The sequence below is a fragment of the Merdimmobilis hominis genome, from assembly GCF_016901855.1.
GTDB lineage: Bacteria > Bacillota > Clostridia > Oscillospirales > Ruminococcaceae > Paludihabitans.
The window spans coordinates 1-57,671 of sequence record NZ_JACJKY010000013.1; the positions used below are offsets into that span (position 1 = coordinate 1).

51 protein-coding genes (1 of these 51 running past the window's edge) are annotated in these 57,671 nt (G+C 49.1%); 40 read left to right on the top strand and 11 right to left on the bottom strand.

What is annotated here, in order from left to right:
* Nucleotides 1-173: 173 nt before the first annotated feature.
* From ilvC to ilvB, 3 genes are all read right to left on the bottom strand, one after another.
* Nucleotides 174-1,172, bottom strand: coding sequence for a ketol-acid reductoisomerase (gene ilvC, locus H6A12_RS08595; protein ID WP_204446906.1), 999 nt, complete (start codon nt 1,170-1,172; stop codon nt 174-176).
* 75 nt (nt 1,173-1,247) lie between these two features.
* Complete coding sequence (gene ilvN, locus H6A12_RS08600) at nt 1,248-1,739, bottom strand: acetolactate synthase small subunit (RefSeq protein ID WP_204446908.1); 492 nt, start codon at nt 1,737-1,739, stop codon at nt 1,248-1,250.
* A gap of 18 nt (nt 1,740-1,757) precedes the next feature.
* Nucleotides 1,758-3,368 (bottom strand): biosynthetic-type acetolactate synthase large subunit, encoded by a 1,611-nt coding sequence (gene ilvB / locus H6A12_RS08605; RefSeq protein ID WP_204446911.1) that lies wholly within the window; start codon nt 3,366-3,368, stop codon nt 1,758-1,760.
* Nucleotides 3,369-3,577: 209 nt separating this feature from the next.
* Between ilvB and H6A12_RS08610 the strand changes: the two genes are divergently transcribed.
* On the top strand, nt 3,578-4,561 hold the full coding sequence (locus tag H6A12_RS08610; RefSeq protein WP_204446913.1) for an ABC transporter substrate-binding protein: 984 nt from the start codon (nt 3,578-3,580) through the stop codon (nt 4,559-4,561).
* A gap of 43 nt (nt 4,562-4,604) precedes the next feature.
* Here the strand turns inward: H6A12_RS08610 and H6A12_RS08615 are convergent, their stop codons facing one another.
* On the bottom strand, nt 4,605-5,957 hold the full coding sequence (locus H6A12_RS08615) for a PepSY1/2 domain-containing protein (protein WP_204446915.1): 1,353 nt from the start codon (nt 5,955-5,957) through the stop codon (nt 4,605-4,607).
* 154 nt (nt 5,958-6,111) lie between these two features.
* Between H6A12_RS08615 and H6A12_RS08620 the strand changes: the two genes are divergently transcribed.
* From H6A12_RS08620 to H6A12_RS08630, 3 genes are read left to right on the top strand one after another with little or no spacing between them, the layout of a single operon-like run.
* Nucleotides 6,112-8,040, top strand: a complete 1,929-nt coding sequence (locus tag H6A12_RS08620; RefSeq protein ID WP_204446917.1) for an ATP-binding cassette domain-containing protein — start codon at nt 6,112-6,114, stop codon at nt 8,038-8,040.
* 16 nt (nt 8,041-8,056) lie between these two features.
* A complete protein-coding gene (locus H6A12_RS08625; RefSeq protein ID WP_204446919.1) occupies nt 8,057-9,325 on the top strand; it encodes an O-acetylhomoserine aminocarboxypropyltransferase/cysteine synthase family protein in 1,269 nt (422 codons plus the stop codon).
* On the top strand, nt 9,322-9,831 hold the full coding sequence (locus H6A12_RS08630; protein WP_204446921.1) for a GNAT family N-acetyltransferase: 510 nt from the start codon (nt 9,322-9,324) through the stop codon (nt 9,829-9,831). Before H6A12_RS08625 ends, H6A12_RS08630 begins: the two co-directional genes overlap by 4 nt.
* Before the next feature lie 56 nt (nt 9,832-9,887).
* Here H6A12_RS08630 and H6A12_RS08635 read toward each other — a convergent pair whose 3' ends face one another.
* The gene (locus H6A12_RS08635; RefSeq protein WP_204446924.1) at nt 9,888-11,258 is read right to left on the bottom strand and encodes an MATE family efflux transporter; all 1,371 of its coding nucleotides are present in this window, start codon (nt 11,256-11,258) and stop codon (nt 9,888-9,890) included.
* Between the two features lie 192 nt (nt 11,259-11,450).
* Here H6A12_RS08635 and H6A12_RS08640 point away from each other — a divergent pair, with 192 nt between their 5' ends.
* The 17 genes from H6A12_RS08640 (at nt 11,451) to H6A12_RS08720 (ending at nt 31,069) form a co-directional block, all read left to right on the top strand.
* Nucleotides 11,451-11,807, top strand: coding sequence for a hypothetical protein (locus H6A12_RS08640; RefSeq protein ID WP_204446926.1), 357 nt, complete (start codon nt 11,451-11,453; stop codon nt 11,805-11,807).
* 176 nt (nt 11,808-11,983) lie between these two features.
* A complete protein-coding gene (locus H6A12_RS08645) occupies nt 11,984-13,981 on the top strand; it encodes a DNA gyrase/topoisomerase IV subunit B (RefSeq protein ID WP_204446928.1) in 1,998 nt (665 codons plus the stop codon).
* Nucleotides 13,982-13,993: 12 nt separating this feature from the next.
* The gene (locus H6A12_RS08650) at nt 13,994-16,228 is read left to right on the top strand and encodes a DNA gyrase/topoisomerase IV subunit A (protein WP_204446930.1); all 2,235 of its coding nucleotides are present in this window, start codon (nt 13,994-13,996) and stop codon (nt 16,226-16,228) included.
* A gap of 302 nt (nt 16,229-16,530) precedes the next feature.
* Nucleotides 16,531-17,745: an argininosuccinate synthase gene (locus H6A12_RS08655; protein WP_204446933.1), complete on the top strand. Its 1,215-nt coding sequence runs from the start codon at nt 16,531-16,533 to the stop codon at nt 17,743-17,745.
* Nucleotides 17,746-17,824: 79 nt separating this feature from the next.
* The gene (gene argH / locus H6A12_RS08660) at nt 17,825-19,213 is read left to right on the top strand and encodes an argininosuccinate lyase (RefSeq protein ID WP_204446935.1); all 1,389 of its coding nucleotides are present in this window, start codon (nt 17,825-17,827) and stop codon (nt 19,211-19,213) included.
* Nucleotides 19,214-19,229: 16 nt separating this feature from the next.
* Entirely contained in the window at nt 19,230-20,174 is a 945-nt protein-coding gene (gene argC, locus H6A12_RS08665; RefSeq protein WP_204446937.1) for an N-acetyl-gamma-glutamyl-phosphate reductase, read from the top strand.
* 20 nt (nt 20,175-20,194) lie between these two features.
* Nucleotides 20,195-21,430 carry a bifunctional glutamate N-acetyltransferase/amino-acid acetyltransferase ArgJ gene (gene argJ / locus H6A12_RS08670; RefSeq protein WP_204446939.1) on the top strand — a complete coding sequence of 412 codons (1,236 nt, stop codon included), beginning with the start codon at nt 20,195-20,197 and terminating at the stop codon, nt 21,428-21,430.
* 24 nt (nt 21,431-21,454) lie between these two features.
* Entirely contained in the window at nt 21,455-22,327 is an 873-nt protein-coding gene (gene argB, locus H6A12_RS08675) for an acetylglutamate kinase (protein WP_204446942.1), read from the top strand.
* Between the two features lie 27 nt (nt 22,328-22,354).
* Complete coding sequence (locus tag H6A12_RS08680) at nt 22,355-23,530, top strand: acetylornithine/succinylornithine family transaminase (RefSeq protein WP_204446945.1); 1,176 nt, start codon at nt 22,355-22,357, stop codon at nt 23,528-23,530.
* A gap of 15 nt (nt 23,531-23,545) precedes the next feature.
* Complete coding sequence (gene argF / locus H6A12_RS08685; protein ID WP_204446947.1) at nt 23,546-24,457, top strand: ornithine carbamoyltransferase; 912 nt, start codon at nt 23,546-23,548, stop codon at nt 24,455-24,457.
* 125 nt (nt 24,458-24,582) lie between these two features.
* Complete coding sequence (locus H6A12_RS08690; protein WP_204446949.1) at nt 24,583-24,849, top strand: NAD(P)H-dependent oxidoreductase subunit E; 267 nt, start codon at nt 24,583-24,585, stop codon at nt 24,847-24,849.
* Between the two features lie 6 nt (nt 24,850-24,855).
* A complete protein-coding gene (locus tag H6A12_RS08695; protein ID WP_204446952.1) occupies nt 24,856-26,340 on the top strand; it encodes a 4Fe-4S dicluster domain-containing protein in 1,485 nt (494 codons plus the stop codon).
* Between the two features lie 68 nt (nt 26,341-26,408).
* Entirely contained in the window at nt 26,409-27,128 is a 720-nt protein-coding gene (locus H6A12_RS08700) for a 16S rRNA (uracil(1498)-N(3))-methyltransferase (RefSeq protein ID WP_204446954.1), read from the top strand.
* Between the two features lie 66 nt (nt 27,129-27,194).
* The gene (locus H6A12_RS08705; RefSeq protein ID WP_204446956.1) at nt 27,195-27,443 is read left to right on the top strand and encodes a hypothetical protein; all 249 of its coding nucleotides are present in this window, start codon (nt 27,195-27,197) and stop codon (nt 27,441-27,443) included.
* A 147-nt stretch (nt 27,444-27,590) separates the two neighbouring features.
* Nucleotides 27,591-28,973 carry a glycine--tRNA ligase gene (locus tag H6A12_RS08710; protein WP_204446959.1) on the top strand — a complete coding sequence of 461 codons (1,383 nt, stop codon included), beginning with the start codon at nt 27,591-27,593 and terminating at the stop codon, nt 28,971-28,973.
* Between the two features lie 190 nt (nt 28,974-29,163).
* Entirely contained in the window at nt 29,164-30,156 is a 993-nt protein-coding gene (locus tag H6A12_RS08715) for an SIS domain-containing protein (protein ID WP_204446961.1), read from the top strand.
* Between the two features lie 19 nt (nt 30,157-30,175).
* Nucleotides 30,176-31,069, top strand: a complete 894-nt coding sequence (locus H6A12_RS08720; protein ID WP_204446964.1) for a PfkB family carbohydrate kinase — start codon at nt 30,176-30,178, stop codon at nt 31,067-31,069.
* Between the two features lie 221 nt (nt 31,070-31,290).
* Here the strand turns inward: H6A12_RS08720 and H6A12_RS08725 are convergent, their stop codons facing one another.
* Nucleotides 31,291-31,410: a hypothetical protein gene (locus H6A12_RS08725; protein WP_204446967.1), complete on the bottom strand. Its 120-nt coding sequence runs from the start codon at nt 31,408-31,410 to the stop codon at nt 31,291-31,293.
* Between the two features lie 107 nt (nt 31,411-31,517).
* Nucleotides 31,518-33,143 carry a sulfatase family protein gene (locus H6A12_RS08730; protein WP_204446969.1) on the bottom strand — a complete coding sequence of 542 codons (1,626 nt, stop codon included), beginning with the start codon at nt 33,141-33,143 and terminating at the stop codon, nt 31,518-31,520.
* A gap of 87 nt (nt 33,144-33,230) precedes the next feature.
* Here H6A12_RS08730 and H6A12_RS08735 point away from each other — a divergent pair, with 87 nt between their 5' ends.
* Entirely contained in the window at nt 33,231-34,244 is a 1,014-nt protein-coding gene (locus H6A12_RS08735) for a LacI family DNA-binding transcriptional regulator (RefSeq protein ID WP_204446972.1), read from the top strand.
* Between the two features lie 265 nt (nt 34,245-34,509).
* Nucleotides 34,510-35,463 (top strand): L-lactate dehydrogenase, encoded by a 954-nt coding sequence (locus H6A12_RS08740; RefSeq protein ID WP_204446974.1) that lies wholly within the window; start codon nt 34,510-34,512, stop codon nt 35,461-35,463.
* A 103-nt stretch (nt 35,464-35,566) separates the two neighbouring features.
* Here the strand turns inward: H6A12_RS08740 and H6A12_RS08745 are convergent, their stop codons facing one another.
* Entirely contained in the window at nt 35,567-38,674 is a 3,108-nt protein-coding gene (locus H6A12_RS08745; RefSeq protein ID WP_243415423.1) for an alpha-mannosidase, read from the bottom strand.
* A gap of 519 nt (nt 38,675-39,193) precedes the next feature.
* Here H6A12_RS08745 and H6A12_RS08750 point away from each other — a divergent pair.
* From H6A12_RS08750 to H6A12_RS08760, 3 genes are all read left to right on the top strand, one after another.
* The gene (locus H6A12_RS08750) at nt 39,194-40,147 is read left to right on the top strand and encodes an ABC transporter permease subunit (protein WP_204446976.1); all 954 of its coding nucleotides are present in this window, start codon (nt 39,194-39,196) and stop codon (nt 40,145-40,147) included.
* 16 nt (nt 40,148-40,163) lie between these two features.
* Nucleotides 40,164-41,102, top strand: coding sequence for a carbohydrate ABC transporter permease (locus H6A12_RS08755; protein ID WP_204446978.1), 939 nt, complete (start codon nt 40,164-40,166; stop codon nt 41,100-41,102).
* A 65-nt stretch (nt 41,103-41,167) separates the two neighbouring features.
* Nucleotides 41,168-42,658, top strand: coding sequence for an ABC transporter substrate-binding protein (locus tag H6A12_RS08760; protein WP_204446980.1), 1,491 nt, complete (start codon nt 41,168-41,170; stop codon nt 42,656-42,658).
* 116 nt (nt 42,659-42,774) lie between these two features.
* Here H6A12_RS08760 and H6A12_RS08765 read toward each other — a convergent pair whose 3' ends face one another.
* Nucleotides 42,775-43,812, bottom strand: coding sequence for a uroporphyrinogen decarboxylase family protein (locus tag H6A12_RS08765; RefSeq protein WP_204446983.1), 1,038 nt, complete (start codon nt 43,810-43,812; stop codon nt 42,775-42,777).
* Nucleotides 43,790-44,620, bottom strand: a complete 831-nt coding sequence (locus tag H6A12_RS08770; protein WP_204446985.1) for a helix-turn-helix domain-containing protein — start codon at nt 44,618-44,620, stop codon at nt 43,790-43,792. The genes H6A12_RS08765 and H6A12_RS08770 overlap by 23 nt, the downstream gene beginning before the upstream one ends.
* Before the next feature lie 157 nt (nt 44,621-44,777).
* Here H6A12_RS08770 and H6A12_RS08775 point away from each other — a divergent pair, with 157 nt between their 5' ends.
* From H6A12_RS08775 to alr, 6 genes are all read left to right on the top strand, one after another.
* Entirely contained in the window at nt 44,778-45,500 is a 723-nt protein-coding gene (locus H6A12_RS08775; RefSeq protein ID WP_204446986.1) for a ThuA domain-containing protein, read from the top strand.
* Between the two features lie 19 nt (nt 45,501-45,519).
* The gene (locus H6A12_RS08780) at nt 45,520-46,620 is read left to right on the top strand and encodes a Gfo/Idh/MocA family protein (protein WP_204446987.1); all 1,101 of its coding nucleotides are present in this window, start codon (nt 45,520-45,522) and stop codon (nt 46,618-46,620) included.
* 159 nt (nt 46,621-46,779) lie between these two features.
* Entirely contained in the window at nt 46,780-47,835 is a 1,056-nt protein-coding gene (locus tag H6A12_RS08785) for a CPBP family glutamic-type intramembrane protease (protein ID WP_204446988.1), read from the top strand.
* A gap of 6 nt (nt 47,836-47,841) precedes the next feature.
* Entirely contained in the window at nt 47,842-48,297 is a 456-nt protein-coding gene (locus H6A12_RS08790; protein WP_204446990.1) for a nucleoside deaminase, read from the top strand.
* 258 nt (nt 48,298-48,555) lie between these two features.
* Nucleotides 48,556-48,738 (top strand): hypothetical protein, encoded by a 183-nt coding sequence (locus tag H6A12_RS08795; protein WP_204446992.1) that lies wholly within the window; start codon nt 48,556-48,558, stop codon nt 48,736-48,738.
* A gap of 47 nt (nt 48,739-48,785) precedes the next feature.
* Nucleotides 48,786-49,967 carry an alanine racemase gene (gene alr / locus H6A12_RS08800; RefSeq protein WP_204446994.1) on the top strand — a complete coding sequence of 394 codons (1,182 nt, stop codon included), beginning with the start codon at nt 48,786-48,788 and terminating at the stop codon, nt 49,965-49,967.
* 156 nt (nt 49,968-50,123) lie between these two features.
* Here the strand turns inward: alr and H6A12_RS08805 are convergent, their stop codons facing one another.
* Nucleotides 50,124-51,260 carry a tyrosine-type recombinase/integrase gene (locus H6A12_RS08805; RefSeq protein WP_204446996.1) on the bottom strand — a complete coding sequence of 379 codons (1,137 nt, stop codon included), beginning with the start codon at nt 51,258-51,260 and terminating at the stop codon, nt 50,124-50,126.
* A gap of 337 nt (nt 51,261-51,597) precedes the next feature.
* On the opposite strand from H6A12_RS08805, the gene H6A12_RS08810 reads away from it, so the two are divergent.
* From H6A12_RS08810 to H6A12_RS08845, 8 genes are all read left to right on the top strand, one after another.
* The gene (locus H6A12_RS08810) at nt 51,598-52,128 is read left to right on the top strand and encodes a signal peptidase I (RefSeq protein WP_204446999.1); all 531 of its coding nucleotides are present in this window, start codon (nt 51,598-51,600) and stop codon (nt 52,126-52,128) included.
* A 45-nt stretch (nt 52,129-52,173) separates the two neighbouring features.
* Nucleotides 52,174-52,722, top strand: coding sequence for a TasA family protein (locus H6A12_RS08815; protein WP_204447001.1), 549 nt, complete (start codon nt 52,174-52,176; stop codon nt 52,720-52,722).
* 94 nt (nt 52,723-52,816) lie between these two features.
* Nucleotides 52,817-53,452, top strand: coding sequence for a TasA family protein (locus tag H6A12_RS08820; protein ID WP_204447003.1), 636 nt, complete (start codon nt 52,817-52,819; stop codon nt 53,450-53,452).
* A 153-nt stretch (nt 53,453-53,605) separates the two neighbouring features.
* Nucleotides 53,606-54,172: a TasA family protein gene (locus H6A12_RS08825; RefSeq protein WP_204447005.1), complete on the top strand. Its 567-nt coding sequence runs from the start codon at nt 53,606-53,608 to the stop codon at nt 54,170-54,172.
* Between the two features lie 16 nt (nt 54,173-54,188).
* The gene (locus tag H6A12_RS08830) at nt 54,189-56,309 is read left to right on the top strand and encodes a vWA domain-containing protein (protein WP_204447007.1); all 2,121 of its coding nucleotides are present in this window, start codon (nt 54,189-54,191) and stop codon (nt 56,307-56,309) included.
* Nucleotides 56,309-56,869 carry a hypothetical protein gene (locus H6A12_RS08835; protein WP_204447009.1) on the top strand — a complete coding sequence of 187 codons (561 nt, stop codon included), beginning with the start codon at nt 56,309-56,311 and terminating at the stop codon, nt 56,867-56,869. Before H6A12_RS08830 ends, H6A12_RS08835 begins: the two co-directional genes overlap by 1 nt.
* A gap of 13 nt (nt 56,870-56,882) precedes the next feature.
* Nucleotides 56,883-57,551 (top strand): LPXTG cell wall anchor domain-containing protein, encoded by a 669-nt coding sequence (locus H6A12_RS08840; RefSeq protein ID WP_204447011.1) that lies wholly within the window; start codon nt 56,883-56,885, stop codon nt 57,549-57,551.
* A gap of 56 nt (nt 57,552-57,607) precedes the next feature.
* Nucleotides 57,608-57,671, top strand: the 5' end (the start) of a protein-coding gene (locus H6A12_RS08845; protein ID WP_204447013.1) for an AP2/ERF family transcription factor. 602 nt of this gene lie beyond the right edge of the window; 64 of the gene's 666 nt are visible here — the first part of the coding sequence; its start codon is at nt 57,608-57,610; the stop codon falls past the right edge of the window.

Sequence of the window (57,671 nt, forward strand, 5' to 3'; positions counted from 1 at the left end):
TAAATCAGCAATAAAAAGAATAAGACAGCATAGTCACGCAGACTATACTGTCTTTTCCGTTATCCCACTCGGTTTGCGTAAAACTTCGCTAACGACATTACGCTTTTGCTTCGTGTTATTTTTTCATATACAAAAAAGGTGAGGCAAACGCCTCACCTTTTTTAAATGCATGATTATTCTTCGTCTTTGTGCCACGAATACATTTTGCGCAGTTCTTTGCCGACAGATTCGAGCTGGTGCTCTGCATGCATGCGGCGTTCTGCGTTGAAGTGCGGACGGCCCACGCGGTTCTCGAGGATCCAGTTGCGTGCAAATGTGCCGTTCTGAATCTCGGTGAGCACTTTTTTCATCTCTTTTTTGGTCTCGTCGGTGATGATGCGTTTGCCTACTTCATAGTCGCCGTACTCTGCGGTATCGGAGATCGAGTAGCGCATGCGGGAGAAGCCGCCCTCGTAGATCAAGTCAACGATGAGTTTCATCTCGTGGATGCACTCGAAGTATGCATTCTGCGGATCATAGCCTGCTTCGACCAGTGTTTCAAAGCCAGCCTGCATCAAAGCGGTTACACCGCCGCACAGCACTGCCTGCTCGCCGAAGAGGTCGGTTTCAGTTTCCTGTTTGAAGGTTGTCTCCAAAACGCCTGCACGGCTTCCGCCGATTGCAGCCGCATAAGCGAGTGCGTAATCCATTGCGCGGCTCGAAGCGTTCTGATGAACAGCAGCCAGGCACGGTACGCCTTTTCCGGCAACATATTCGCTTCTGACGGTGTGGCCCGGGCCTTTCGGTGCGATCATGATAACGTCGACATCAGCCGGCGGTTTGATCTGACCGAAGTGGATGTTAAAGCCGTGTGCAAATGCGAGAATTTTGCCGCTGGTCATATACGGAGCGATGCTCTCTTCATATACAGCTGCCTGTTTTTCGTCCGGCAGCAAAATCATCACAAGATCAGCCGCTTTCGCTGCTTCTGCAACGGTTTTGACAGTCAAGCCGGCAGCTTCTGCTTTTGCCCAGCTTTTGCTGCCTTCATACAGGCCAACAATGACATCCATGCCGCTTTCGTGTGCGTTGAGCGCATGTGCGTGACCCTGGCTGCCGTAGCCGATGACGGCGATCGTCTTGCCTTTGAGCAGATCGATGTTGCAGTCCTGCTGATAAAAGATTTTTGCCATAATAAAGTTCCTCCCTGTAAGACAAAGCTGTCTTTCATATTTATCGCTGCCGAAACGCAAAATGCGCTGCGGCGGTTAAGCGTTTACAATGTCGTCGCCCTTTGCGAGCGCGACGGTTCCGGTGCGTACCACCTCGAGAATATGGTACGGTTCGAGCAGGTCACAGAAAAGCTTGAGCTGATCTGTTTCCGCACAAAGCTCAGCGGTCAGTGTTGTTTTGGAAAGATCGCAGACCTTTGCATCCATCACACGAACGATGTCAATGATTTGGCTGCGTGTCTGCACGGTGCAGGCAACCTTTACAAGCATCAATTCGCGGCTGACCGTTTCGTTTTGCTTTAAGCGGCGAAGCCGGATGACGTCGATGAGCTTGTTCAGCTGTTTTTCCACCTGTTCGACCATATATTCACTGCCGTTTACGACAATCGTAATACGGGAAATCTGCGGATCGTCAGTCACACCCACTGCAAGGCTGTCGATATTGAAGCCGCGGCGGGAAAACAGTCCCGAAATGCGGGAAAGGACGCCGGCGTGGTTTTCGACGAGAATGGAGATCGTATATTTCATACCGTTTGGCTCCTTTCCTTACAGCGTGGGTTCGGCAGGGCTGACCGCACATTCGAGCAGATACGGTCCGTCCGACGAAAGCATTGTGGTGATTGCTTCATTCAGCGCATCGTCGCTTGTGACACGCGCGGATTCGATCCCATAGCTGTTTGCGAGCGCCACAAAATCAGGATTGCCATCTAAAAATACAGCCGTTTTGTTGCCGCCGTATTGATTGTCCTGAAGTTCGCGCACCATGCCGAGCCGTCCGTTATTCATGACGATGATTTTGACAGGAATTTTGTTTGCACACAGTGTTGCAAGCTCCATCATCTGCATCTGGAACGAGCCGTCACCACATACGGCAATGACCTGACGGTTTGGTGCGGCGAGTTTTGCGCCGTATGCCGCGGGAATCGAATAGCCCATGGTGCCCATGCCGCCGGAAGTGAGAAACCGGCCGCGTTCGATAGCAAAATTGCGTGCCGCCCAGATCTGGTTTTGACCGACGTCGGCACAGAGTACCGCATCGGGTTCACACTGACTGCACAGCGTTTCGATCACGTGCTGCGGACGGACACAACCGGCATACGGTTCATGCGCTGCAGCTTTTGAGGGTTTGAGCGGTTCATACCAGGGCTCGCAGGTGATGGCGTCCGCTTTTTCGCAAAGCTCCAAAAGAATATTGTTTGCATCACCGACGAGCGGAATGTCCGTTTCGATATTTTTGCCGATTTCGGCGGGATCAATGTCGATATGGATAATCAGCGCGTTTTTCGCAAGTCCCATCGGCGACATAATTGCCCGGTCGCCGACACGTGCGCCGATCAGCAAAATCACATCCGCGCTGTTCATCGCGCGGTTTGCACCGGTACAGCCGTGCATGCCGATCATGCCCAAGTTGCGCGGATTGTTCGGCGAAACGGCGGAAAGTCCCATCATCGTGGTGACAATCGGAATATTCGTCTGTTCGGAAAATGCGGCCAAAGAATCTTGTGCATCCGCCAAAAAGACGCCGCCGCCTGCACAAATAAGCGGACGTTTTGCATGTTTGAGTGCAGTGACAACCCGTTTTAGCTGACCGGGATGGCCGACGGTGTTCGGTTTATAGCTGCGAATCTGCACGCTGTCCGGATAGGAAAATGAAATCGTTTCTTTTTGTACGTCAAACGGAATATCAATCAGCACCGGGCCTTTCCGGCCGGTGGAAGCGATGTGAAACGCTTCTTTCATAATGCGCGGGATGCTCGCCGCATCTTTGACGAGATAGCTGTGCTTGACAAACGGCTCGCACGAACCGGTGATATCAGCTTCCTGGAATACGTCGCGGCCCAAAAGCTCACGCACGACCTGACCGGTGATGACAATAAGCGGCACCGAGTCCATGTAAGCGGTGGCGATGCCGGTGATGAGATTTAATGCACCGGGACCCGAGGTTGCAATGCAGACCGCCGGTTTGTTTGTGATGCGGGCATATCCGCTGGCAGCATGGGCAGCGTTTTGCTCCTGCCGCACGAGAATATGCCGGATCTGAGAACGTGACAGTGCATCATAGAAAGGGCAGATTGCGGCGCCGGGCAGTCCGAATACGACGGAAATCCCCTCGGCTTCCAAACAGCGAACCATTGCCTGTGCGGCGGTGATCTTCATAATTAACACCCTTTCCTCAGTTTTTATCGGTATTGCATTCTATTATAGCGGATACAAATCAAAAAATCAACAATTTATAGTGATAAAGCGGTAAATTGTCTGCAAATGTCCGGGTAAAAGGGAATGTTTTGCAAAGCGGCAAAGGCGGTTGCATTTGCGCAGGGAAAATGGTATCCTTATAAAAGACGCAAAAAAGGACGGAGGATTGTATGAAACGACTGATTGCAGGACTGCTTGTCTGCGTGATGACTTTTCTGGTTACCGCATGCAGTGCGAGCAACACAATCGAACAAGAAGCACAGGCATACCCTGTGTCTGTGAATAATATTACCGTAGTGGAAAAACCGGAGAAGGTGGCAACACTCTCCGTTCAGATCACCAATTTGCTGGTTGATTTGGGATATGAAGATCAGATTGTTGCCGTATCGGCGGAAGAACTCGCGCAGGGAACTACAGAAAGTATAACTCCGGAGGAAAATACCGAGAGTACAAACAAAGAATCGTCCGAAGGATCAAAAACACCGGCACGCGTTTCGATCGGAACGGCGCTTGCCCCCGACATCGAAGCCATTCTCGGCGCCGCACCGGATATTGTGTTCACAACCGCACCGATGACGAAATCACAGCTTGAATTGCTGTCGAATGCAGGTGTTCAGGTGATGGTGATGCCGGCGATTGATTCGCTCGACGCATTGTATGAACGTTATGACGCGGTGATTCGTGTCATGGACGGCGCGATTGAGGCAGACACCGCAGGTGCCGCACTCGTACAGGCGATGCAGAGCGACGTAGAAGCAATCGTTGAAAAACTGCCGGCTGAGAAAAAATCGTTTTTGGCAGTCTGCACGCTTGACCCGTATGTGGCGACGCCTGACACATTCGAGGGCGCGCTGCTGTCGCTTCTCGGCACGAATGCTGTGAGCGGCACATCGTATACAGCCGATGATCTGTCGGTATCGGCGGATATCGTGCTGGCGGCTGCACCGCTTACGGCGGAGAACTTGACGCAGAGCGAAACATTCGCAGCAAACGAAGCAGTGAAAGCCGGCAATATCGTTGTGTTCGACCGTGAATTGATGCGCACAGGAACCAAAGACGTGGTCGAAGCACTGCGCGCAGCGGCACAGGCAATGTATCCGGACATTGATTTTTCGATTGAAAATGTGGAAGTGACGGAATCTTCTGCTCAATAAAAAAGAACCGCCCATCGGGCGGTTCTTTTTTTGCTGGAATCGGTTAAACAGTCAGCTGTCCGTTTTCGGAAATGAGCAGGATCAGGAGCTGTTCTTCGACACCGGTGTGCGCGTTTACATACACAAGCACCTGTGTGCCGTCAGACGCTTCGCATGAAAATTCCCAGCAGAGATCTTCGGTCAGGCCGTCGGAGGGAATGACGCAGAGGTTCGCTTTTTTGACGGTGAGCACATCGCTCACACACGCTTGTGCCGCTTCGCGCGTAAGGGTGGGTGAAAGGGTTGCGGCGCGGTCGGTGTGGTTCATCAGATAGCCGCGCGCATCGAGTGAAAGAATTTCGCCGTTATCGAGCGCTACGCCGACTTTGATGAGATCCGGATATAAAATCACGCCGTCTTGCACCGCTGCAAAGTTTGCCGTCAGCAGATTGCCGGTGATTTCGTAATAGGACAGCTTCATATCCTTGTAGCCAAGCGATTCCAAGTACGACTGCGCCTGGCTGACTGCTTGTTCTGCATCAATGGCTCTGTGTTCTGGAATACGGTCGTTTGACATGGTGCACAGATAGCCGCCCCACTGCGTTACGGTCACATAGATACCGTCGCCTTCAAAGCACCACGACGGCATCCGCGAAAATTCCATTCCGGAAGCACTGAGCGAAACATCCTTTGTAAAAGCGGACTGTGCCGTTTTCATCGCTTCTTCCTGCAGTACGTCACTTTTTCCGATCAGTGCGCGCGGTGTTTGGGTGAGAATATGGTCGGAGAACGGACCGTCGTAAATGAGTGTCGGATACGACGCAAATCCTTCCTCAAATTCGGCAAATCCCTCTGCGACGGATACAGAATCGGTGTCATCGTTCATGGTACTGCGCACATCCGAGCGAATCATCTCATAATTGATGGAACCGGTTTGCAGTTCGTTTTGAAACGCTGCGATTTCCGCAATCATCTTGTCGCAGTATTCGCATAACAGACGCAGATTGTTTCGCTCTTCTTCGGTCAGCGGCTGTCCTTCGTTAAACTTTTTCGAAAGACTTACGCAGTAGTCACCGATCTGCGAAAGCAGTTTGTTCGTGTTTGTCATGTTATTCTGTGCAAGCGGAAGCTGGTCGAGCGCTTCTTTTGCAAACGATGCTTCGCGCCACAGTTTTGACGAAAGCGTCGAGAGCATCGGCGCGGTGTTTACATACTGGATTTTTTCAAGATCACTGCGTACATTGCCGGCATATAGTGTGAGGTTGCTCATCGTCTGCATCAGCTGGTTTTCAAGAATGCGCTGCTGTTTCAGACTTTTGATGCGGTACTGCATGGCAAGACCGGTGAGTGTCAGCACAAACGCCAGCGAAAAGCAAACAAAGCGTACCGCGCCGCGGCGGGAAAGCGTTACGTTCATGGATAAAGTCCACTCCTCTTTCTTACATTCGTTTTTTAGGAGTAGTATGTGAGAAAACAGGAATGTTATGCAAAAAAAGAAACCGAAAAACTCTCTGCTTGCTTTCTTTCTTTAAATTGTGTAAAATAAAAACTTGAGAAAAGGAGGGAACAGTGTGCTTGCATCACTGACTCATATTACAAAATATTTTGGCGATGCGCTCGTGTTTGACGATCTTTCTGCCACAATCGAGGACAGCGACCGCATTGGTCTTGTCGGCGCGAATGGTATCGGAAAATCGACGCTTCTGCACATTTTGTGCGGCGTACTGTCTCCTGACGACGGGGATGTCAGCGTGCAAAACGGCGTACGCATCGGTCTTTTGCGGCAAAACAGCGGCATCACCGGCACAAACACGATTTACGAGGAAATGCGCAGCGTGTTTTCGGATGTCATTGAAGCCGAACAGCGCATGCGGACACTTGAAGAGCAGATGTCGTGCTGCGATCACGAGAGTGCAGAATATGCCGCACTTTCTGCGGAATACGAACAGTGCGCCGCCTATTTTGAAGCCAAAAACGGCTATGAGATAGATGTACGCATCCGTATGATTTTAAACGGCATGGGCTTTTTGGATAAGCAGCTTGATATGGCAGCTTCGGCACTGTCAGGCGGCGAGAAAACACGTCTTGCCATGGCAAAACTGCTGCTCTCTGAACCCGATCTTTTGGTGCTTGACGAGCCGACGAACCATCTCGATTTTAAAACGCTCATGTGGCTTGAGGACTATCTGTCAGGTTACAAAGGCGGCTTGCTGGTCGTTTCGCATGACCGTTATTTTCTCGATAAGCTCTGCTTTAAAATCTGGGAGCTTGAAAATCACACGCTTTATACGTATCAGGGCAACTATACAAAATATAAAACACTGCGCGCAGAGCGGATAAAACGCCAGATGCGTGAGTATGAGGCACAGCAGATAAAAATCGCCTCCATGCGGGAGTTTGCGGAAAAAAATATTGCGCGTGCATCCACTTCGAATATGGCAAAAAGCCGGCTTCATCAGCTGGCGCAGATGGAAGAGGTGGAACGCCCGATCGACGTGACACCTGCGCCGCGTTTTTCGTTTTCGGCGCATAAACGGCCGGTCAGCGACGTGCTGATTGCAAAGGATGTGACGCTTACCGTCGGTACATCGCCGCGCGTCACACTTGCGTCCAATCTGTCGTTTACCGTAAAGCGCGGCGATAAAATCGCGATCATCGGTCAAAACGGCACGGGAAAATCGACACTGTTAAAAACATTGCTCGGACTTCTTCCCCAAAGCGGCATGATCCGCTGGGGTGCCAATACAGAGCTTTCGTTTTTCGAGCAGGAAAACCGGCAGTTAAATCCGGAAAATACGGCGATCGACGAGCTCTGGGGACGCCATCCGCTGATGAAGGAATATGAGATTCGCGGATTGCTCGGACAGGTGCTTTTAACCGGCGAGAATGTATATAAAAAAATCGGCGTGCTGTCGGGCGGTGAGCGGGCGCGTGTGGCGCTTGCAGTGCTCGAGCTTGAGCATGCAAATGTCATGGTGCTCGACGAACCGACAAACCATCTCGATTTGCAGAGCAAGGAATCGCTTGAGGAATCGCTTTCCGCATTTGAGGGCACACTGCTGTTTGTATCGCATGACCGCTATCTGTTAAATGCAGTACCGACGCGGATTTTCGAGCTGACCGATCACGGCCTTGAGATTTATGACGGAAACTTTGATTTTTATCTTGCCGAGCAGAAAAAACGCGAAGAAGCGCGGATTTTATCGCTTGCGAGCGAGCAGGTTCAGCCGAAATCGAAAAATCCGTCGTATTACCGGTCAAAGCAGGAGCGTGCCGCGCAGACAAAACAGCGTCAGCGGCTTTCTTCACTTGAAAAGGAAATCGAGCAGACTGAAGCAGCGATCACTGCACTCGAAGCGCAGATTGCCGCACCGGAAACGGCGGCTGATTATGAAGCACTCAGCGCCTTATGCGCGGAGCTTGAACAAACAAAACAACAGCTCGACAGCATTGTCACAGAATGGGCAGAGCTTTCCGAGCTGATGGAATCATTCGAATGAAAGGTGGATTTTAATCATGAAACGTGAAACCCAGTGCCTCCATGCAGGCTATACCCCGAAAAACGGTGAACCGCGCGTGATGCCGATTGTGCAGAGCACAACATACTGCTTTGATTCAACCGAGCATATCGCACAGCTTTTCGATATGCCGACGGAATATATGTACTCCCGTTTTGCAAATCCGACCGTTGACGCGGTGGAGAAAAAGATCGCAGCGCTCGAAGGCGGCGTCGGTGCGATGGCAACCTCGAGCGGTCAGGCGGCATCGCTTCTGTCGATTTTAAACCTCTGCAACGCAGGCGACAGCTTTATTGCCGCGTCTACGATTTACGGCGGAAGTGTCAACCTCTTTGCTGTGACGCTCAAAAAACTCGGCATTGAGTGCATCTTTGTCGATGCGGAAGCATCCGAAGAGGAACTCCAGAAAGCATTCAAAGAAAATACGAAAGCTGTGTTTGGTGAAACGCTCGCAAACCCAGCACTCACTGTGTTCGATATCGAAAAATTTGCAAACCTTGCACACAAAAACGGCGTGCCGCTGATTGTAGACAACACGTTTGCGACACCGATGCTGTGCCGTCCGATCGAGTGGGGTGCAGACATTGTCGTGCATTCGACTTCCAAATATATGGACGGCCATGCACTGCAGGTCGGCGGTATCATCGTCGACGGCGGCACATTCGACTGGACAAACGGCAAATTCCCGGAATTTGTCGAGCCGGATGAAAGCTATCATGGTGTGTCGTACACCCGCGATTTCGGCAAAATGGCATATATCATCAAAGCACGCATGCAGCTGATGCGCGACTTCGGCTGCTATCCGGCGGCACATTCGGCATTTTTGCTGAACTTGGGTCTTGAAACACTGCCGGTCCGTATGAAGCAGTACTGTGAAAACGCGCTGACTGTCGCGGAGTATCTTGAAAAATCGCCGTTTGTCAAGAGTGTGAACTACCCGGGTCTTTCGGATAATCCGTTCCATGAACGTGCGAAAAAATATCTGCCGGACGGTACGAGCGGCGTCATCTCGTTCTCGATCAAAGGCGGCAGAGAAGCGGCTGTCAAATTCATGGACAATCTGACACTCGCATCGAACGTGGTGCATGTTGCTGATATCCGCACCTGCGTGCTCCATCCGGCTTCTGCAACCCACCGCCAGCTCACCGACGAGCAACTCGTCGCTGCCGGCATTGATGCAGGCATGATCCGCCTTTCCGTCGGTCTCGAGAATGTGGAAGATATTCTGGCTGATTTGGACCGCGGCTTTGCTGCACTCGAGAAATGAGTGATTTTGTGATCCGTCCGATGAAAGGATCGGACATTGATGCGTTTTTGCGTGCATTTGCGGCACAGGGCTGGGAAAAGCCGCGCGAAGTACTCGAGGGCTATTATGACGATCAGTGCAGCGGCAGGCGGCAGGTGTTTGTCGCGGAGGTAAACGGCGAGCCTGCCGGATATGCGACACTTTTGCCGAATGATCCGCACGGCCCGTTTGCAAACCGGCAGATTCCGGTTGTGAATGACTTCAACGTCTTTCTTCCGTTTGGACGGCAGGGGATCGGCAGCGCGATCATGGATGCGGTCGAAGCAGAGGCAAAAAAGACAAGCGATATGATTTCGCTCGGCGTCGGACTGCACAGCGGCTATGGTACGGCACAGCGGATGTATATAAAACGCGGCTATGTGCCGGACGGGAGCGGTGTCTGGTATGAGGACAAACCGCTTGCACCGTATGCACCGTGTCAAAATGATGACGGGCTTGTGCTGTATCTGAGCAAACGGCTCGTATAAATAAGAAAAAAGGTGAGGAATTTTCCTCACCTTTTTTGTTTTGCTTGTTTTGATGATTACGAGTGCAGTTCACCTGCAACGTTTTTCTTTAAAATGGTCGGCACAAGGATCAAGAATACCGTACCGGTTGTGAGCGATGCCACAACGTCTGCAACCGGTTCTGCCAGGAACACGGCAAACACCTTGTCGGCAAAAAACGGCGGCAGAATAAAAATCAGCGGAATCAACAGCACGATTTTACGCAGAAGCGCCATGAACAGCGAAACTTTCGCCTGACCGAGTGCCACAAACGTCTGCTGGCACGCAATCTGAATGCCGAATACAATCGATCCTGCCATGTAAATCCGGAGCGCCCAAACGGCTTTGTCAAACAGCTCCGGTTTGTTTGTAAACATGGAGACAAACAGCTGCGGCGTGAACATGGATAAGCACCACAGTGCCGCCGAATAGCAAACCGCCGCAATCAGCACATAGCGAAATGCCTGTTTGACACGGTCGTTTTGTCTGGCACCGTAGTTAAAGCTGATGATTGGCTGACCGCCTTGGGTGAGTCCCTGCAGCGGCATCAGGCAAAACTGCATGACACTGCCGACGATCGTCATTGCACCGACGGCAATATCGCCGCCATAGCGCTGAAGCGAGGAATTGAGTGCAATGTTCACAAGGCTTTCGGTGCTCTGCATGATAAACGGCGAAACACCGAGCGCCATGACCGGCAGAATGACGGCCGGTTTGATTTTAAAATAGCGTGTACGGATGCGTAGCTGTGTTTTTTTCGAATACAAAAACCGAATGACCCATGCGGCGGAGAGTGCCTGCGAGAGAATCGTTGCGAGCGCAGCACCCTGCACCCCCATATTGAATCCAAAAATCAAAATCGGATCGAGCACGATGTTGGTGATGGCGCCGATTAAAACGGTGAGCATCGAGGTGGTCGCATAGCCCTGGGTTGAAATGAACGGGTTCATACCGAGCGCCAACTGGACAAAGATCGTACCGCAGACGTAGATGTTCATGTACGAAAGCCCGTAAGGGAGCGTTTCGGTGCTTGCGCCGAACATCAAAAGCAGAGGCTTGCCGAACAGCAGAAATACAGCGGTCAGTATGACAGAAATGAAAATGAGGGTGATAAAGCTGTTGCCGACGATTTCTTCGGCTTCGTCTTTTCTGCCTTCGCCCATTTTGATGGCAACGCGCGGCGCACCGCCCATGCCGACAAACGCGGAGAATGCAGAGATGAGCATGATGATCGGGAACGTGACGCCGACACCGGTCAGTGCCGTGTCGCCGACTTCTGCGATATGTCCGATGTACATGCGGTCGACAATGTTATACAGCGCGTTAATGAGCTGTGCCGTGATGGCAGGAACCGCCAGACGAACAAGAAGGGCACCGACTTTGTCGCGCCCTAAGTCATTTTGTTTCAAGAAAAAGACTTCCTTTCTGTTTTGGTAAAGTACAACGCACAGCAAAAAAGTGTTTTGTACGCATTACATTATAGTATAGCAAGCATGCATAAAAATAACAAGAAACGATTTCTTAATGAAAAATTCTTTTTTTATTGACAAATGTATTTCGGTTAATTATAATAAAAATAACACCGAAAAGGAGGTTTTTTTATGTATCAGCAATATGATCCAAACGACATTCAGCAAACAAAATCGATTGCATGGCTTTCGTATTTCGGAATCTTTTTCTTGATTCCGATGCTTGTGTACAAAAATTCCCCGTACACAAAATTTCATGTCAATCAAGGCATTGTCTTTTTGATTTTTGACGTCGTCGGTTCGATTGCACTGGCGATTGTCAGCACGATTCTCGCATTCATTCCGATTACCGGCTGGATTCTTGCATCGTTGCTGTCGTTTGCATTTTGGGTTGTTGTTGTTGTGTTTATGGTGATCGGCATTGTCAATGCCGCAACCGGCAAAGCAAAACCGCTTCCGCTGATCGGAAAGATTACAATTTATAAATAATTGCAGTCTGGCGGACTGAAAAAGACGTTCGGCATATGCCGGACGTCTTTTTGTGCAAACACGGAAAAATGGACAGGAAACCTGTTCGGTGTTTGACAAACCGGCTTTTTCAGGTATATACTATAAAATGCAAAAAAACAGGCGTTCGCGCCTTTTATGAAATACAGGAGGATTCCATGCCGAGAAAAACAAAACCGACTTATGGAAATGACAGCATTATAAAGCTCGAAGGCGCCGACCGCGTGCGTCTTCGTCCGGGCGTCATGTTTGGTTCGGACGGGCTTGAGGGATGTGAACACGCGGTTTTTGAGATTTTGTCAAACTCGATCGACGAAGCACGCGAAGGATTCGGCGATCGGATCATCGTCACACGTTTTGCCGACAAGAGCATCGAGGTGCAGGACTTTGCACGCGGCTGTCCGGTCGACTATAACGAATCGGCCGGCTGTTTCAACTGGGAGCTTGTCTACTGCGAGCTGTATGCCGGTGGCAAATACAACACAAACGGCGGCGAAAACTATGAATATTCGCTCGGCTTAAACGGACTCGGTGCGTGTGCGACACAGTATGCCTCCGAGTGGATGGATGTCGAGATTGTCCGCGACGGCTTTTTGTACAATCTCCACTTCGAAAAGGGCGAAAACGTCGGCGGGCTTTCAAAGAAGCCGACGAATCGCCGTCAGACCGGTACGCGCACGCGCTGGCGTCCCGATACCGAGGTGTTCACCGACATTGATATTCCCGTTTCCTATTATGAGGATGTACTAAGACGCCAGGCGGTCGTCAACAAGGGACTGCGGTTTATTTTCCGCAATGAAACGGCCGACGGCATGCAGGAGACGGAATATTATTATGAAAACGGCATTGCCGACTATGTCAAAGAACTTGCAGGTGAGGATGCGCTTACGTCCGTGCAGTATTTTGAAACGGAGCGCCGCGGCAAGGACCGTCCCGATAAACCGGAGTATAAAGTGCGGCTTTCGTGTGCGATGGCATTTTCAACCCGTGTGAGCGAAATTCAGTACTACCACAACTCGAGCTGGCTTGAACACGGCGGTTCGCCGGACCGTGCGGTGCGGCAGGCATTTGTGTCGCAGATTGACCAGTATTTAAAACAGAACAACAAGTATTTAAAAGGCGAGTCAAAGCCGCTGTTTACCGATATCGAGGATTGTCTGGTGCTTGTGTCATCCTCGTTCTCGACGATGACGTCGTATGAAAACCAGACGAAAAAGTCGATCAACAACAAGTTTATCTACGAGGTGATGACCGAGTTTTTAAAGCATCAGCTTGAGGTGTATTTTATCGAAAATCCGGATGAGGCACAAAAAATCGCCGAGCAGGTGCTTATCAACAAGCGGAGCCGTGAAAACGCTGAGAAAACGCGCGTTGCCATCAAAAGCAAACTGCGCGGCACACTTGATCTGTCTAACCGCGTGCAGAAATTCGTCGACTGCCGTACAAAAGATCTTACACGCCGCGAGCTGTATATCGTGGAGGGTGATTCGGCGCTCGGTGCGTGCAAGCAGGGACGTGACGCCGAATTTCAGGCAGTCATCCCGGTACGCGGCAAGATTTTAAACTGCTTAAAAGCCGAATACGCGAAAATTTTCAAAAGCGAGATCATCACCGACGTTATCAAAGTGCTGGGATGCGGTGTCGAGGTGCACAGCAAGGCGAACAAGTCGCTCTCTTCATTTGATTTGGACAGCCTGCGCTGGAACAAAGTCATTATCTGTACCGATGCCGACGTCGACGGATTCCAGATCCGTACGCTGATCCTCACGATGCTTTACAGACTCACGCCGACACTCATTAAAAAAGGCTATGTCTATATCGCGGAGTCGCCGCTGTTTGAGATCACGACCAAGGGCAAAAAAGGCGAAAAGACGTACTTTGCCTATACCGAGTCGGAAAAAGCAGAGATCTTAAAAGAGATCGAAGGCCAGAAATACACGATTCAGCGGTCAAAAGGTCTGGGTGAAAACGAGGCGGACATGATGTGGCTGACTACAATGAACCCGGAAACAAGACGGCTCATTCGCGTTATGCCTGAGGATGTCGAGGAGACGGCACAGGTGTTTGACCTGCTTTTGGGCGACGATTTGCAGGGCAGAAAAGATTATATCGCACAAAACGGGCAGGACTACTTAGAGCTGGCCGATATTTCGTAAAGGAGGCGCACCATGGCAAAGAAGAAAAAAGAAGTTGCCGTTCGGAAAACGAACAGCGACGCATATATTGCGGGTGCGGGCATTGTCGTCGATCAGCCGATCACACAGACACTGCGCGAGAACTATATGCCGTATGCGATGAGTGTCATCATCTCGCGTGCGCTCCCGGAAATCGACGGATTCAAGCCGTCACACCGCAAATTATTATACACAATGTATAAAATGGGACTTTTAAACGATTCGCGCACAAAATCTGCGAACATCGTCGGTCAGACGATGCGGTTAAATCCGCATGGCGACCAGGCGATTTATGAAACGATGGTGCGCCTTTCAAAGGGATATGAAGCGCTTTTGCATCCGTATGTCGATTCGAAGGGTAACTTCGGTAAGGCATATTCGCGTGATATGGCGTTTGCGGCATCACGTTATACGGAGGCAAAGCTCTCGCCGATTTGTGCAGAGCTGTTTTCGGAGATTGACCGCGACACCGTCGATTTTGTCCCGAACTATGATAACACGACCAAAGAGCCGACATTGCTGCCGGCAACGTTTCCGTCGATTCTTGTGAATGCAAACATCGGTATTGCAGTGTCGATGGCATCGAGCATTTGTCCGTTCAATTTAAAAGAAGTGTGCGAAACGATGATTGCGCTGTTAAAAGACCCGTCGCACGACGTGTCGCAGACGATCAAAGGACCGGATTTCCCGGGCGGCGCGTTTTTGCTGTATGACCGTGCAGAGCTTGAAAAGATTCTTTCGACCGGACGCGGCAGCTTTAAAATTCGTGCGAAATATCAGTATGACCGGCAGAACAACTGCATTGAAATCACAGAAATTCCGCCGACTACGACCGTCGAGGCGATCATGGACAAGATCGTCGACCTCGTCAAAGACGGCAAGGTGCGCGAGCTTTCCGACCTGCGCGATGAAACGGATTTGCAGGGCTTAAAGCTCACACTCGACTTAAAGCGCGGTCAGGACCCGGATAAGCTCATGCAGAAGCTTTACCGTCTGACACCGCTTCAGGACAATTTCTCGTGTAATTTCAATGTGCTCATCTCCGGCAATCCGCGTGTTATGGGCGTGCGGGAAATTCTCACCGAATGGGGTGCATTCCGTGCGGGCTGTGTGCGCCGGCGCATTTACTTTGACCTGAATAAAAAGCGCGACAAGCTGCATCTGTTAAACGGTCTTGCGCAGATTCTGCTCGATATCGACAAAGCGGTACGGATTGTGCGGGAAACCGAGGAAGAGCGCGAGGTCGTACCGAACTTGATGATCGGTTTCGGCATCGACGAGATTCAGGCGGAATATGTTGCGGAAATCAAACTCCGCCACTTAAACCGTGAATATATCTTAAAGCGCACCGAGGAAATCGGCAATTTGAAAGACGAGATCCGCGAGATGGAGGAAACACTCGCCGATCCGAAAAAAATCGACGCGCTCATCATCAAGGATTTAAAACGGGTCATGGACAAATACGGCGAACCGCGGCGTACGATGTTTATTTATGCCGACGAGATTGCCGACGAAACCGAGGAAGAAGCAGTCGATAACGATCCGGTGCACCTGTTCTTGACGAGCGAGGGTTATTTCAAAAAAATCCGTCCGCAGTCGCTGCGCATGAGCGGCGACCAAAAGCTCAAAGAAGGCGACAGTATCAAAGATCATGTCGAAACAATCGGCAGCGCGCACATTCTGTTCTTTACGAATCAGTGCCAGGTATATAAAACACGCGCAAGCGAGTTTGACGATACGAAAGCCAGCCTCTTGGGTGATTATATTCCGGCAAAGCTGTCGTTTGATCCGGACGAAACGATTGTGTCGATGGTGGTCACAACCGATTACAGCGGATTCATGCTGTTTGCGTTTGATAACGGACGTGTCGCAAAGGTGCCGCTTTCGGCATATGAAACAAAGACAAAGCGCAAAAAGCTTGCGAATGCATACTGCGCAAAATTTCCGCTTGTTGCGGCGCTGTGCTTAACCGAGGATGCAGAACTTTCGCTCACCACAACGGCAAAACGGCGCCTTGTGTTCGATACCGCGATGCTTCTGCCGAAAACAACGCGCGATACCCAGGGCGTTGTCGCCATGACGGTGAAGAAAAACCATTTTGTCACTGAGGTGACACTGTTTGATGAAGCGTCTGCACGCAATGCGCATCGGTTCCGTGCAAAATCATTGCCGTCGACCGGCGCGCTCATCCGCGATGAAGATGAGGGCGAACAGCTGACACTTGCATAAAAGCAGATGAAATTGCATAAAAAAACGGGAGAACTGCAAAGAATGCAGTCTCCCGTTTTCCGCAGAAACGCAAACACAACGAATAATTTCTGCGGTAACCATATCATATGCCGCTGTTTTAAAAATATACGCGCAAATTCATTTATAAAATGCACAAATTCATATAGAGTTTGATTGCATTCATACAGCATGTTGCTGAATATGAATAATTATTCGAATTTTATGCATAAAACACTTGATTTTTGCGTGAATCGATGTATAATATACATCAACAACAGAAAAATAACTGGAGGAAATCAATCATGGCACAGTATAAAAAAGTCGTACTCGCATATTCGGGTGGTCTTGATACATCCATCATCATTCCGTGGCTCAAAGAGAACTATGGCTGCGAAGTTATTGCCGTTGCAGCAAACGTCGGCCAGGCAGATGAGTTAGACGGTCTTGAAGAAAAAGCATTAAAAACCGGCGCATCCAAACTGTATATCGAAGATCTGCAGGATGAATTCGTTGAAGACTTCATCTTCCCGACATTAAAAGCCGGCGCAGTTTACGAAGGTCTTTACCTGCTGGGTACTTCGTTTGCTCGTCCGGTTATCGCAAAACGGCTCGTTGAAATCGCAAAAGCCGAGGGCGCAGACGCAATCTGCCACGGCTGCACCGGCAAAGGCAACGACCAGGTTCGTTTTGAGCTGACCATCAAAGCATTTGCACCGACCATGCCGATCATCGCACCGTGGCGCATCTGGGACATCAAATCGCGTGACGAGGAGATCGACTATGCAGAAGCACACAACGTTCCGCTGAAAATCAACCGCGAAACAAACTATTCGAAAGACAAAAACCTCTGGCACCTCTCGCATGAGGGTCTTGACCTTGAGGACCCGGCAAACGAGCCGAAATACAACGAAATCTTGGAAATGGGCGTATCGCCGGAGCAGGCACCGGACGTTCCGACCTATGTCACCATCCACTTTGAAAAAGGCGTTCCGACCGCAGTGAACGGCGTTTCGATGAAAGGCGCAGATCTCGTCAAAGAACTCAACAAATTGGGCGGCGCAAACGGCGTCGGTCTTGCAGATATCGTCGAAAACCGCTTAGTCGGCATGAAATCGCGCGGCGTATACGAAACACCGGGCGGAACCATTCTCTACCGTGCACACGACGTGCTCGAGACACTCTGCCTCGACAAAGCAACCCAGCACTATAAACAGCAGATTGCTTTAAAATTTGCAGATATCGTTTATGACGGCCAGTGGTACACTCCGCTGCGCGAAGCACTCAGCGCATTCGTTGACAAAACACAGGAAACCGTCACCGGTGATGTAAAACTCAAACTCTACAAAGGCAACATCATCAACGCAGGCGTGACTTCTCCGTACTCGCTGTACAGCGAAGAGATCGCAACATTCGGTGAGGACGATGTGTACGATCAGAACGATTCCGCAGGATTCATCAACCTGTTCGGTCTGCCGATCAAGGTGAAAGCACTGCTCGACGAAAAGAAACTCAAATAAGAGAAAACACGATACAAAAAACGGCAAGAAGGATCAAAGCAGTTTCTGTTTTGATCCTTTGTCGAAAACGGAGGAACGTATGGCAAAAATGTGGGCAGGACGGTTTTCGAAAGAAGAGGACGAAGCCGTCAACGATTTTAACTCGTCGATTGCGTTCGATCAGCGGATGGCTGTACAGGATATTAAGGGCAGTATCGCGCACGCAACGATGCTCGGCGCACAGGGAATCATTGCACAGTCAGAAGCTGACGCAATCTGTGCGGGACTTTCCTCGATTCTTGAAGATTTGCAGTCGGGTGCACTTTCGATTGACCCGACCGCTGAAGATATTCACATGTTTGTGGAAGCAGAGCTGACTGCTCGCCTTGGCGATACAGGCAAGCGTCTGCATACGGCAAGAAGCCGCAACGATCAGGTGGCGCTCGATGTGCGCATGTATCTGCGCGACACCGTAAAAGAAATCAAAACGCTGACCAAAACACTCGTAGAAACAATCTGCGAGATTTCTTCTGAGCACACGCATACCGTCATGAGCGGTTATACGCATTTGCAGCGGGCACAGCCGATTACATTTGCGCATCATCTGATGGCATATGCGCAGATGTTCTATCGGGATTTGACGAGATTGTCGGACGCCACTGCACGCATGGATGAAATGCCGCTCGGCAGCGGTGCGCTTGCCGGCACAACGTATCCGATTGACCGTCAGATGGTGGCAAAATTGCTCGGCTTTTCCGGCGTGACGCAGAACAGCCTGGACGGCGTGTCCGACCGTGATTTCTGCATCGAAATTGCGAGTGCGCTGTCGATTCTCATGATGCATCTGTCGCGTTTCTGTGAGGAAATCATCCTGTGGTGCTCCTGGGAGTTTAAATTTATTGAACTCGACGACGCATATGCAACCGGCTCGTCGATCATGCCGCAGAAGAAAAACCCCGATATCGCCGAGCTTGTCCGCGGAAAAACGGGCCGTGTGATCGGTGATCTTGTGACATTGCTCACGATGATGAAAGGCCTTCCGCTCGCATACAATAAAGATATGCAGGAGGACAAGGAAGCTGTGTTTGACGCGTGCGACACCGTGATTTTGTGTGTCAAAACCTTCATACCGATGTTAAAGACCATGACCGTTCTGCCGGAGAATATGCGCCGTGCAGCTGCAAAAGGCTTTATCAACGCAACCGACTGCGCTGACTATCTGGTGAAAAAAGGTCTGCCGTTCCGCGATGCATATAAGGCGGTCGGCACACTCGTGGCACACTGCATCCGCACCGGTGAAGTGCTTGAAACACTGCCGATTGAGGAGTACAAGGACGTGTGCGATCTGTTTGCGGACGATGTGTATGATGCAATCAACCTCGATACCTGCGTAAACGGCAGAGATGTTGAGGGCGGACCGGCGCCTGCACGCGTTAAAGCACAGATCGAAGCGATGCAGAAAAAACTCGCATCGTATGACGCAGAGTGAATCGAGGCGAAACGGAATGAAAACGAAAGTATTTATCGACGGTCAGGAGGGAACGACCGGTTTGCAGATTTTCGAACGATTTGCAAACCGCAGTGATATCGAACTGATCGAAATTCCGCCGGAGAAGCGGAAAGATCCGGCGGCACGTGCTGTATGCATTCATGCGTCGGATGTGACGTTTTTGTGCTTGCCGGATGCGGCGGCGATTGAGGCGGTGTCGCTTGTGCAAAGCGATACGGTACGCATCATCGACGCATCGACCGCACACCGGACAGCGCCGGGCTGGGCATACGGTTTTCCGGAATTGTCGGACGCGCACCGAAACGCGATTATTTCATCAAAGCGCGTGGCTGTTCCCGGATGCTATGCGAGCGGGTTTGCGGCGATTGTCTATCCGCTCGTGCAGGCGAATATTCTGCCGCGCGACTATCCGGTGAGCTGTTTTGCCGTGAGCGGATACAGCGGCGGCGGCAAAAAAATGATCGCACAATATGAGGAAGAAAACCGTGACAGCTGTTTTGATGCGCCGCGGATGTATGCGATGACGCAGCAGCACAAGCATCTGCGTGAGATGAAAGCAATTTCCGGATTGCTCACTGAACCGATTTTTTCGCCGATGGTGAGCGATTATTATAACGGCATGCTCGTGACGATTCCGATTCACAGACGGTGTCTGTCGCGTACAATCAATCTTGCATCACTGCATGAGATGCTGAGCGCGCATTATGAGAACGCGCATTTTGTCAAAGTGATGCCGCTTTCGGCTGAAACTCAGACGGGCGGCTTCCTTGCGGCAAATCCGCTGGCAGGGACAAACGAAATGCGGCTTTATGTATGCGGTAACGATGACCGCATGACGGTGACTGCACAGTTTGATAACTTAGGAAAAGGTGCCTCGGGCGCTGCGGTGCAGTGCTTAAACCTGATGCTCGGCATCGATGAGGCAACAGGACTTGAATAAAGAGAGAAGAAGGGAAACAAATGATTGCGTTTAAAGATTTGCCGGTGATTCCGGGCGGCGTGTGTGCCGCACCCGGCTTTGTGGCAAACGGTGTGCACTGCGGATTGCGCAAAGCGAGCGATGCACCCGATCTGGCGCTGATTTACAGCGAAACGCCGTGCAAAGCGGCGGCAGTCTATACACAGAATAAAGTCAAAGGCGCACCGATCGCCGTGACGAAGGCGCACTTGGCACAGGGCGACATCCGTGCGGTCATTGTCAACAGCGGCAATGCCAACACGTGCAATATCGACGGAGAATATAAAGCCGAGCAGATGTGTGCGATTGCGGCACAGTGCTTAAACATCAACACCCATGAGGTGGCTGTGGCATCGACCGGCGTGATCGGCGAGGTATTGCCGATTGAGCCGATCCGCGACGCGGTACCCGCGCTGGTCAAAGGTCTTTCGCGTGAAGGCAGCAAAGAAGCTTCCCGTGCGATTATGACGACCGACACCGTCAAAAAAGAATATGCCGTGCAGGTGACAATCGGCGGAGAAACCGTTACGATCGGCGGCATGGCAAAGGGCAGCGGCATGATTCATCCGAATATGGCGACGATGCTTTGCTTTTTGACAACCGATGCGTGCATCGATCAGCCGCTTTTGCAGTTTGCACTGTCGCAGGTGACAAACGATACGTTCAACATGGTTTCGGTGGACGGCGATACCTCCACAAACGACACCGTACTGCTCCTTTCGTCGTCGCTTGCGAAAAACAAACCGATCATGGATGTCGACAGCGACGATTACCGTACGTTTGCAAACGCGCTGTACGTCGTGCTGATGAATCTTTCCCGTATGATTGCGAAAGACGGCGAGGGTGCGACAAAACTGCTCGAATGCGTGGTAGACGGTGCACCGGACGATCATACAGCACGGACCGTTGCAAAATCGGTCATCACATCGACGCTGTTTAAATGTGCGATGTTCGGCAAAGATCCAAACTGGGGACGGATTTTGTGCGCGGTCGGCTATGCGGATGCCGATGTGTCGCCGGACACTGTGAACGTGACGCTTTCTTCGAAAGCCGGCAGTGTGTGCGTGTGCCAGAACGGCCGCGGCACCACATTTGATCCGAATGCGGCACAGGAAGTGCTCGTGCCGGATGAGATCACAATTCATGTCACACTCGGCGACGGCGCGTTCCATGCGGTTGCGTGGGGCTGTGACATGACGTATGATTATGTAAAAATCAACGCCGACTATCATACGTGATGAAACGATAAAAGAGGGGAACACATGGAACAGCTTAAAAAGGTTATTTCCGAGGAATTGCGTGCACGCGTGCTGGTGGATGCACTTCCGTATATTCAAAAATATTATAATAAAATCGTCGTGATCAAATACGGCGGCGCGGCGATGAGTGATCCGGCGCTCAAGGAAGCGGTTATGCGCGATATCGTGCTGCTGTCGCTTGTCGGCATCAAAGTGGTATTGGTGCACGGCGGCGGCCCGGAAATTAACAGCATGCTCAAAAAACTCGGGATCGAGCCGAAATTCGTCGGCGGCCTTCGTTACACCGACGCACAGACAATGGAAGTCGTGCAGATGGTGCTTGCCGGCAAGGTAAACAAGGACTTGGTGTCGCTGCTTGGTCAGTCCGGCGGAAAAGCACTCGGCCTTTGCGGTATGGACGGCCGCATGATCGAAGCCAAAAAGCTTGAAGGCGACGTGGATTTGGGATTTGTCGGCGAAATTACCGATGTGAATACCGAACCGATTCTTGATGCGCTCCAAAACGGCTATGTGCCGGTCGTATCGACAATCGGCATCGGCGAGGATTCTACACTGTATAACATCAATGCAGATACCGCAGCGGCGAAAATCGCAGCGAAGCTGAATGCGGAAAACGTCATCCTGATGACCGATACACGCGGTCTTTTGCGTGACAAAGACGACGAAGAATCGCTCATTCCGGTGGTACAGGTGAGCGAAGTGCCGAAACTCATCAAAGAGGGAATTATCGGCGGCGGCATGATCCCGAAAGTGGACTGCTGTGTCGAAGCGGTGCGCCGTGGTGTCAAGCGTGCGTTCATCATCGACGGACGTATTCCGCACGCCATTTTAAACGAGATGCTTTCAAGCGAAGGCATCGGTACCATGGTGCTTTAAACAGCGAAGATAAAGGCGGGAGAACACATGAACATTTTTGAATTGGACCGGCAGTATATCATGGGGACATACCGCCGGCAGAATCTCTGCATCAAACAGGGCAGCGGTGCGGTGTGTACGGATGAATCGGGAAAAGAATATATCGATCTGGGCAGCGGCATCGGCGTCAATTCGCTCGGCTACTGCGACAAAGAATGGGCAGACGCCGTTTCGAAACAGGCGCATACCCTGCAGCATACATCAAATCTTTACTACAGCGCACCGGATGCAGAGCTTGCACAGATGCTGTGCGAGAAAACCGGCTATCAGAAGGTGCTGTTTCAAAATTCAGGTGCGGAAGCAAACGAATGCGCCATTAAAATTGCGCGTAAATACAGCGCAGACTGCTATGGCGAACAGGCTTGCCGCAACCGGATTTTAACGCTTGTCAATTCGTTTCACGGACGGACAGTCACAACGCTTGCCGCAACGGGACAGGATGTATTCCACACGCATTTTTATCCGTTTACAGAGGGCTTTTCTTATGCGCCTGCAAACGATTTTGATGCAGTCAAGGCAGTGCTCGCTCAAGGCGGCTTCTGTGCGGTGATGTTTGAGCCGGTGCAGGGCGAAGGCGGTGTCATGGAGCTGGACGCAGATTTCTTAAAAGAAGTCGCCGACTACTGCGCGGCACATGATCTTTTGCTGATTGCCGATGAAGTGCAGACCGGCATGGGACGTACCGGCACGTTGCTTGCCTGCGAACAGCTTGGGGTCAAACCCGATGTTGTGACGCTGGCAAAAGGACTTGGCGGCGGCTTGCCGATCGGTGCCGTACTTGCGAACGAAAAAACATGCAATGTACTCTCTTACGGCGATCACGGCACAACATTCGGCGGCAATCCGGTCGTATGCGCCGGTGCAAAGGTTGTGGTGTCGCGCGTGAGCGATCCGTCATTTTTGCTCGAAGTGCAGAAAAAAGGCGTCTTTTTAAAACGCAAGCTGCTTGCCTGCGAAGAAGTCACAGGCGTGAGCGGACTCGGCATGATGCTTGGTATTTCGCTCAAGACAAAAGAAGCGGCTAAAGTGTGTGCACAGTGCATTGAAGCGGGTGTCATCGTTTTGACGGCGAAAAATAAAATTCGCCTGCTGCCGCCGCTGTCCATTTCGTGGGAAGAACTGACCGAGGGCGTCGAGCGTCTCATCTCGGTACTGAATGCATAAAGGGGAGAATTTCTGATGAAACATTTATTGAAACTGCTCGATCTTTCCGCAGAGGAGATCACAGAGCTTTTAAACTTAGCCGATCAGCTTAAATACGAGCACAAAAACGGCATTGAGCACAAACATCTGGCAGGAAAAACACTTGCAATGATTTTTGAAAAAGCATCGACACGTACCCGCGTTTCGTTTGAGGTGGGTATGGATCAGCTTGGCGGCCACGGACTGTTTTTGAGCTCTTCGGAGCTGCAGATCGGACGCGGCGAGCCGGTCTGCGATACGGCACGCGTGCTGTCGCGCTACTGTGACGGTATCATGATCCGCACCTTTGCACAGGAAGAAGTCGAGCAGCTTGCAGAATACGGCTCGATTCCGGTCATCAACGGTCTGACTGATTTTGCACATCCGTGCCAGATCCTCGCCGACTTAATGACAATCCGCGAGCATAAAACAACGCTTGCCGGCTTAAAACTCTGCTTCATCGGCGACGCAAACAACATGTCGAACTCACTGATTGTCGGCTGCTTGAAAATGGGCATGCGCGTAAGCGTCGCAACACCGAAAAGCTATCCGTACAATCCGCAGATTCTTGCATTTGCAGAAGAATACGGCGATCAGTTTGAGCTGACCGACGATCCGAAAGTGGCTGCAAAAGATGCCGACGTGGTCGAAACCGACGTGTGGGCTTCGATGGGCGACGAGGCACAGGCAGACAAACGCCGTGTCGATTTTGCCGGCTATCAGGTCAACGACGAGATCATGAAGCTTGCAAAACCGGATGCAATGGTGCTCCACTGCCTGCCGGCACACCGCGGTGAGGAGATTACCGCCGAGGTGTTTGAAGCACATGCAAACGAGATTTTTGACGAGGCAGAAAACCGCCTGCACGCACAAAAAGCAGTTTTGGTGAAGCTTTTGGCTAACAAATAAAACCTACAAGAAAAAAGCGGGAAAACGTCTGGGCTTTGTTGACGTTTTCCCGCTTTTCGTGTATAATTTAGAACAGAATGTGAACAAACCACACCTATAATTAACGAAAGAGCAGGAGGAGCAGAATGAAACGTCTGGATGTCAACGTCTGCGTATGTACTCAGTGCGTCATGAACGGTGCGCTGGAGATTGCAGAATCAGTCAAAAGCTTGCAAAAGCTTAAAAATCAGCTCCGCTTCGACACATCGGTTCGGGTGAATGCAACAGAAAAGCTGTGTGACGGCACATGTAAAGATGCATCACCGCTGGTGGTTGTTGACGGTGAGCCGATTGAAAAAGCAACAAGTGATGCAGTGATGGCGAAAATCATTTCAAAAATTGCGAAAGGTTAAGGGATTATGAGAGGAATTTATACACCTGTTGTTCAGATCAGACGGCAGATTTTCAAAAAAGTAGCGCAGATTGCGTTCAGCGGAGAATTTGACCGTGTCGATCAGCTGCCGTACGAGATTATCAAAGGCGAAGTTGCATCGTATCGTGAAAGCGTATTTAAAGAGCGTGCAATCGTTGCGGAGCGCATCCGGCTGGCATGTGGATTGAATCTTCGTTCCGCCGGCGAGCACGCACCGATCTCCAAAGATTTCGGAAAAGCAATCACAACCGAGCGGGTGTTTGAGCTTCCGCTCATCAATGTGATTCCGTTTGCCTGCAATTCGTGTGAAACGACTTGCTATGAGGTGTCGGACAACTGTCAGGGATGTCTTGCACATCCGTGCAGCAGTGTCTGCCCGGTCAAAGCAGTGTCGATTGTAAACGGCAAATCTGTGATCGATAAAGAAAAATGTTTGAAATGCGGACGCTGTGCAGATACCTGTCCGTATCACGCAATCATCAAACGCGAGCGTCCGTGTGCAGCAGCCTGCGGCGTCGGCGCAATCGAGAGCGATGAATTAGGCCGTGCAAAAATCAATTATGATAAATGTGTTTCCTGCGGTCAGTGTCTGGTTGCATGCCCGTTTGCGGCAATCGCAGACAAATCGCAGATTCTGCAGCTGATCTTGGCGCTCAAGAGCGACAAAAAAGTCATCGCAGAAGTGGCACCGGCATTCGTCGGCCAGTTCGGCCCGCTTGCTACTCCGGCAAAAGTAAAAGCAGCGCTCTTGGCACTCGGCTTTGCAGATGTACGCGAAGTTGCAGTCGGTGCGGATGATGTTTCCGTTTCCGAGGCAGAGGAATTTTTGGAGCGCGTGCCGGAAGAGCTTCCGTTCCTGGCAACCTCCTGCTGCCCGTCGTGGTCGGTATTCGCAAAATCGGTACTCGGCGAGGACCTTTCCAAATGCGTATCCATGTCGCTTACACCGATGGTTGCAACGGCACGCAAAATCAAAGAAGAAGATCCGAACGTCCGTGTCTGCTTCATCGGCCCGTGCGCATCGAAAAAACTCGAGGCATTCCGCCGTACCGTGCGCAGTGACGTCGATTATGTCATCACCTACGAAGAGCTGATGGGCATTCTTGCGGCAAAAGACATCGACTTTACGGAAGAAGCAGAGATGAATCCGGACGATGCAGCATCTTCGACCGGCCGTAACTATGCGGTTTCGGGCGGCGTTGCAGCTGCAGTTGTAAGCTGCATCAAACGCACCCATCCGGACAAGACCGTGCTGATTGACCGTGCGGAAGGTCTTGCAAACTGCAAGAAGATGCTCATGCTTGCAAAAGCGGGCAAACGCAACGGCTATTTGATCGAGGGCATGGCTTGCACAGGCGGCTGTGTCGGCGGCGCAGGCACCATTCAAGCACCGGTCAAATCGGCAGCACTTGTCAAGAAGTTTGCGGAAGAATCGCCGTATGAAAACCGCTTCGACAAAGAGCAGAAATAAGAAAACCGAAAAGAAAAAACGGACGGGCTTCCGTCCGTTTTTCGTTCAGTGAAAAAGGAGAAACGATCATGCCGCGCTTTTTTGTGGATTCGATTGAAGAAGAACAGGTCTGCCTGACCGGAGAGGATGCCAAGCATCTTTCGCGTGTACTGCGGGTGCGCGTGGGCGATACGGTGACGCTGTGCAATAAACAGCGCAGAGAATGTACCGGTATTGTAGAATCGGTGTCTGCGGATGCGGTCATGCTGCGCACGGAAGATCACCGCGACTGCGCGGCAGAACCCAGCCAGACCGTCACGCTGTATCAGGCGCTGCCAAAGGGCGATAAGCTCGATTTTATTGTGCAGAAAGCAGTGGAACTGGGCGCGGCAAAGATCGTACCGGTGCTGACGCGGTACTGTGTGGTCAAAGTGGATCGTGCATCGTTTGAGAAAAAGCGCGTGCGGCTGAATCGTATTGCAGCCGAGGCGGCAAAGCAGTGCGGCCGCGGGATTCTGCCCGAAGTGGAGCCGCTTTTGACATTCGGCGAAGCGGTGGAGCGGATGAAGGGCGAAAAGGCGATGGTCTGCTATGAGCATGGCGGCGCACCAATCCGGTCGCTCGTTTCTTCTGATGACACGGCGGTGTCTGTGTTTGTCGGCAGTGAGGGCGGATTTTCCGAGGAGGAAATTCAAAAACTTAATGACGCAGGTGTCCCGTGTGCAACACTCGGCAAGCTCATTCTGCGCTGTGAAACGGCGCCGATTGTCGCTTTATCACGGATTATGAACGAATTTGAAATTTTATAAAGAACACTTGCACGAAAGACCAAAACAGGCGTATAATAGAACTACCAAAGGAAAGGGGTGTCCGGCATGGATAATAAGAAAAAAATCATCATTGCAGTAGCAGCTGGCGTTGCAGCAGTTGTGGGTGCAGCAGTAGCGGTTGCGGCATTTTTCAGAAAGAAAGCAAAATCGATCAGCAATCAGCTCGATTATGATGCAAGCGTGTACTATGACGACGAGGATGCGTTTGCAGACGGGGACATCCTTGCATCAGACGAAGAGCCGGAGGAAGCAGAAGAACCGGCTTCCGATGAGGAAGAAGACATTAAATTCTGATGAAACGCTGAAAAAACAGGCAGGAAACGAAAAAATCCTGCCTGTTTTTTTGGTTTACAGGCGGCAAAACGCCCGTAATGCTTGACTTTATCGCGTGGATTCTTTAAAATGAAAGATACGACAAAATAAGTTGCAGGAGGAGCAGTTATGCAAAACAGCGAAAAAACGATGGAAAAAATCGTAGCACTCTGCAAAGGCAGAGGCTTTGTATATGCAGGCAGTGAAATCTACGGCGGCCTTTCGAACACTTGGGACTACGGTCCACTCGGCGTAGAGTTCAAAAACAACGTCAAACGCGCATGGTGGAAAAAATTCGTACAGGAGAGCCCGTACAACGTCGGTATCGACGCAGCGCTTTTGATGAATCCGCAGGTTTGGGTGGCTTCGGGCCATGTCGGCGGCTTTTCTGATCCGCTCATGGACTGCAAAGACTGCAAAACACGTCACCGTGCCGACAAACTGATCGAAGAACAGACCGGTGTGGAGCCGAACGGCTGGTCGGATGAGCAGATGGCAGCATTCATCAAAGAAAAAGGCATCACCTGCCCGGAATGCGGCGGCACAAACTTCACCGATATCCGTAAGTTTAACCTCATGTTCAAAACATTCCAGGGTGTTACCGAGGATGCGAAAAACGAGATCTATCTCCGTCCGGAAACGGCACAGGGTATCTTCGTAAACTTCGCAAATGTACAGCGCACCGCACGAAAAAAACTGCCGTTTGGTATCTGCCAGGTGGGTAAATCGTTCCGCAACGAGATCACTCCGGGCAACTTTACATTCCGTACCCGCGAATTTGAGCAGATGGAGCTTGAGTTCTTCTGCAAACCGGATACCGACCTTGAGTGGTTTGCATACTGGAAAGAGTTCTGCAAAAACTGGCTCTTGTCGCTCGGCATGAAAGAGGAAAATCTCCGTCTGCGTGACCACGAAAAAGAGGAGCTCTCGTTCTATTCGAAAGCAACCACCGACTTCGAATTCCTGTTCCCGTTTGGCTGGGGTGAGCTGTGGGGCATTGCAGATCGTACCAACTACGACCTTGGCCGTCATCAGGAGCATTCGGGCAAGAGCCTTGAATACTTTGATCCGGAGACAAACGAGCGTTACATCCCGTATGTTGTCGAGCCGTCGCTGGGCGCTGACCGTGTTGCACTCGCATTCCTGTGCGACGCATACGACGAGGAAGTCGTTGACGCGGAGAAAAACGACACCCGCGTGGTGCTTCGCCTGCATCCGGCACTTGCACCGTTTAAAGCTGCTGTCCTGCCGCTGTCGAAAAAACTGTCCGAGCAGGCACAGGAAGTGTTCTCTTCGCTCGCAAAAGAGTTCATGGTCGACTTTGACGACGCAGGTTCGATCGGCAAACGTTACCGCCGTCAGGATGAGATCGGCACACCGTACTGCATCACCTTCGACTTTGAATCACTTGAGGATGGCTGCGTGACTGTCCGTGACCGTGACACCATGGCACAGGAGCGTGTGGCAATTTCCGAATTGACCGCATTCTTAAAAGAAAAAACCGCATTTTAATGCATAAAAAACAGCCTGTCAGCGTGGCAGGCTGTTTTGATATTCAAAAAGTTAAGTTATTTAACAAATAGTCATTGACATTGCGAAATGCATGCGTTATAATAAAGCCATCATCGGACGAAACCTCTAAAAATGCACATTTATCGAGTGTTTTCGTTTAATTAAGCAACGTTACTAATGGAGGATCAAGATGTTTGAGCAGAAAATCAAAAATGTAAAAGCGACGATTGAACGGATTCGTGCAATGCTTGAATCAAGACCGTTTGACACCGTGTATTTTGTTGCATGCGGCGGTTCGCGTGCAACAATGAATCCGGGAAAATATATCCTGGAGCGCGAAACAGACAAAATCACAACCGATATCTATACGGCGAAAGAATTTGTTCAGGCACCGCCCAAGCGGTTTTCGGAGAACTCGATCGTGGTGTTAAACTCCTACTCGGGTACAACGGCGGAAACGGTGGAGGCATGCCAGCTGGCAAAAGAAAAAGGCGCACGCACCATTGCGTTCAGCATGTTCCCGGAGAAAGCAATCGGCATCGCGGACGAAGTTGTGTTTTACGAAGATGAGCCGTCGAATCCGCCGCCCAACTTTTTGACGATTTTCCCGGCTGTATATCAGGTGGTGTTCACTATTTTGGACGTACTCGAGCAGACTTCCTACACACCGCTCATTCAGCATGCAATGGAACAGCTTGATCACATCTATGCAACCGAACGTGCAAAACGTGCAGAGGAGCTGCGGGCGTTTGCCGACAAATACTATAACGAGCCGATTTTCTATACCACCGGCGCCGGCATGGACTATCAGATGTGCTACATCATGACTGTCTGCATTCTGCTCGAAGCGCAGTGGATTCACTCGGCAGCATTTCATGCAGGCGAGTTCTTCCATGGCCCGTTTGAAGTGGTGGACAAAAACACCCCTTATTTCTGCGTGCTCGGTTTGGATGAAACCCGTTCGATGGAAGAACGTGCACTCGAATTTTTGCTGCGCTATTCGGACAAAGTGTTTGCAATCGATGCAAAAGATTTTGATCTGTCTTCGATTGATGAACGGGTACGCAAATTTGTGGCACCGGTCATTTTGAACCGCGTGATGCAGATGTATGGCGAGACGCTTGCAACCCGCCGTGCACATCCGCTTTCGATTCGCAGATATATGGGAAAAGTGAAGTATTAAAAAAGGCAGGGGAGACTGTATGAAGATCATCGGTGTCGGAGATAACACGGTTGACGTGTATCTCCATCAGAACAAAATGTATCCGGGCGGAAACTCCGTCAATGTACCGGTGCTTTGTCATCGTGCCGGTGCGCAAGAAGCGGCATATATCGGCATTTTCGGCGACGACGAAGCGGGTGAATTGATGATGCGCTCACTTAAAGAAGAAGGACTCGACGTTTCGCGTGTCCGCCGCATTCACGGCACCAACTCGAAAAACGGCATCACCTTAAACGAAGAAAACGACCGCACTTGGGTGGGCAATAACTTCGGCGGTGACTGCGGACTGGTTCAGCTTCTGTTCAACAACCACGACGTGGACTATATCGCGCAGTATGACGTGCTGCACACAAGTGTGCACAGCGAACTGCCGTATCTTTTGCCGCTCGTCAAAGGAAAAGTTATGATTTCGATGGATTTTTCCGACGGTTATACCGATGATCGCATCCGCCGGCTGTGTCCGTATCTGGATGTGGCGTTTTTCTCGGGAAGCGGCTGTACCAAAGAGGAAATTGACGAAACGATGAAAAAGGCACTTGCAGCCGGAACAAAAATCGTTGTCACCACAATGGGCATGGACGGCTCGATCGTAACGGACGGCAAAGAACGCATTTTCCAGCCGGCAATCAAATCCACCGAGCCGGTCATCGATACATTAGGCGCAGGTGATACCTATATCGCGGCATTTCTGCTCACCTATTTTGAAACACGCGATATGCAGAAAGCAGCGTTGCACGGCGCACAGTTTGCACTGACCGCTCTTTTGGAAAACGGTGCATTCGGACACGGCGAAAAAGCCGATCCGTCGGGGATTGTGTTAAAATCCTCGCCGGAATATCAAAAGACGATTGTCCTCGAAAACCGGGGATTCTAATGAAAAACCGTGCTGTTTTGTCTGAATGGCAAGAATAAGCCGAATGACAAACGCGCGATTTTTGGCAATCTCTGTACAAAAAATCATATACGAAAAAGATGCCATGTACCGCCAAATGCGGTGCACGGCATCTTTTTCGTTTGTCAGAATGTTTTTACGGTCGGTTTGTCTCTGTTTTTATTTTAGTGATCAGTGGGAATCAAGCTGCGAACGACCGCAGATTATCTGGACGCTGCGGCAGGGGTGAGTTTTGCCAAAAATACACCATGTGACGGTACATCCGCAAATACATAATCAGCGGTTACACCAAGATCGGTATGTGTCCAGAGATCTCGTACCATAACAGTTCCTCCTCGGTAACAGAGGCGCCGTAGCAGTCCCAGCTGTTCCATCCCATAGGCGGTGTCAAAGCGAATTCATCTTTTTTGAGCATCATCATTTTCTCCTTTTATTTTGATTCAAATGGGAAGTTGTTGAATGGTTCGTGATCAGTATACTGTGCAAAGCATTCCGCGAATTGCGTTTTCCATTCTTCGTCCTCAAATACATCTGTGAGAGATGCTGCGCTGAATGCTTCATCTGACAGCGCTTTTTTCATCTCAGCTTCCAGTACGGCACCACGGTCATAGGTGTCCGCCTCGTAAAAGGACTGCATCTGTGTGTTTGCCCAGAAATGAAACTTACCTCGTACATTGGGATGCACGATCTGACGGGGAACAGAAATAAAGTGATCGTCCAAAACGCCGCCTTCGATTCCCCAGGCCTTTTCGTAGGAAACGGCTTCTTTTTTCAGTTCATGATAGACATCACAAAGATCTGCCGGAATGCCGTTTGCAATGATGTTGACCACCTCTGGCTCATCCATGTCGTACAGCTCTTCATATCCACCCATGTAGTGATACACATATTTATACTTGCGGTTTCGGCACATTACCCAGCGAAGGGGAAGCTCTCCGCTTGCAGCAAACTGATAGGGACGATCTCTCTCCTCGGTCAAAGAACTGCCGAAAAGCGATACATCGCTGTCCGGATACGGAATGCCGCATACTTGCAGGCAGGTTGGAAGGATGTCCAGAAGATCCACAAATGCATCGGAAACGCTGTTTTGCGCAAATGCTTTTGGATACCGGACGATCATGGGAACACGGACGGCAGAATCATAGGGCAGTTCTTTGCTGTAATATCCTTTGTCCTGAAGCATTTCACCGTGATCGGAAGTGTAGATAATCAGCGTATTGTCAAGCTGTCCCGATGCGCGCAGATAATCCAAAATACGGCCGACATGCTTGTCCACCATAGAAACTGCCGTGTAGTATGCCTTGCGGATTGCTTCCTTTTCTTTGATGGAATCTTCGTCGCCGAACCAATGAGATTTTTGCGCATCTTCAAAGGGAAGTCTTGAAACCGGAATGGCTTCCGGCGGCGTCATATCCTGATACCATCCTTTGCAGCTGTCGGGAATATTCCATGGCGGATGCGGCTGGATAAAACCGCACATCATAAAGAAGGGATGATTTTCATTTTCCGTCAGCCACTCAATGGCACGGTCTGCAACCCAGGTGGTGCCGTGATGCGCTTCATCCTGCTGCGAAGTCTGCGGGATATGATACACATGCGGCCGAACGCCGTGCGGGTTCTGGATTCCGCCGAGCCCTTCTTTTTTGAGATACATGAGATATTCGTCCTGCTGGCGGATGACAGGAAGTTCCTCCATCGCGATCATCTGGTCAAAGCCGTGATGCTCTCTCACGGGACTGAAATGCATTTTTCCGATCGATACGGTACGGTATCCGTTCTCGGAGAAAATACGAGCGATGGTAGGCGCTCGGTAATCGCGGATTGGTTTTCCTTCTCCGTTTGCGTAATAGCCGTGTACACGGGCAGGAAATCCGGTGATCAGATCATGCCGGGCAGGCATGCAAACGGGATTTCCGCTGTGAGCACATCGGTACAGCGTTCCCTCGCTGCACAGACGATCCAAATTGGGCGTATGCATGTGCGGGTAGCCTGCTGCTGAGACGGTATCAAACCGCTGCTGGTCTGATAAGAGAATGAGGACATTGGGCCGATTCATAGAAAAAACTCCTTTTTGCGTTTGTTGACAATGCAAATTTTTTCAGATAGAATTTTTATATCAAATTCGTTTAGAGTAGGTGATTCAATGAGCATTACCCTCAAAGATGTTGCGGAGTTTGCCGGTGTATCGATGAGTACCGTTTCCCGCGTCATCAACCAGAAAGGGAATATCAGCGAGAAAACGGTGCAGCGAGTGGAACAGGCGATTGCACAGCTGATGTATAAACCTTCCCCGACAACAGAGCTGCTGCGCAAGCGGGCTTATCGAATTGCCGTCTTTGCACCGGGAAATCCGGATTTGACGGTTGACGGCTATCATGTGGGCATTGATGTCAGTGCAGTTGTTTCTGAAATTGAGCGACTGGGATATACGCCGATTGTAACGACGCTTCATTATCCGAATCAAAGCGTGCAGAACAATATTTATACAAAGATCAAGTCAGGGGAAATTGACGGCGTTGTGATCTGTGATTCCTGTGATAACGATGAAACAAAGAAACTGTGCCGCGCATACAACGTACCGTTTATCAACACCAACGGCATAGGCGCAGATGACAGGGAAAGCTATGTGGACTTTGATAACATCGACGGCGCATATCAGGTGATGGCTTATCTGACAGAGATGGGACACACGCACATCGGCATCATTTCCGGTCCGACCTATCATGAGGTCACCAAAAACCGTCTGCAAGGCGTGTATAAAGCAATCGATGAGCTGCATCTGTCAAAGGACAATGTCAAAATTGTTTTTTCGCCGTATACCATTGAAGGCGGGGAAGCGGCAGCCAAGCAGCTTTTAAAAGATAAGAAAATCACAGCCATTTTCGCATTCAGCGATCGTCTTGCTATCAGCGCGATGACAGCACTGCGAGCGAATCATGTTTCCGTGCCGGATGATATCTCTTTGGTTGGGTTTGATGATGTGGAGATCTGCCGCTGTGTGGAACCGCAGCTTACGTCTGTCAAACGCTATACGGAGAACATTTCTTCCGTTATTATCAGAAGCCTGATTGATCTGATTGACAACCATAACATCAAGAAGGTTCAGATCTTGTACGGCACAACACTCGTCAAAAGAGATTCTGTCAAGGCACTCTGATAAGTGATGACAGTGATATCATAGCATAGAATTTTTGCCGATGCAATATTTTGCACAAATGTTTGCAAAGAAAAAATTCACATCGAAACAGGAATAAAACCGGCCAAACAGTGACAAAATCTTTTGGGTTGAAAATTGTTCAAAGAAACGAAAAAAGTTCATGCTTTTTTCGTTCATTCGCGGTATAATAAACATGAAAAGCCCGCTTGGGAGGCTTTGAGTGCAGTGCCGGACAAGCATCCGGCTGGGAAACGGAGGGTATCCTATGAAATTCAACAACAGAAAAGTCGTTTTGATCGGCACCGGCATGGTGGGGATGAGCTATGCATATTCGATGCTCAATCAGGGCGTTTGTGATGAACTCGTGCTCATCGACGTGGACAAAAAACGCGCTGAGGGCGAGGCAATGGACTTAAACCATGGTTTGGCGTTTGCCGGATCGAATATGAAAATCTATGCCGGTGAGTATGCGGACTGCGCCGATGCAGACGTGGTTGCGATTGCGGCAGGTGTCGCACAGAAACCGGGCGAAACACGGCTTGACCTTTTGCAGCGCAATGCAGAGGTGTTCCGTTCGATCATCAATCCGGTCACGGAATCGGGATTTAACGGCATTTTCCTGGTGGCAACCAACCCGGTCGATATCATGACGCGCATCACCTGTGAGATTTCAGGATTCAATCCGCGCCGTGTGCTCGGTACAGGCACCGCACTTGACACTGCACGCCTCCGTTATCTGCTTGGTGATTATTTCGGTGTCGATCCGCGCAACATGCATGCATATGTCATGGGCGAGCACGGTGACAGTGAATTTGTGCCGTGGAGCCAGGCGATGCTTGCAACAAAACCGATTCTCGATGTCTGCCGCGATTCCGGCGGAAAATTTACAGAAGACGAGATGGAGAATATCTCCGAAGAAGTCCGTACTGCTGCATATAAAATCATCGATGCAAAACGTGCAACCTATTACGGCATCGGTATGGCGATGACCAGAATCACCCGTGCAATCTTGGGCGATGAAAACAGCGTGCTGACCGTTTCGGCGATGCTTCGCGGTGAATACGGACAAAACCGCGTGTATGTCGGTGTGCCGTGTGTCGTCAACCGCAACGGTGTTCGCCGCGTGCTGGAGATGAACCTGACCGAAGAAGAGCAGAAAAAACTGGACGCTTCGTGCGATACCCTGCGTGAGTCGTTTGACAGCCTGAAAATGGACTGAACGAAGCGATAACACATAAAAAACGGCGCCCGCCGAGAAGGAATCTATCATTCTTCTTGGCGGGCGCCTTGTGTTTTTGGTTTTTAGCCGGTCAAACAGAGAATCAGTAGCTCAGTTTGATGGTTTTAATCTCGAACGGACGGAAGGTGAGCGCAATATCGTTTGCATTGAGCTCTGCTTTCGGTTCTTCGAGCATGTTGGTTTCTTCTGCTTTTGTCACAGCGAAGCCCGGAACCAGTTTGCACGAAGCGTAGGTACCCTCTGCCTCATACAGACGGACGATGCAAGCGTTCTGTGCATCCTCGCACGGTTTAACGGTTTCGATGATGACGTTCGGCGCATTTTCCACAGAGAGAAGCTGCGGCAGAATGAAACGACCCTCGGTCACGAGCGGACGGTAGTTTAACGCATATGCCGGTTTGATAACGGTTTCTGCGCTGAATCCGCCCATATGCGGCAGGAAGCTGTAGGTGACACGGTGGGTACCTGCATCACCGCGCGGGTCCGGACGGATGCCGCCTTTGTGCAGGGACAGACGCATGCTGCCGCCCTCGACGGAGATGCCGTATTTGCAGTCGTTTAAGATTGCACAGCCGTACTGTGTTTCGCTCAAATCGGTGTATTTGTGGTTTAATACCTCAAACATTGCCTGCTCGATTGCATTGTTGCGGGTGGTCGGTTTTGTTGCATAGCCGAACTGGATCTCGTGGCGTGCCTGACGTGCAAGAATCGAGGTATCGAATGCGGTTTTTAAGAACCGGCGGACGTCGTGCCATTCAATCTCGGTTTCAAAGTCGATGCGCGGTGTGCGTGCATGGAAGACCATGTCCTGACGCAGCGACGATTTGTCGGAGAGCTTGTACGTGCGGCGGATGCGCAGCTGTGCAGCACCGTTCGAAATGACTTCTTCGCTCAAAAGCTCTGCGCAGTCTTTGAATTTCGGCTGAATGTCTGCGTCAACGTCCCAGTTGTCCCATGCGCTCGGCACGTCCTCTGCCATCAGGAAGGTATTGAACGGCAGTCCGGCAACCAGCTCACGGCCGTTGCGTTTGTCGATAAACGAGGACATATAGCCTTTTTCATTGAAGGTGATCTCTGCAAACGGAGTGGTCACTTTGCCGTTTTCATAAGTGAAGTTAAAGTTTCCGCAAGCGCAGCGGTCGTCGTGTGTGACGGTAAGCGAGGACATTGCCGGAATTTTCACGCCTGCAAGTGCCAAAAGCTCATTGTCATCCAGATCGCGGACGTACTGCTGTGCAACGGTGTCGTCAGCAACGATGCAGCCGTCTTTTGCATCCAGGTAGACGACGTCATCATATTCAAACGGCAGCAGGTTTACGAGTGTCTGCTCGCCTTCGCCCTCGCCTTTGATGAGGTCGTTTGCCATAGCGGTTGCTTTTTCGATGATCTCGGTTGTTTCACGGTGCGACTGCTCGTGTGCGGTCTGGATACAGGTACCCGGCAGAATGTCGTGGAACTGGTTTACGAGCAGCGTTTCAAGCAACGGACGGATTTCTTTGTCGTCTGCCGCTTTTTTCTCTTTGATCGCGTCGCACACGGTCAGAATCTCAGCGTTGTGGATTGCAATTTCCGCTTTGCGGTTGTTGCGTTTGATCTGGTGCTGGTTTGTAAGCGTACCGCGGTGCAGCTCCAAGTAAAGCTCGCCGGCATAGGTGTTCGGGTTGACCGCTTCTTTTTCGAGCTTTTTCATAAAGTCGGAAACGGTGGTGTGGTATGCTTTCGGGCAGCCGTCCAAATCTTTGACACGGCGGGACATTTCGATCATTTCAAACATCGGTCCGCCGCCGCCGTCGCCCTGACCGTAGGAAATCAGGCGGGAATCGGACACGGATTTCTGCTGCAGCGAGTTGACTGCGCCGCGTCCCTCGGTACGCTCGATGAGCGTTTTCGGGTCCGGCCAGCAGTGGGTGCAGTTGAAGTGGGTGAACACGTCGGTGCCGTCGATGCCCTCCCAGATGAATGTCTCATACGGGAAGGTGTTCGTGTCGTTCCACGAGAGTTTTGTGGTCAGGAAGTAGTCGACGCCGCAGCCTTTCATGATCTGCGGGATTGCTGCACTGTAGCCGAAGGTGTCCGGCAGCCAGAAGCAGTCGGAACGGTAGCCGAAATATTTCTCGGTGTAGCGCTGACCCCACAGGAATTGACGGATCATCGATTCGCCGGAGGTGATGTTGCAGTCGCACTCGACCCAAACGCCGCCGTTCGGCTCATAACGTCCTTCTTTGACTTTTTCCTGAATGCGGGCAAACAGCTCCGGATAATAACGGCGCATGAGCTCTAAATGGTATGCGCTGCTCTGAATGAAGCAGTACTCCGGATATTCTTCCATGAGTGCCATCTGGTTTGCATAGGTGCGGGCACATTTTTTGATCGTCTCGGAAATGTCCCAAAGCCAAGCGGTATCCATGTGGCTGTGGCCGATAAGTCCGACACTCGGTGCGGAATCCGCATTTTTCGCCTCTAAACACGGACGCATGATCTCGCGTGCGTCAGCGAGTGCTGCGCGCCAGACTGCTTCGTCAGTGTGTTCCGGCGAGTAGTAAACGGTTTCATGAACTTTTGCAAGACAGTTAACAACATCGCCGCGGCGGAAGCTGTATTCATCCATTGTGGATGCCAGCTGATTCAAACAGCGCAGGTCATAGATGAAATCAGCGATGTCCTGATTTTTCGTGCAGATATCGATGCTTTCGAATGCATACTGATAGCTTGGTACCGGGAAGTGCTCAAACGGCTGGGTACCGATGACATAGTGGCCGGCATATGCCTCGATCACGATGTCGATGACTTGTCCGGCTTTCGGCTCCAAGCACAGCAGATCGCAGTAGTGGTTGCCGTGGTCAGTTTCGGAAATTTTGTATGCAAAGTTTCCGAACGGCACGCCGTCAACAAACAGCATTGCCTCGTAAGCACCGAAACGCGGGTAGATGTAGAGCGGTTTGCCTGCGAGTTCAGCCGGAACGGTGAAGCTTCCTTTAAACCAGCAGTAAGAACGCTCTGCACCCCAAGTGTCACCCGGTTTTACTTCTGTGTACAGTGTGTCGTCCTCGGGCGCGCGGCTTAACAGCTCTTTTGTTTCGTATTTGACAACCGAAAGCTCCGCCTGTTTTTTGAATACATAGCGGTCGAGCGTTTCTTCAAGCTGCGAAAGCTTTGAGAGCATGCGTTTGATTTGCGGCTCATTCATCATATAAAAATGCCTCCTTTATATACAGAAAAGACAGTGCACAAAAAAACACCTGCTTTTCCGTTTGTTCTGTGCTTGTATTATAACATAACCAAAGCAAAATGCCAATCAAAAAGAAATAAAGGTTGACTTTTGTGCGATATATGCTATAATTAACATCGTTTGATGTGTTTTTCTTTGCAACATGTTTATCTGTAAAGAATCTTAACTGTCATTTTGGCGGAATTTTCGTTTCTGCGGCGAAGAAAATACAGCTTGTATCCGTTTTGTCGGCACAAAGCTTAAAAAAACGCCTGATTTCGTGCTTTTCGTCATTATGAATAAGCGTCAAATAAATTATTTAGTGTTTTTGCAAAAAAAGTATTGCAAAATTGTTTCGAGTATAGTAATATATATACATACACTACGGGCGCTTGTGTGGCACTTTGCATAAAGCATGATTCGGTAAGGGGATTCGGTGCTTGGGTGCAGGGAGAACTGGCAGCGCAGCGTAAATTTTAAAAAAAGAATAGGAGTGAAGACATGGCGAAGGTTAAAAAAGAAAAAGTCAGAGGCAAAAAGTTTACCTTTGACGATTTTGAGCTTATTTTATTATCTTTGCCGACCGTTATCTGGTATCTGGTGTTCAGCTTTCTTCCGTTGTTCGGTCTTCTGATCGCATTCAAGACTTGGAGAGTTGACGGCGACTTCTTCTCGTCGTTCTTTGCAAGCGATTGGTGCAACTTTGAGAACTTTGAGTTCATGTTCATGACCAGCGACGCAATCAGATCACTGTGGCTGACCATCGCGTATAACGTCGCATTTATCATCTTGGGTGTTGTCATTCCGGTTACTTTGGCAATCATGGTTTCAAACCTTTACAGCCAAAAACTCGGAAAAGTCTGTCAGACAGCAATGTTCCTCCCGCACTTTATGTCGTGGATCGTTGCAAGTTACTTCCTGTTTGCGTTCATGAGCCCGGACAAAGGTTTGTTCAACTCGGCGCTTACCGCACTTGGCTTAGGAACAGTAGACTGGTACGGACAGCAGGCAGTCGGTTACTGGCCGTTGATCTTGATTATTATGAACATCTGGAAAACCACCGGTTACGGCATGGTCGTTTACCTGGCTTCCATCACCGGTATTGATGCTACATACTACGAAGCAGCTGTTATCGACGGTGCTTCCAAATGGCAGCAGACCACAAAAATCACACTCCCGCTTTTGAAACAGATCATGATTATCATGAGCATCATGGCAATCGGCAGAATCTTCAACTCTGATTTCGGTCTGTTCTATCAGGTGCCGAAAGCAACATCGCAGCTCTTTCCTGTTTCAATGACGCTTGATGTGTACATTTATACTGCATTGATTACATTGGGCGACATTGGCATGAGTTCGGCCGCAGCATTCTTCCAGTCGATTGCTGGTTGTATCTGTATCCTCATTGCGAACGCAATTGTAACAAAGATTGACCGCGAGAGCGCATTCTTCTAATAGGGGGTGGATGAAAATGGCTAAAACAAAAAAAGAAAAACCGGTACTTGAGGGTCTGGCGAAATTCAACCGTGTCAGCAAACCGATGAACGTTCTGTTTTCGATCATCTTCATCATCGCAGCACTCTGCTGTGTCATCCCGCTGATTTTCGTCATCATCATTTCCTTGACCGATAAAACATCAATCGCAGCAGTAGGTTATTCGTTCTTCCCGCAGAAATGGTCACTTGCCGCTTATGCAGAACTTTGGAATAACCGTTCACAGATCATCACTTCATTCTTGGTATCCATCGTCGTTACGGTCGGCGGTACAGTTCTTGGCTTGTTCTTAAATGCTTCGATGGGCTATGTTCTGTCTCGTTCGAGCTTCAAATTCAAAAAACTGTACACCTGGATCGTATTCATCCCGATGGTGTTCAATGGCGGTATGGTTTCCGCATACCTCATCATCACACAGTTCCTGTACATTCAGGATACACTTCTGGTCTTGATCCTTCCGTTGGCAGTTGCATCGTTCTACGTTATCATTTTGAGAACATTCTTCCAGACAACGGTTCCGGATTCCCTGATTGAATCAGGTAAGATCGACGGTGCAAGTCAGCTCCGTATCTTCTTCCAGATCGTACTTCCGATCTCGCTTCCGGCACTCGCAACGATTGGTTTGTTCCTCTCGTTTGCATACTGGAACGACTGGTGGCAGGCATTCATGTATATCAACAACAAAAACCTGTGGCCGCTTCAGTACTTCCTGATTCAGATTGAACGTCAGATTCAGTCCATGATCGACCAAGCACAGTATCTCGGTGTATCGGCAACAGAGCTTGCAGCTCGTCTCCCCACCGACGGTATGAAAATGGCACTCGTTGTTGTCATTGTCGTTCCGATCGCTTGTTCGTATCCGTTCTTCCAGAAATACTTCATTTCTGGTCTTACCATCGGCGCAGTAAAAGGCTGATGGACATTCACAATGTTGTATTTAAATCTACGGGTTTAAATAATATTTTTTAGGAGGATTTCGTTATGAAAGGCAAAATCAAACTGTTGTCTCTCCTTCTTGCTTTAGCAATGGTTGCATCGATGTTCGCAGCATGCAACAATGGTGGCAGCGAGAATAATGGCGGAGACACCAACGAACCAGTCGAAATTGTTTGGTGGCACTGGGGCAACCCGCCGAAAGACACCACCACAGTTGTTGAGGCACTCAACAAAATGTCTGCTGAAGACATCGGTGTCACTGTCAAATTCAACTGGGCAACAGACAATGAACAGAAACTGAAAACAGCTCTGTCCACTGGTCAAAAAGACGACATCGCATTCACATGTGCATGGTTTGCAAACTACATCTCTACAGCACAGTCCGGCCAGCTCGCTGATCTGACTGAGATGCTCAAACAGGATGAGTTCCAGACCCTGTACAAATCCATGCCGGAGTTCTTCTGGGAAGCAGCTACTGTTGACGGCAAAATCTATGCTGTTCCGACAACAAAAGACTCTGCAGCTCAGAACTTCTGGACTGTAAACAAAGAGTACGTTATCGACACCGTTGGTGCACAGGCTGAATTTGATCAGGTTGGCACTGCACTGTCCACCGTTACTCCGCTTCTCCGTAAAATCAAATCGTACGTTGACAACGGCGGCGAGCCGTATCCGCACGACCTGACAGCTCCGCTGAACTTCAACAAATCCGGTCTTAACGGTTTTGAAGCAGCTCGTTGGGATATGATCAACGGCAGCATTCACATCGGCGACAAACTCGGCGATGACGGCGTGAAAATCATCTCTACTTTCGACGACGAAGAGACACTCGCTGACTACAGAGAGATGGCTATGTGGAGAAAAGAAGGCCTCGTAAACCAGGATGCACAGCAGATCGAATCTGAGTTGACTTATCAGGTTGTCAGCAAAGCACAGGGTTGGGAAGGCGCAGAAGCTATCTGGGGCAACCAGAAAGACTACACTGTTGCTATCAAAGCTCAGCACGAGCCGATCGCTTCCAGAGCTACAGTTATCGGTTCTATGAACGGTATCTTTGCTAACTCTGAGAAAAAAGAAGAAGCTCTGAAATACCTGCAGTACATCAACACCGATAAAGACTACAGAAACATGCTCGCATTCGGTATTGAAGGCGAAAACTATGAGCTGACTGAAGAAGGCACAATCAAAACTCTGAACGATCAGTGGGCACCGGGTTCCTTCGCACAGGCTTCCACCTGGATCATGACTCCGGCTGCTCCGGCTGCTCCGGATATGTACGAGAACGTCAAAGAGATGTCTTTGAACGCTACTCCGACAGATCTGATCGGCTTCACCTTCGTTGAAGAGAGTGTTAAATCTGAAATCGCAGCTTGCTCATCTATCTTCCAGCAGTACGCATCCGCTCTGGCTTGCGGTGCTTACGAAGATGCTGATGCAACCATCGCAGAGATGATGCAAAAACTCGAGGCTGCTGGTTACAGAAAAATCATCGAAGAGTGCCAGAAACAGGTTGACGAATACATGGCAAGCAAATAATCTTTAAGATTATGAAAAAAAGAGAACCCATTTTGGGTTCTCTTTTTTTTATATGTTTTAAAAGAAAGAAAAAGAACAGGCAAATCATTTGATTTGCCTGCCTTTTATTATCGCTTTTATTCAGCGCATTTTTGTGTTCCGTAAGATACGGTTTCTTCAAGCAATGCGCGCAAACTGTCAAGCGGTGTATCGGCGGTTGCAGCGTTTCCAAGAGTCAGAATAAAACGTCCGTCAGCGCGGTAATACGTATCAATCAAAAAACGAATCTCTTTGCGCACATCTTCCGGTGTACCATACGGAATCGTTTGCTGTACGTCAAAACCTGCCCAGATGCAGATTTTATCGCCGTACGTTTTGGCGATATGCGCTTCCTCCATTGTATATTTTTGGATTGGATGAATGACATCCAGGCCAATCTCAATAAATTCCGGCAGGAACATTTCGATGTTTCCGCAGGTATGCAGCCAGAAATGCATGCCGTTTGCATGTGCTGTGTCAATGATCCGTTTATAGTACGGTTTGAAGAAGGTGCGGAAAATATCAAGCGAGAAAAACGGTCCGTTTTGTGTACCGATATCATCCGAAGTAAAGATGCCGTTTGCATGGAGTTCCTTTGCGGAGCGTTCGATTACACGGCAATAGAAGTTTGTGAGCGCGTCAAATAAACGATGCACTTCATCCGGATTCGTATAAAAATCCGTCAGTGCGTTTTCCATACCGCGCAATGACCACAGACGCTCAAAGAGACAGTACCACCAGTTGGCGAGTACATATTTACCGTCTGCATCCGGACCCGGTGCAAACAAGTTTACATAGTTTGGGTCAGGAAAGTGCTCGAGCACATCGTCAAGCTCATCCCAGTCTTCAATTGCAACCACTGCATCGATTCCAAGTTTTTTTTCTTGCTTCGGACGCTCTTTTTGTACCCAGCGATATGTTTTGTCGTCTTCCGGTGCATCAAATACATCGGGAATGCGAATCAATCTCGAAACAACATCTTCTGGATAAGCATCTAAAATTTCTTTTGCTTCTGCTTTTCGTTCACCGAATGTTTCAGGGTTGATCCAGAAACGATAGGTGATTGGAATGCGCGGCGCATGTCCCTTTCCTTCAATGACTTGTTTCATTTGATCAACCGTTAAGCAATGACTCATCACAATTCATCCTTTCTTGTTTTTGCTTTTTCCGGTATGCAAGCGGCGTCAAGCCTGTTTTTTGCTTGAACACGCGATTGAATGACTGTTGATTCTCAAATCCGCTGTCAAATGTAATTTGCAGGATTGGTAAATCCGTTTCGGTTAAGCATTTTTGCGCATAACCGATGCGCAGCATATTGACATATTCATGAAAGCTTGTCTTAATCACATTTGAAAAAATACGTGAAACACGATAACGGCTCACACCGAATTTGTGCGACAAATCTTCCAGGCAAAGCGGTTCGCGATAGTGTCGGACAATATATTCGATGACTTCACCTGTTAATCCAGCACGCGTATCTTCGATATAGGAAAGTGAAAGCAAAGGGGTAGCGCGTGCCATGATAAGTTTGATGAGCAGCGTGATTACTTCTTCCTGCCGGTCGTTTTCCTGTTCTGCTTTCAGCGCATGCAGTGCGTAGACAATATCAGGATGAATTTTGTCTTTTGAAATCACCGGTGTTTGAGGAAGTGCTTCGTGCAAAAGCGTTTGCAGTGATTTTGAAAGCGTATCATTGTAGATCAGCATCAAAAACTCAGCCCGAACGCCGTTTTGCGCATATTCATATGCATGAACCGTATTCGGAAAAATAAACGCGATGTCACCGGCATGGACGTCGTATTCCTTTTCACCGATGAATGTGCGCATGGTGCCCGACCTTACATATAAAAGTTCAAGCGATACGTGCAGATGCGGCGGAAAAGATAATCCTTCGCCTTCTTCCACACGGAGAAGATCGGTCCGATATTCATAAAAAGGTAGCAACCTTTCCACCCTCCTGCAATAAATGTGTGTTTTTTGTCTGGTTATGCTATGCATTATACGCCGCTTCATGATACAATGTCAATATAGAAATAGGATAAAAACCACACATTTTGTGCACGGAAATGAATCATTTTTAAAAGATAAAGGGGGATTTTTAATGAAACGTGCATTGATTTTTCAAGGAGGCTGGGATGGTCATGAGCCGCAGCTTACGTCAAAACGGTTTGCGCCTTTGCTCGAAAAGCATGGCTATGAGGTCACGATTTCCGATACGCTTGACTGTCTTGCCGATGCAGAGGCGTTAAAACAGCTTGATTTAATTGTTGCATGCTGGACGATGGGTACGATTGATCACCAGTATGTGCAAAATATTTCTGCGGCGGTTTGTGCAGGTGTCGGACTTGCAGGATGCCACGGCGGTATGTGCGACGCTTTCCGCGAGGACACGGAGTGGCAGTTTATGACCGGCGGACAGTGGGTGAGCCATCCGGGCGGCGACGGTATTTCGTATACGGTCAATATCTGTCACGGTTCGAGCCCGATCACCGAGGGTCTTTCTGATTTCGAAGTTTGCAGCGAGCATTATTATCTGCATATTGATCCGGCGATTGAGGTGCTTGCAACCACACGATTCCCGCTTGTGACATACAATCACATTTCGAACAAACCGGTGGATATGCCGGTGTGCTGGACGAAATTCTGGGGAAACGGACGCGTGTTTTACACGTCACTTGGTCATCATGATGATGTGTTCGACAAATCACCGACTGCTGAGGTTCTGATGGAACGCGGCATGGTCTGGGCAGGAGAAGGCAAGGCGTTTGCAGAAGAACATCATCTTACAACGGACCGATTTGAAAACAGCGCAAAAATGTATTAACTGCGGGAGGAAATTCACCATGATGAAAGTTGGAATGGTCGGTGTCGGTGCAATCAGCGGCATCTATCTTGAAAATATTACGAAGCATTTTCCGGAGATCGAGTTGGTGGCGGTTTGTGACTTGATCAAAGAACGGGCGGAATCCGCAAAAGAGCGGTACAATGTCCCGAAAATTTATGATACGATGGAAGAATTGTTTGCCGACGATGAGATCGATATTGTATTGAACCTGACAAGACCGTATGAGCATTTCGAAGTCAGCAAGGGTGCGCTGCTGGCAGGCAAACACGTCTATTCTGAAAAACCGCTGGGTGCTTCGTTTGAAGAGGGACTCGAGCTTGTGCGCATTGCAAAGGAGCAAAACTGTATGATCGGCGGCGCACCGGACACGTTTTTGGGTGCAGGTATTCAAACATGCCGTAAGCTGATTGACAGCGGTATGATCGGTGAACCGGTCGGCGCAGCGGCGTTTATGATCTGCCGCGGCCATGAATCGTGGCATCCCGATCCGGATTTTTACTATCAGTATGGCGGCGGTCCGATGATGGATATGGGACCATACTATGTCACAGCACTTGTAAACCTGCTGGGCGGCGTCAAAGCAATCACCGGTGTGACAAAAACACCGTTTGCCACCCGTATGATCACAAGCGAACCGCATGCCGGCGAGACCATTCAGGTCAACGTCCCCACTTCTGTCATGGGCATGCTCCACTTTGACAGCGGTATTGTGGGAACCATTTTCACCACGTTTGATGTGTATTATCCCACACAGCCGCGGTTTGAGATTTACGGCAGCGAGGGCACACTGATTGTCCCGGACCCGAACGGATTCGGCGGTCCGATCAAACTGTTCCACAGCCGTGACCATGAGATGAAAGAACTGCCGCTGCTGTTTGATTATGAGGAAAACAGCCGTGCGCTCGGTCTTGCCGATATGGCAAAAGCGCTCGAAACAGGACGTGATCCGCGTGCATCGTATGAACAGACACTGCATGTGCTGGAAATCCTCACAGCATTTAAAAAGAGCAGCGATGAACAGAAAACGATTCCGCTGACCACACATTTTGAGCGGAAAGCACCGATGAAACCGGCTGTACTGAAAGGCGTTTTAGACTGATTCAGAAATTATTTTCACCCCAAAAAGGCACGAGTCAAAATGATTCGTGCCTTTTTTTGACGGGTCAATCGGCGAAATTGCGAAATGTTTACAAAAACGATTCAAACGGTCTTTCGGTTTGTGGTATACTGAAAAAAAGACTCGGAAAGGAGCATTCTTGTGCGTCATACCGTGAACAAAGCGGAAAAACAAGCGGAGGACGGAAGTCTTACGTATATTGACGGGCTTGGGTTTATTTCTGTGAATAACCGTCTGCGCTATTTGAATTCACTGCGCCATGCCTCTTCGTTTTTTTGCTGCATGATTTTGGTGTATTTTTTGGCAACACAGGCGCTTGTGCGGCCGTTTATCTATTTGTTTTATTATCTTGGCATGAATATCACGATCAATCTGTCAACCGGATGGATTGAGATGTCTGATTATATCAATGCATCCGTTTTGTTTTCTGTACATCTGGTGGTTGTTCTGCTGATTCTTGCGCTGACGGCACTCGTGTATCGTACCGCATTTCTAAACGCACCGATTTTCCGGCCTGCACAAAAGGGCGTCATGATGATTGGTGTTCCGGTTATCATTGCGTTTGGTCTGCTTGGTGAAATTGTGGGCATGATGCTTGGAGAGTTTACGGAAACATTCGGATATGTGTTTTCAACACATACATCTGAAAAATCGCTTTCTCTGGATGTATTTTTTCTGCAAGTCATACTCACGCTTGTAATCTCACTGCTGTTTGAAGTATTTCTGCGCGGAATGGCACTGACCGTATTGCGTCGCTACGGCGATGGCTTTGCTATTTTTGCGTGTGCGATTTTGTCGGTTTTAATGGCAAAGGATTTGCAGGAAGCAGCGTCAGTCTTTGTGTTCTCGCTGTGTGCCGGATATTTTGTGATTCGCGGCGGAAGTCTGCATACAGCACTTTTCGCACGCGGCGGCTGTGATTTGATCCGTAGTTTGTTTCATTTCGTGCGCAATATGCTGGAACCGTCGCTTGCAGAAGTGATCTGTTTGGTCAGCTGTGTGCTGATTCTGGCGATTGCGTTTTTATGCTGTATCCATTTCATTCGCGTTGATCAAAATGCATTTCGTCTGATTCATCCGAATGACCACACAACCAATCGGTTAAAATTTGCGAATTTCTGCTCTACCTTTTTCTTTTTCGTCTTGTTGTTTTTGCTGTTGATTCGCGTGTTTGAAAGCGTTCAGATTATCGGGTGAGCATATATGAGAAAATTACAGCATTCTGATTATATGGATTTGGCGATCGAGGAAGCCAAGCGCACACATGCATCGCAGGATGTGCCGATTGGGTGTGTGATTGTCAAAGACGGCTGCGTGATTGCACGCGGACATAATACCAGAGAACAGAATCACACGGCGCTCGGACATGCGGAGATCAATGCGATTGCAGCCGCATGTGAAACGGTCGGTTCGTGGCGGCTTTCGGGCTGCACGCTGTACGTCACACTCGAGCCGTGTCCGATGTGTATGGGCGCGATTATCAATGCACGGATTGATACGGTGGTGTTTGGTGCGTATGATGTGAAAGCCGGCTGTGCAGGGACACTTTGTGATTTTTGCCGGATGGGATTTAATCATACGCCGCAGGTAATCGGCGGGATTCGGGAATTTGCGTGCAAAGCACTGCTTTCCGAGTTTTTTGAAACGCTCCGGAAATAAGAGAAATATACAAGCTGTAAATGTTGAATTGCGGAGAAGTTTTCAACAGCTGTTGAGAACCATGTTGAAAACCCGTGCGATTCCGCAGTTTCTTTACTTAACATTGTTGAAAACCGTGTGGAATATGTTTAAAAACCCATTTTGTCTTTCTGATTGTACAGAGCGTAATAGAAACAGGACTTCTTTACGGTTGTTTTTGCGCATAAAATGATGTATGATAATAAAAGCATTGACAAAGAAAAGGAGGCGAAAATCCGTATGAAACAAGCTTCGCCGATCCGAAAAATCGGATGGATTGTGCTGCTGATTGGTATTTGTGCCTTTGTGATTGGCGTAATTTCATTAGCACTTGCTGCTTCAACGATTGGATTTTGGATCGTTGTCGGATCTGTGTTATTCAACATTACCGGCATTTCGCTGTTGACACATAAAACATATTGACAAAATACGGTGCGAACTCACAGAGGTTTGCATGGGGGAACAATTTGATGAAAGATTTTTATAAACGGACCTGGGCGGTTGTCGATCTGGATGCACTTCAGTTTAACTATGCGCAGATTCGTGCACATTTGCCGTCATCGGTTTCGGTGATGGCGGTTGTAAAAGCGGATGCATACGGCCACGGCGACCGTATGGTTGCGCAGACGCTTTATGATGCAGGCGTTCGTTCGTTTGCGGTTTCGAATATCAACGAGGCGCTCAATTTGCGGCGTCACGGTATCAACGGAAAAATTCTGATTTTGGGATATACACCGCCGGAAGCTGCAATGGAGCTTGTGGAAAACCGGATTTCACAAGCTGTATTTTCGGCTGAGTATGCGCTGGCGCTCAATGAGGTGTGTCAGGAAAAGCAGGTGCGTGTCAACTGTCATATCAAGCTTGACACCGGCATGAGCCGCATCGGCTTTTGCACAGAACCGACAGAATCGGCGGCAGATGCAATCGCACGTATTTGCTGTCTGCCGGGATTAAACTGCTGCGGACTGTTTTCGCATTTTTCGAGCGCGGATGCACACGATGATTCGTCGGATGCGTATACCAAACTGCAAACAGAACGATTCAACGCGATTCGTGAGGCACTGCTCACCCGCGGCATTCGCTTTGATTCGTACCATTTGCAAAACAGCGCGGGCATCGCGTTTTGCAGCAGCGAATCGTTTGATCTGGCACGGGCAGGCATTGTGCTGTACGGATATGCACCGAGCCATGAACCGCTTCCGTTTGCACTCAGACCGGTGATGTCGCTGTACAGCACCGTTTCCATGGTGAAAGAAATCCCGGCGTCTACCGCTGTTTCGTATAACCGCACGTTTGTGTCATCTCGACCGATGCGTGTTGCGACCGTTCCGATCGGATATGCAGACGGATATCCGCGTTTGCTTTCGAATAAAGGTTCGATGCTGATTCGCGGAAAACGTGCACCGATTATCGGAAATATCTGTATGGATCAATTGGTTTTGGATGTCACAGATATCCCCGATGTTCAAATGGGCGATACCGTTACCGTTGTTGGCCGGGATGGGCTCGAAGCGATTTCGTTTGACGACCTGGCACAGCCTTGTCAGACGATTCACTATGAGCTGATGTGCCTGATTGGACGGCGTGTTCCGCGTGTGTATCAGTCTCACGGCGAAACAAGAACGGTCATTGACTATTTGACTGAAACATAAAATTATCGTTTAGCAATAAAAAAAGCCATCACAATCGTGATGGCTTTTCTATTTTCTCATTTTTTCGTAGAGTTTCACCCTTTATTAAAAATCAAGAAAAACGCTTTGCTGTCGCTGAAAGGCGGAAGTATGACAACAAAAAAGACGGCGAATCGGTTAAAAACCGATTGCCGCCAATTTGTTCATGTTTTTTCGTTTTAAGTCCAAAGATGAATGAACATACCGGTCCAATGTGACCTGTACAGAGGAATGCCCCAGAATTTCACTGAGCGATTTCACCTCAAATCCAACTTCCACACATCGTGTTGCAAACGTATGGCGCAGTACATGGAAATGGACCTCAGAAAGTCCGCAGTCTGCGGTGTATTTGTGCAAGCGATACTGGAGCGTCCGCGGTTCCATGAATTGTTCTGTTCCGGTTAAAACAAACGCGGATTGATTTTCACAATAGCATTGTTTGCACAGTGCCACCGCATAATCCGTCAGCGGAATCATCCGGTTTGAAGACTCCGTTTTCGGTTCGGTAATGAGCACGCGTGTTTTCTGCGACGTCCAACGTGTTTCGATTTTCTGCAGGCGCTGCATTGTATTGCAAACGTGGATGGTTTTTTCGTCAATAGAAATATCCTGCCACCGAAGCGCACATACTTCACCAATTCGCATGCCGGTGAGCAGTGTCAGCAAAACACCAAACTTGCATGCGTCCATTTCCTGCAGCAAGTATGCAATCAATCGTTCCTGTTCTTCTTTTGACAGCACACGCATTTGCTTTTTGTATTGTTTCGGATAAATCATTTGAAACGAAGGACATTGTTTCCCTGTGTTTCTTTGGACATATTTTAAAATCGAATGCACAACAACAAGAATATCTTTTACCGTTTTGGCGGATAATCCACCTTCTTTATTTCGTGCGCCGCTGACCAACAGCGTATGACTGAATGACTCGAGCACAACCGCATCCAGCTTCTGCACAGTATATTGCCCGATATGCGGTTTGATATGGTTGTTTACAATATTCCGATACTTAATCCATGTGGATTCTTTCACACGATCTCGGTTTAACAAAATCCATTGATCACAATAAACCGAAAAGCTGACATGTTGCTTTTGCACAAGCTCCGGCTGCTGACAGTAGAGAGCTTGCTGCTCAATCAGCTTTCTTTTGACTTCCTGATATGTTTTTGCATAAACATATCCAAACTGCGCTTTCCCGGATGGAAGATGTCCTTTTATATATCGTCCCTCCCAACGGTTGTCTTTGCGCTTGTAGATGTTTTCTCCTCTTCTTGGCATTGTAGATCATCCTTTCTCTCTATATTAAATCTTCCGTCAGTTTTTGACGGAGAATTTGACGGCTTATTGGTTAAAATGTTCATTTTCTTTCATATATTTTTACAATCGAGAATATATATGTCTTTAAAAAAGTCAACTTTATTCTGATAAACTGTTGCTTTTAAGAAAAAATGTGTTATAATTAGAATTACGCAGAGGGTGAAACTCTATGAAAGACTGGAAAATGATACATTCTGTCTATTTCTTTTAAATACAGCAATAGGATGCCCGATTTGTCTGCAATTATTTTGCAAACAACAAGAAAAATAACGAAACAAAATTGCAGAGGTTTTTTGATATGAGTCGAATGAAAAAAGGAATCAAAGCGCTTACAACGGTGCTTGTGATTGCAGTTGTCGTGTTTGCGGTGCTGTTGGTCGGCGTACGGCTGGTTGGACTTACACCGTATTCTGTTCTTTCGGGAAGTATGGAACCGACGTATCAAACCGGTTCACTCATTTACGTCAAACAGGTACGTCCCGAGGACGTTCAAGTCGGACAAGCAATTACATTTGTGCTGAATGAAGACCTTGTTGTTGCAACGCATCGTGTCATCGAAATAGATGCGGTGAATGAATTATTTTACACGAAAGGTGATGCAAATGAAAGTCCGGACGGTGCACCGGTCCATTTTAAAAATCTGATTGGTGTGCCGGTGTTTTCGATTCCGTATCTTGGATATGTGGCGAGCTTTGTGCAAAAACCGCCCGGAATGTATCTGGCGATCGCAGCAGGGGCGATTCTGCTTTTGCTGATTTTCCTCCCGGACATTGTGCGTGCCTTCAAAAAAGAGAAAGACAAGCAGGAAATATCGTCTGATCCGCAGTGAAAAGACGTTATTTAATAAAAAACAAAAAGAAAGAGGGAAACACAGATGAAAAAGAAAATTTTCATCCCAATCATCGCATTGGCACTCGTATGCTGCTGTGTAATCGGCGGCACAATCGCTTGGCTCACTGATGTAACCGATCCGGTGACAAATACCTTCACTGTCGGCAACATTGACATTGAGCTCGACGAAACAACCGGAAATGACTATAAAATGGTTCCGGGCATCACCATTGAAAAAGATCCGACTGCAACCGTCAAGGCAAACAGCGAAGACTGCTATCTGTTCGTAAAAGTGGAGAAATCGGCAAACTTCGATACGTTTATGACATTTGAAACAGCCGACGGCTGGACGGTACTTTCAGAAGGCGTTTATTACCGTGAGGTCAAAAACAATGCAGCAGACCAACCGTTCCCGGTACTCAAAGACAATAAAGTTGCGGTAAAAGACACTGTAACAAAAAAGATGATGGACGCGATCATAAAAGCACCTGAAACAGCTCCGACGCTGACATTTACCGCATATGCTGTGCAGATGCAGAATGGTGAAGATACATTTACACCTGAAGCAGCATGGGCAAAAGTTCAGCCGTAAGTGCAGACACACAGATTGATTGTATGGCGATCGCCGGTTATCAATCAACCATAACCGGTCAAATATATTCGCAAAATGAAAGGAGAGTTCAATCATGAACGCAAAGAAAAAAATCGTTTCTATCGCACTGGCAGCTGCACTGGCAGCAACCGCAATCGTTGGTTCTTCTTTGGCATACTTCACTGATACCACCGAAGAAAAAACCAACACATTCACCGTCGGCAATGTTGACATCACATTGACCGAGCCGAAGTGGGATGCAGATATCAATAACAAAGATCTGATTCCGGGAAAAACAATTCCGAAAGATCCGACCATCACCGTTGCAGAAGGCAGTGAAAAAGCATACACCTTCATGAAAGTGCAGATGTCTGCAGATTTTATTGATTTGCTCAACAAATATGCAACAGCAACTAAAAAAGAGCTGCCGGCTGCGGTTAAGGATTGGTTTACAAGTGCAGTAAAACCGAAAGTTATGGCGATTGGCGCGGATTATGTCATTCTTGGTGTACTGAGTCCGAAAGAGGCTGGTCAGTCTGTTACATACTTTGATGAAGTGAAAGTTCCGGCTGAAGTAACACAAGAGATGATCAAAGCAGACGGCACATATGAAATCACAGTGACTGCTTATGCAATTCAGGCAGAAGGTTTCTATGACGAAACTGATAAACCGGCAAGCCGTGAAGCTGCTTTCAAAGCGCTGTTCCCTGATGAAGTAATTGTGAAATAATTGTTGAACATGTAACGCATACATATCTCCCTGCTCTCTGTCGAGGGCAGGGTATATGCGGATATTCCGGTTCTGCGCGGAACGGGAGTGTTTGCATATGCCCTGCCAAAAGCGGGCTGAAAATAAAAAGGGAAAGACAAGGAGGATGATCTCATGAAAAAGAAATTGTTGGCGATTGCATTGGCGGTCATGTGCCTTTCAATCGCTGCATACGGCACGTTGGCATACTTCACGGCGAGTGACACTGCGACCAACGTGGTGACGGCGGGAAACGTGGAAATCGAACTGAAAGAAACGACCGCCGTGGACGGACAGGAAACACCCGGTGAATTTGAAGATTTGTCGGGCATCGTTGCAGGTCAGGAAGTGTCCAAAATCGTGCAGGTTGAAAACGTCGGAGACAATCCGGCATATGTACGGATTGAAGTGGAAAAAGCAATCACGCTTGCTGAGGGTATGAGCGGCGAAGTCGATTTAAGTCTGATTCAGCTTGATTTTAATACTGCAGACTGGGTGGAGAAAGACGGATACTACTATTACAAGCATCCGGTTGCGGCAAACGAAATCACCACACCGCTGTTTACAACAGTGACATTTGGGCAGGATATGGACAACCTGTATCAGAACAGCAAAGCGACCATCACAGTACAAGCACAGGCCGTTCAGTCTCAGAACAACGGCAGCGATGTTTTGAACGCATCCGGATGGCCGCAGGAATAAAAAGGAGGCATAACAGATGAAACGCAAAATGTTATCCATTCTTCTCTGTTTTGCGCTGGTAATCGCGGCGGTGCTTCCGATGGGAACCGTGTTGGCGCAGGGAACAGCACCGAAATCGGTGCCGGTGATTACACCACAGGGAGATGGACTGATGATTGGCTCGTCCGTTGAGCAAAATGATGACGGCAGTTATCATATTCGTCTTGATTCGTATGTCACTTCAGCACATAAACCGCTGGATGTCGTGCTGGTGCTCGATACATCCAACAACATGGACGAAGGCTTTGGCAACACAACACGTTTGCAGGCAATGAAAGAGGCCGCTGAGCAGTTTATTCATACCCTGCGTGACAGTTATACAGATACCTATCATCATCATGTGGGCATTGTTTCTTATAGTGATACTGCCACCAAGGTAACACCGACGCTTACAGAATTACGCAATGATACTGTAGAAACAGAACTTTGTAATAAAATAGAGGCACTGGGTGTTGATAATGATCGTTACAGACATATTGACGAGGCAATGACTGTGGCAAACGAACTGATGAATGGCGATTATGATGATAACCATGAACATCCCAAAGAGCATCAGAAAGTTGTTATTGTACTGTCTTCCGGTACGCCCAAAGACAGTTCTTATGACTTTTCGTCCGGAATGGCAAGCAAGGCCATTGCAACATCTTACCAAATGAAACAGCAGGGTGCACTGGTGTATTCGATCGGTATGTTTAATGAAGCAAATCCAGATGAATTGTATGGTGCTTCAGGATTTCATTGTAATTCTGATGGCGCGGTTGAAAGTCATTGGGATGACGGAGATATTACTGCTCCATTTCAAAGAGACATTCCGGCAAACAATCGATTTTTCAATTATCTTTCCAGCAATTCATTTGAGGCAAAGAACTTGGGATTAGTTGCAGAAACATATCTCGCGCATGACTGGGATTTGTGGACAGCATATGGCTGGAAAATCACCGCAAACTATACTTGTGACACAAACGCCGGCTATTACAAATCGGCAAAAGACCCGGATGCGTTGAATCAGGTCTTTGAGGATATTGTGAACAAAACACTGGAATCTCATGTTCAGCTGGATACAAGCGCTGTGCTCAAAGAAACCATTTCTCCTTATTTTGAGATTACCGGAGATGTTACCTGTTCGACCGTTGCGTCGACAGGCGATTTAAAGTTTGACGAAGAGAATAAAGTACAGGTCGAGCTTACCGTGTCTAAACAAAACAATATCGTTTCTGTCAGAGGATTTGATTATAACACAAACTGCGTCACACCTACAGCGAAATCAGACCAAACATATGGCAAAAAGCTGGTTGTCGAATTCGACGTGAAACGAAAAGCTGACATGATCGGCGGTAATCAGATTCCGATTTGCGGCGGCGGTGAATCCGGTATGTATCAATCGGGAAGCACAAATGTTGGCACACTTCTGGAGGAGAAGGTCGACCTGCCGATTGAGTATAACTACACCACATCCAATCAGACGATTTTCCTTGGGGAAACAGCGGATCTGGCAAACCGTATCAACACACCCGCATATGTGGATGGTACAAACAATGCGTTTGTGGACATTTCGTATACGATCAAAAACGGTGATCAAACAGTCGGAACGTATACGATTTCTGCAGGTCAATCGTCCGGCAGCTGGGTGTGGGCAGACGGTCAAACCGGAATGCCTGCGCTGACAGAAGATACAGTATATACCGTGGATTGTGCTGTTACACCCAATCCAACAGGAACGATTCCGGCGACAGCTATTGTAGAGGACTTCACAGTCTTTGTTCAGTCCGGCACACTGACCATTCAAAAGCAGGGCGGTCAGGACGATGAAAAATATGTGTTCAATATCGAGAAAGACGGCAAGTATTACATGACCGTCACTGTTGACGGAAACAGCGGTACAACGATTCAAAAACTTCCGAAAGGCAAATATAACGTAACCGAGGAAACTGCATGGTCATGGCGGTATGGTGAGCAGTCATACGATCAGCCGACAGTCACGATTGATTTGAGCAACCTGGCGCAGACAGTTATCTGCACAAACAGTGAGCGGAATCCGAAGTGGCTCAACGGCTATAATGCCTGCGTGAATGCATATGCGGAAGGAGGGGCACAATAATGTTATTGTATGAAACAAATCATGTGCGGATCAAACGCAGAAAACGGATGACCGGCAAAAAGCTGATCGCGCTGTGTGCCGCTCTTGTGCTGGTGATTGGTACCGTCGGTGCAACGATTGCATGGCTGACAGCACAAACGAACCCGGTTATCAATACCTTTGATCCAAGTCATGTTTCGTGTGCGGTGGATGAGAATTTTGATTCGGAATCCGGACTCAAAGAGAATGTACGTATTCAAAATACGTCCGATATTCCGGCATATATCCGTGTGCGTCTGGTGAGTTATAACAAAGAGGGCGATACGATCGTCGGCGGCGCAGGTGAACTGCCTCAAGATAAAGACCTCAATCTGACTGACTGGGTGAAAATCGGTGCATATTACTACTGCAAAGTACCGGTTGCGGCAGGTGAGTTTACACCGGAGCTGATTAAAAGCTATCAGTTGAAAGAAGGTCAGGTGCTTGAGGTTTTGGCGGAAGCCATCCAGAGCGAACCGGCGAAGGCAGTGACTGAGGCATGGGGCGTTTCGGTTGATGCGGATGGAAACATCACAGAATGAGGGGGCGTAAGAGATGAAACGAATGAGAAAACTGATTTTTTCTGTTGTTCTTACGCTGGCGCTTGCCGTGAGCGCGGCGGTTCCCGTATTTGCAGCAGATGCAGCAGTGTTTTATGACGGTGATGCACAGGAATTTATCTTTGCACCCGGCAGCGACTATTCTCCGACAGACTTGTTTGATAATTTCAAAGGTGTGATGCCGGGAGATTCGCTGACACAGAAGATTACGATTCAAAATGACGTATCCAAAAAAGTCAACGTAAAAGTATATCTGCGGTCAATCGGTGCAAATGCGGACAGTGAAGCGTTTTTATCGCAGATGAACCTGACCGTTATGCACAATGATGATCCGTTGTTCTCGGCACCGGCAAATGAAACGGCAGATCTGACCGATTGGGTGTGTCTTGGAACTTATGCGTCGGGTGCAAAAACCGATCTGACGCTGACACTCGATGTGCCGATTACGCTTGATACATCGTTTGAAGATGCTGTGGGCGTGCTCGGATGGGAATTCAAGGTGGAAGAAATTCCGTTGGAAGAACAGCCGGACACCAATGATGATCTTGGCATGCTTTCATACTTGTGGATCGGATTTGCGGCGGCAGCGGTCATTTTGATTGCGGTACTGCTGCTTCTGTACAGGAAAAGAAAGCAGGAGGACAAACTGCCCAAAGAGCAATAAACGCGTGTTTGATGCATACATATTCAAAAAGCCGGATATATAAGGAGGCGGTGTAAATGGCAAAGCTTTGTGATTTGACCGGAAAACGGTTTGGCATGCTGACTGTGTTGCACCGCGCGC

Bases quoted from the DNA above. Each gene is read 5' to 3' on its own strand.
- H6A12_RS08745 (WP_243415423.1), bottom strand. From the start codon at position 38,674: ATGATGAATGAGCCGCAAATCAAACGCATGCTCTCAAAGCTTTCGCAG.
- H6A12_RS08755 (WP_204446978.1), top strand. From the start codon at position 40,164: ATGGCTAAAACAAAAAAAGAAAAACCGGTACTTGAGGGTCTGGCGAAA.
- H6A12_RS08765 (WP_204446983.1), bottom strand. From the start codon at position 43,812: ATGAGTCATTGCTTAACGGTTGATCAAATGAAACAAGTCATTGAAGGA.
- H6A12_RS08610 (WP_204446913.1), top strand. From the start codon at position 3,578: ATGAAACGACTGATTGCAGGACTGCTTGTCTGCGTGATGACTTTTCTG.
- H6A12_RS08835 (WP_204447009.1), top strand. From the start codon at position 56,309: ATGTTATTGTATGAAACAAATCATGTGCGGATCAAACGCAGAAAACGG.
- alr (WP_204446994.1), top strand. From the start codon at position 48,786: ATGAAAGATTTTTATAAACGGACCTGGGCGGTTGTCGATCTGGATGCA.
- argB (WP_204446942.1), top strand. From the start codon at position 21,455: ATGGAACAGCTTAAAAAGGTTATTTCCGAGGAATTGCGTGCACGCGTG.
- H6A12_RS08730 (WP_204446969.1), bottom strand. From the start codon at position 33,143: ATGAATCGGCCCAATGTCCTCATTCTCTTATCAGACCAGCAGCGGTTT.
- H6A12_RS08810 (WP_204446999.1), top strand. From the start codon at position 51,598: ATGAGTCGAATGAAAAAAGGAATCAAAGCGCTTACAACGGTGCTTGTG.
- H6A12_RS08705 (WP_204446956.1), top strand. From the start codon at position 27,195: ATGGATAATAAGAAAAAAATCATCATTGCAGTAGCAGCTGGCGTTGCA.
- H6A12_RS08710 (WP_204446959.1), top strand. From the start codon at position 27,591: ATGCAAAACAGCGAAAAAACGATGGAAAAAATCGTAGCACTCTGCAAA.
- H6A12_RS08790 (WP_204446990.1), top strand. From the start codon at position 47,842: ATGAGAAAATTACAGCATTCTGATTATATGGATTTGGCGATCGAGGAA.
- H6A12_RS08740 (WP_204446974.1), top strand. From the start codon at position 34,510: ATGAAATTCAACAACAGAAAAGTCGTTTTGATCGGCACCGGCATGGTG.
- argH (WP_204446935.1), top strand. From the start codon at position 17,825: ATGGCAAAAATGTGGGCAGGACGGTTTTCGAAAGAAGAGGACGAAGCC.
- H6A12_RS08725 (WP_204446967.1), bottom strand. From the start codon at position 31,410: ATGGTACGAGATCTCTGGACACATACCGATCTTGGTGTAACCGCTGAT.
- H6A12_RS08700 (WP_204446954.1), top strand. From the start codon at position 26,409: ATGCCGCGCTTTTTTGTGGATTCGATTGAAGAAGAACAGGTCTGCCTG.
- H6A12_RS08735 (WP_204446972.1), top strand. From the start codon at position 33,231: ATGAGCATTACCCTCAAAGATGTTGCGGAGTTTGCCGGTGTATCGATG.
- H6A12_RS08720 (WP_204446964.1), top strand. From the start codon at position 30,176: ATGAAGATCATCGGTGTCGGAGATAACACGGTTGACGTGTATCTCCAT.
- H6A12_RS08830 (WP_204447007.1), top strand. From the start codon at position 54,189: ATGAAACGCAAAATGTTATCCATTCTTCTCTGTTTTGCGCTGGTAATC.
- argJ (WP_204446939.1), top strand. From the start codon at position 20,195: ATGATTGCGTTTAAAGATTTGCCGGTGATTCCGGGCGGCGTGTGTGCC.
- H6A12_RS08760 (WP_204446980.1), top strand. From the start codon at position 41,168: ATGAAAGGCAAAATCAAACTGTTGTCTCTCCTTCTTGCTTTAGCAATG.
- H6A12_RS08630 (WP_204446921.1), top strand. From the start codon at position 9,322: ATGAGTGATTTTGTGATCCGTCCGATGAAAGGATCGGACATTGATGCG.
- H6A12_RS08825 (WP_204447005.1), top strand. From the start codon at position 53,606: ATGAAAAAGAAATTGTTGGCGATTGCATTGGCGGTCATGTGCCTTTCA.
- H6A12_RS08805 (WP_204446996.1), bottom strand. From the start codon at position 51,260: ATGCCAAGAAGAGGAGAAAACATCTACAAGCGCAAAGACAACCGTTGG.
- H6A12_RS08715 (WP_204446961.1), top strand. From the start codon at position 29,164: ATGTTTGAGCAGAAAATCAAAAATGTAAAAGCGACGATTGAACGGATT.
- H6A12_RS08650 (WP_204446930.1), top strand. From the start codon at position 13,994: ATGGCAAAGAAGAAAAAAGAAGTTGCCGTTCGGAAAACGAACAGCGAC.
- H6A12_RS08795 (WP_204446992.1), top strand. From the start codon at position 48,556: ATGAAACAAGCTTCGCCGATCCGAAAAATCGGATGGATTGTGCTGCTG.
- H6A12_RS08615 (WP_204446915.1), bottom strand. From the start codon at position 5,957: ATGAACGTAACGCTTTCCCGCCGCGGCGCGGTACGCTTTGTTTGCTTT.
- ilvB (WP_204446911.1), bottom strand. From the start codon at position 3,368: ATGAAGATCACCGCCGCACAGGCAATGGTTCGCTGTTTGGAAGCCGAG.
- H6A12_RS08820 (WP_204447003.1), top strand. From the start codon at position 52,817: ATGAACGCAAAGAAAAAAATCGTTTCTATCGCACTGGCAGCTGCACTG.
- H6A12_RS08625 (WP_204446919.1), top strand. From the start codon at position 8,057: ATGAAACGTGAAACCCAGTGCCTCCATGCAGGCTATACCCCGAAAAAC.
- H6A12_RS08840 (WP_204447011.1), top strand. From the start codon at position 56,883: ATGAAACGAATGAGAAAACTGATTTTTTCTGTTGTTCTTACGCTGGCG.
- H6A12_RS08775 (WP_204446986.1), top strand. From the start codon at position 44,778: ATGAAACGTGCATTGATTTTTCAAGGAGGCTGGGATGGTCATGAGCCG.
- H6A12_RS08695 (WP_204446952.1), top strand. From the start codon at position 24,856: ATGAGAGGAATTTATACACCTGTTGTTCAGATCAGACGGCAGATTTTC.
- H6A12_RS08640 (WP_204446926.1), top strand. From the start codon at position 11,451: ATGTATCAGCAATATGATCCAAACGACATTCAGCAAACAAAATCGATT.
- H6A12_RS08680 (WP_204446945.1), top strand. From the start codon at position 22,355: ATGAACATTTTTGAATTGGACCGGCAGTATATCATGGGGACATACCGC.
- ilvN (WP_204446908.1), bottom strand. From the start codon at position 1,739: ATGAAATATACGATCTCCATTCTCGTCGAAAACCACGCCGGCGTCCTT.
- argF (WP_204446947.1), top strand. From the start codon at position 23,546: ATGAAACATTTATTGAAACTGCTCGATCTTTCCGCAGAGGAGATCACA.
- H6A12_RS08690 (WP_204446949.1), top strand. From the start codon at position 24,583: ATGAAACGTCTGGATGTCAACGTCTGCGTATGTACTCAGTGCGTCATG.
- H6A12_RS08645 (WP_204446928.1), top strand. From the start codon at position 11,984: ATGCCGAGAAAAACAAAACCGACTTATGGAAATGACAGCATTATAAAG.
- ilvC (WP_204446906.1), bottom strand. From the start codon at position 1,172: ATGGCAAAAATCTTTTATCAGCAGGACTGCAACATCGATCTGCTCAAA.
- H6A12_RS08815 (WP_204447001.1), top strand. From the start codon at position 52,174: ATGAAAAAGAAAATTTTCATCCCAATCATCGCATTGGCACTCGTATGC.
- H6A12_RS08780 (WP_204446987.1), top strand. From the start codon at position 45,520: ATGATGAAAGTTGGAATGGTCGGTGTCGGTGCAATCAGCGGCATCTAT.
- H6A12_RS08750 (WP_204446976.1), top strand. From the start codon at position 39,194: ATGGCGAAGGTTAAAAAAGAAAAAGTCAGAGGCAAAAAGTTTACCTTT.
- H6A12_RS08655 (WP_204446933.1), top strand. From the start codon at position 16,531: ATGGCACAGTATAAAAAAGTCGTACTCGCATATTCGGGTGGTCTTGAT.
- argC (WP_204446937.1), top strand. From the start codon at position 19,230: ATGAAAACGAAAGTATTTATCGACGGTCAGGAGGGAACGACCGGTTTG.